The 57,257-nt window shown below is 68.9% G+C and carries 51 protein-coding genes; 25 read left to right on the forward strand and 26 right to left on the reverse strand.

What is annotated here, in order from left to right:
• Positions 1–67: 67 nt before the first annotated feature.
• The 7 genes from TY25_RS19370 (at position 68) to TY25_RS19400 (ending at position 8,597) form a co-directional block, all read left to right on the forward strand.
• Positions 68–913, forward strand: a complete 846-nt coding sequence (locus TY25_RS19370) for a DMT family transporter (protein ID WP_042258189.1) — start codon at positions 68–70, stop codon at positions 911–913.
• 124 nt (positions 914–1,037) lie between these two features.
• Positions 1,038–2,474 (forward strand): GuaB1 family IMP dehydrogenase-related protein, encoded by a 1,437-nt coding sequence (locus TY25_RS19375; protein ID WP_042258191.1) that lies wholly within the window; start codon positions 1,038–1,040, stop codon positions 2,472–2,474.
• 294 nt (positions 2,475–2,768) lie between these two features.
• Positions 2,769–4,211, forward strand: a complete 1,443-nt coding sequence (locus TY25_RS19380) for a hemolysin family protein (protein ID WP_042258363.1) — start codon at positions 2,769–2,771, stop codon at positions 4,209–4,211.
• Positions 4,204–5,268, forward strand: a complete 1,065-nt coding sequence (locus TY25_RS19385; protein ID WP_042258192.1) for a hemolysin family protein — start codon at positions 4,204–4,206, stop codon at positions 5,266–5,268. The genes TY25_RS19380 and TY25_RS19385 overlap by 8 nt, the downstream gene beginning before the upstream one ends.
• A 31-nt stretch (positions 5,269–5,299) precedes the next feature.
• On the forward strand, positions 5,300–6,187 hold the full coding sequence (locus TY25_RS19390; RefSeq protein ID WP_226887360.1) for a 3-methyladenine DNA glycosylase: 888 nt from the start codon (positions 5,300–5,302) through the stop codon (positions 6,185–6,187).
• A gap of 173 nt (positions 6,188–6,360) precedes the next feature.
• Positions 6,361–7,935, forward strand: coding sequence for an LVIVD repeat-containing protein (locus TY25_RS19395; protein WP_042258193.1), 1,575 nt, complete (start codon positions 6,361–6,363; stop codon positions 7,933–7,935).
• A gap of 2 nt (positions 7,936–7,937) precedes the next feature.
• The gene (locus tag TY25_RS19400; protein WP_042258194.1) at positions 7,938–8,597 is read left to right on the forward strand and encodes a DUF305 domain-containing protein; all 660 of its coding nucleotides are present in this window, start codon (positions 7,938–7,940) and stop codon (positions 8,595–8,597) included.
• A gap of 113 nt (positions 8,598–8,710) precedes the next feature.
• On the opposite strand, the gene TY25_RS19405 is transcribed toward TY25_RS19400, so the two are convergent.
• On the reverse strand, positions 8,711–9,469 hold the full coding sequence (locus tag TY25_RS19405) for an NAD(P)H-dependent oxidoreductase (protein ID WP_042258195.1): 759 nt from the start codon (positions 9,467–9,469) through the stop codon (positions 8,711–8,713).
• A gap of 150 nt (positions 9,470–9,619) precedes the next feature.
• Here TY25_RS19405 and TY25_RS19410 point away from each other — a divergent pair, with 150 nt between their 5' ends.
• Complete coding sequence (locus TY25_RS19410) at positions 9,620–10,354, forward strand: PaaI family thioesterase (RefSeq protein WP_042258196.1); 735 nt, start codon at positions 9,620–9,622, stop codon at positions 10,352–10,354.
• Positions 10,355–10,362: 8 nt separating this feature from the next.
• Here TY25_RS19410 and TY25_RS19415 read toward each other — a convergent pair whose 3' ends face one another.
• The 3 genes from TY25_RS19415 to sigJ all read right to left on the reverse strand — a co-directional run bounded on the left by TY25_RS19415 (position 10,363) and on the right by sigJ (position 14,856).
• Complete coding sequence (locus TY25_RS19415) at positions 10,363–11,415, reverse strand: chitinase (protein WP_226887361.1); 1,053 nt, start codon at positions 11,413–11,415, stop codon at positions 10,363–10,365.
• A 387-nt stretch (positions 11,416–11,802) separates the two neighbouring features.
• Positions 11,803–13,893, reverse strand: a complete 2,091-nt coding sequence (locus TY25_RS19420; protein ID WP_201773682.1) for a phosphocholine-specific phospholipase C — start codon at positions 13,891–13,893, stop codon at positions 11,803–11,805.
• Positions 13,894–13,968: 75 nt separating this feature from the next.
• Complete coding sequence (sigJ, locus tag TY25_RS19425) at positions 13,969–14,856, reverse strand: RNA polymerase sigma factor SigJ (RefSeq protein WP_042258200.1); 888 nt, start codon at positions 14,854–14,856, stop codon at positions 13,969–13,971.
• Positions 14,857–14,962: 106 nt separating this feature from the next.
• On the opposite strand from sigJ, the gene TY25_RS19430 reads away from it, so the two are divergent.
• Positions 14,963–15,541: an NADPH-dependent FMN reductase gene (locus TY25_RS19430; protein WP_042258201.1), complete on the forward strand. Its 579-nt coding sequence runs from the start codon at positions 14,963–14,965 to the stop codon at positions 15,539–15,541.
• 10 nt (positions 15,542–15,551) lie between these two features.
• Positions 15,552–16,043: a nuclear transport factor 2 family protein gene (locus tag TY25_RS19435; RefSeq protein ID WP_042258202.1), complete on the forward strand. Its 492-nt coding sequence runs from the start codon at positions 15,552–15,554 to the stop codon at positions 16,041–16,043.
• A gap of 129 nt (positions 16,044–16,172) precedes the next feature.
• Here TY25_RS19435 and hrpB read toward each other — a convergent pair whose 3' ends face one another.
• From hrpB to TY25_RS19450, 3 genes are all read right to left on the reverse strand, one after another.
• Positions 16,173–18,614 carry an ATP-dependent helicase HrpB gene (hrpB, locus tag TY25_RS19440; protein WP_172595837.1) on the reverse strand — a complete coding sequence of 814 codons (2,442 nt, stop codon included), beginning with the start codon at positions 18,612–18,614 and terminating at the stop codon, positions 16,173–16,175.
• 69 nt (positions 18,615–18,683) lie between these two features.
• Positions 18,684–19,343: a response regulator gene (locus TY25_RS19445; RefSeq protein WP_042258203.1), complete on the reverse strand. Its 660-nt coding sequence runs from the start codon at positions 19,341–19,343 to the stop codon at positions 18,684–18,686.
• Positions 19,340–20,353, reverse strand: a complete 1,014-nt coding sequence (locus TY25_RS19450; protein WP_042258204.1) for a sensor histidine kinase — start codon at positions 20,351–20,353, stop codon at positions 19,340–19,342. The genes TY25_RS19445 and TY25_RS19450 overlap by 4 nt, the downstream gene beginning before the upstream one ends.
• 177 nt (positions 20,354–20,530) lie before the next feature.
• Here TY25_RS19450 and TY25_RS19455 point away from each other — a divergent pair, with 177 nt between their 5' ends.
• Genes TY25_RS19455 through TY25_RS19465 form a run of 3 tightly spaced genes read left to right on the forward strand, consistent with a single transcriptional unit; the run spans position 20,531 to position 22,613 of the window.
• Positions 20,531–20,803, forward strand: a complete 273-nt coding sequence (locus tag TY25_RS19455; RefSeq protein ID WP_014984711.1) for a cation:proton antiporter regulatory subunit — start codon at positions 20,531–20,533, stop codon at positions 20,801–20,803.
• A 38-nt stretch (positions 20,804–20,841) separates the two neighbouring features.
• Positions 20,842–21,300, forward strand: a complete 459-nt coding sequence (locus tag TY25_RS19460) for a CBS domain-containing protein (protein ID WP_042258372.1) — start codon at positions 20,842–20,844, stop codon at positions 21,298–21,300.
• Between the two features lie 29 nt (positions 21,301–21,329).
• Positions 21,330–22,613, forward strand: coding sequence for an ArsB/NhaD family transporter (locus TY25_RS19465; RefSeq protein ID WP_042258374.1), 1,284 nt, complete (start codon positions 21,330–21,332; stop codon positions 22,611–22,613).
• 24 nt (positions 22,614–22,637) lie between these two features.
• Here TY25_RS19465 and TY25_RS19470 read toward each other — a convergent pair whose 3' ends face one another.
• Positions 22,638–24,149: a serine/threonine-protein kinase gene (locus TY25_RS19470; protein WP_342448140.1), complete on the reverse strand. Its 1,512-nt coding sequence runs from the start codon at positions 24,147–24,149 to the stop codon at positions 22,638–22,640.
• A 402-nt stretch (positions 24,150–24,551) separates the two neighbouring features.
• On the opposite strand from TY25_RS19470, the gene TY25_RS19475 reads away from it, so the two are divergent.
• Both TY25_RS19475 and TY25_RS42765 read left to right on the forward strand, forming a co-directional pair.
• Positions 24,552–25,001 (forward strand): hypothetical protein, encoded by a 450-nt coding sequence (locus TY25_RS19475; RefSeq protein ID WP_042258206.1) that lies wholly within the window; start codon positions 24,552–24,554, stop codon positions 24,999–25,001.
• Positions 25,002–25,356: 355 nt separating this feature from the next.
• A complete protein-coding gene (locus tag TY25_RS42765) occupies positions 25,357–25,494 on the forward strand; it encodes a hypothetical protein (RefSeq protein ID WP_156055115.1) in 138 nt (45 codons plus the stop codon).
• A 20-nt stretch (positions 25,495–25,514) separates the two neighbouring features.
• On the opposite strand, the gene TY25_RS19480 is transcribed toward TY25_RS42765, so the two are convergent.
• Together TY25_RS19480 and TY25_RS19485 are read right to left on the reverse strand one after the other, a co-directional pair.
• The gene (locus tag TY25_RS19480; protein WP_042258207.1) at positions 25,515–27,074 is read right to left on the reverse strand and encodes a flavin-containing monooxygenase; all 1,560 of its coding nucleotides are present in this window, start codon (positions 27,072–27,074) and stop codon (positions 25,515–25,517) included.
• Positions 27,075–27,121: 47 nt separating this feature from the next.
• Positions 27,122–28,666, reverse strand: coding sequence for a flavin-containing monooxygenase (locus TY25_RS19485; protein WP_042258208.1), 1,545 nt, complete (start codon positions 28,664–28,666; stop codon positions 27,122–27,124).
• Between the two features lie 367 nt (positions 28,667–29,033).
• Between TY25_RS19485 and TY25_RS19490 the strand changes: the two genes are divergently transcribed.
• Positions 29,034–29,324: a hypothetical protein gene (locus tag TY25_RS19490; protein WP_146153981.1), complete on the forward strand. Its 291-nt coding sequence runs from the start codon at positions 29,034–29,036 to the stop codon at positions 29,322–29,324.
• Positions 29,325–29,355: 31 nt separating this feature from the next.
• Here the strand turns inward: TY25_RS19490 and TY25_RS19495 are convergent, their stop codons facing one another.
• Both TY25_RS19495 and TY25_RS19500 read right to left on the reverse strand, forming a co-directional pair.
• A complete protein-coding gene (locus TY25_RS19495; RefSeq protein WP_042258210.1) occupies positions 29,356–30,840 on the reverse strand; it encodes an amidase in 1,485 nt (494 codons plus the stop codon).
• 59 nt (positions 30,841–30,899) lie between these two features.
• Positions 30,900–31,541, reverse strand: a complete 642-nt coding sequence (locus TY25_RS19500) for a TetR/AcrR family transcriptional regulator (RefSeq protein WP_042258211.1) — start codon at positions 31,539–31,541, stop codon at positions 30,900–30,902.
• A 113-nt stretch (positions 31,542–31,654) separates the two neighbouring features.
• Between TY25_RS19500 and TY25_RS19505 the strand changes: the two genes are divergently transcribed.
• Positions 31,655–32,461, forward strand: coding sequence for an SDR family NAD(P)-dependent oxidoreductase (locus TY25_RS19505; RefSeq protein WP_042258212.1), 807 nt, complete (start codon positions 31,655–31,657; stop codon positions 32,459–32,461).
• A gap of 64 nt (positions 32,462–32,525) precedes the next feature.
• Here TY25_RS19505 and TY25_RS19510 read toward each other — a convergent pair whose 3' ends face one another.
• From TY25_RS19510 to TY25_RS19520, 3 genes are all read right to left on the reverse strand, one after another.
• Positions 32,526–33,509: an NADP-dependent oxidoreductase gene (locus TY25_RS19510; RefSeq protein WP_042258213.1), complete on the reverse strand. Its 984-nt coding sequence runs from the start codon at positions 33,507–33,509 to the stop codon at positions 32,526–32,528.
• 88 nt (positions 33,510–33,597) lie between these two features.
• Positions 33,598–33,960 (reverse strand): STAS domain-containing protein, encoded by a 363-nt coding sequence (locus tag TY25_RS19515; protein WP_042258214.1) that lies wholly within the window; start codon positions 33,958–33,960, stop codon positions 33,598–33,600.
• Between the two features lie 147 nt (positions 33,961–34,107).
• Positions 34,108–34,527, reverse strand: coding sequence for an Hsp20/alpha crystallin family protein (locus tag TY25_RS19520; RefSeq protein WP_081868984.1), 420 nt, complete (start codon positions 34,525–34,527; stop codon positions 34,108–34,110).
• A gap of 146 nt (positions 34,528–34,673) precedes the next feature.
• Here TY25_RS19520 and TY25_RS19525 point away from each other — a divergent pair, with 146 nt between their 5' ends.
• Positions 34,674–35,033, forward strand: coding sequence for a MerR family transcriptional regulator (locus TY25_RS19525; protein WP_042258216.1), 360 nt, complete (start codon positions 34,674–34,676; stop codon positions 35,031–35,033).
• 58 nt (positions 35,034–35,091) lie between these two features.
• Here the strand turns inward: TY25_RS19525 and TY25_RS19530 are convergent, their stop codons facing one another.
• The 4 genes from TY25_RS19530 to TY25_RS19545 all read right to left on the reverse strand — a co-directional run bounded on the left by TY25_RS19530 (position 35,092) and on the right by TY25_RS19545 (position 39,770).
• Positions 35,092–36,318, reverse strand: a complete 1,227-nt coding sequence (locus tag TY25_RS19530; protein WP_042258217.1) for a vWA domain-containing protein — start codon at positions 36,316–36,318, stop codon at positions 35,092–35,094.
• Positions 36,315–37,520, reverse strand: coding sequence for an AAA family ATPase (locus TY25_RS19535; RefSeq protein ID WP_042258218.1), 1,206 nt, complete (start codon positions 37,518–37,520; stop codon positions 36,315–36,317). The genes TY25_RS19530 and TY25_RS19535 overlap by 4 nt, the downstream gene beginning before the upstream one ends.
• Positions 37,521–37,568: 48 nt before the next feature.
• Positions 37,569–38,876: a hypothetical protein gene (locus TY25_RS19540; RefSeq protein WP_088606854.1), complete on the reverse strand. Its 1,308-nt coding sequence runs from the start codon at positions 38,874–38,876 to the stop codon at positions 37,569–37,571.
• Between the two features lie 252 nt (positions 38,877–39,128).
• The gene (locus TY25_RS19545) at positions 39,129–39,770 is read right to left on the reverse strand and encodes a TetR/AcrR family transcriptional regulator (protein ID WP_042258221.1); all 642 of its coding nucleotides are present in this window, start codon (positions 39,768–39,770) and stop codon (positions 39,129–39,131) included.
• Between the two features lie 108 nt (positions 39,771–39,878).
• Between TY25_RS19545 and TY25_RS19550 the strand changes: the two genes are divergently transcribed.
• Both TY25_RS19550 and TY25_RS19555 read left to right on the forward strand, forming a co-directional pair.
• Positions 39,879–40,925 (forward strand): medium chain dehydrogenase/reductase family protein, encoded by a 1,047-nt coding sequence (locus tag TY25_RS19550; protein WP_042258222.1) that lies wholly within the window; start codon positions 39,879–39,881, stop codon positions 40,923–40,925.
• A 54-nt stretch (positions 40,926–40,979) separates the two neighbouring features.
• Positions 40,980–41,582 carry a hypothetical protein gene (locus TY25_RS19555; protein WP_042258223.1) on the forward strand — a complete coding sequence of 201 codons (603 nt, stop codon included), beginning with the start codon at positions 40,980–40,982 and terminating at the stop codon, positions 41,580–41,582.
• Between the two features lie 62 nt (positions 41,583–41,644).
• Here the strand turns inward: TY25_RS19555 and TY25_RS19560 are convergent, their stop codons facing one another.
• Positions 41,645–42,511, reverse strand: coding sequence for a response regulator (locus TY25_RS19560; RefSeq protein ID WP_226887362.1), 867 nt, complete (start codon positions 42,509–42,511; stop codon positions 41,645–41,647).
• A gap of 39 nt (positions 42,512–42,550) precedes the next feature.
• Here TY25_RS19560 and TY25_RS19565 point away from each other — a divergent pair, with 39 nt between their 5' ends.
• Both TY25_RS19565 and TY25_RS19570 read left to right on the forward strand, forming a co-directional pair.
• Positions 42,551–43,447 (forward strand): NAD(P)H-binding protein, encoded by an 897-nt coding sequence (locus TY25_RS19565; protein WP_042258224.1) that lies wholly within the window; start codon positions 42,551–42,553, stop codon positions 43,445–43,447.
• The gene (locus tag TY25_RS19570) at positions 43,444–44,049 is read left to right on the forward strand and encodes a CPBP family intramembrane glutamic endopeptidase (RefSeq protein WP_042258225.1); all 606 of its coding nucleotides are present in this window, start codon (positions 43,444–43,446) and stop codon (positions 44,047–44,049) included. Before TY25_RS19565 ends, TY25_RS19570 begins: the two co-directional genes overlap by 4 nt.
• Before the next feature lie 46 nt (positions 44,050–44,095).
• On the opposite strand, the gene TY25_RS19575 is transcribed toward TY25_RS19570, so the two are convergent.
• The 4 genes from TY25_RS19575 to TY25_RS19590 form a co-directional block, all read right to left on the reverse strand.
• On the reverse strand, positions 44,096–45,475 hold the full coding sequence (locus tag TY25_RS19575; RefSeq protein WP_042258226.1) for a cytochrome P450: 1,380 nt from the start codon (positions 45,473–45,475) through the stop codon (positions 44,096–44,098).
• Between the two features lie 116 nt (positions 45,476–45,591).
• Positions 45,592–46,989: a pyridoxal phosphate-dependent decarboxylase family protein gene (locus tag TY25_RS19580; protein ID WP_052383073.1), complete on the reverse strand. Its 1,398-nt coding sequence runs from the start codon at positions 46,987–46,989 to the stop codon at positions 45,592–45,594.
• 23 nt (positions 46,990–47,012) lie between these two features.
• Entirely contained in the window at positions 47,013–49,001 is a 1,989-nt protein-coding gene (asnB, locus tag TY25_RS19585; protein WP_042258227.1) for an asparagine synthase (glutamine-hydrolyzing), read from the reverse strand.
• A 56-nt stretch (positions 49,002–49,057) separates the two neighbouring features.
• Positions 49,058–50,368 carry a glutamine synthetase family protein gene (locus TY25_RS19590; RefSeq protein WP_042258228.1) on the reverse strand — a complete coding sequence of 437 codons (1,311 nt, stop codon included), beginning with the start codon at positions 50,366–50,368 and terminating at the stop codon, positions 49,058–49,060.
• A 232-nt stretch (positions 50,369–50,600) separates the two neighbouring features.
• On the opposite strand from TY25_RS19590, the gene TY25_RS19595 reads away from it, so the two are divergent.
• Together TY25_RS19595 and TY25_RS19600 are read left to right on the forward strand one after the other, a co-directional pair.
• The gene (locus tag TY25_RS19595; protein ID WP_052383074.1) at positions 50,601–52,088 is read left to right on the forward strand and encodes a cytochrome P450; all 1,488 of its coding nucleotides are present in this window, start codon (positions 50,601–50,603) and stop codon (positions 52,086–52,088) included.
• 5 nt (positions 52,089–52,093) lie between these two features.
• On the forward strand, positions 52,094–53,434 hold the full coding sequence (locus tag TY25_RS19600) for a glutamate-1-semialdehyde 2,1-aminomutase (protein WP_042258229.1): 1,341 nt from the start codon (positions 52,094–52,096) through the stop codon (positions 53,432–53,434).
• A 25-nt stretch (positions 53,435–53,459) separates the two neighbouring features.
• Here TY25_RS19600 and TY25_RS19605 read toward each other — a convergent pair whose 3' ends face one another.
• Positions 53,460–54,458 (reverse strand): GlxA family transcriptional regulator, encoded by a 999-nt coding sequence (locus TY25_RS19605; RefSeq protein WP_042258231.1) that lies wholly within the window; start codon positions 54,456–54,458, stop codon positions 53,460–53,462.
• A gap of 72 nt (positions 54,459–54,530) precedes the next feature.
• Here TY25_RS19605 and TY25_RS19610 point away from each other — a divergent pair, with 72 nt between their 5' ends.
• Positions 54,531–55,928, forward strand: a complete 1,398-nt coding sequence (locus TY25_RS19610; protein WP_052383075.1) for an MFS transporter — start codon at positions 54,531–54,533, stop codon at positions 55,926–55,928.
• Between the two features lie 10 nt (positions 55,929–55,938).
• Here TY25_RS19610 and TY25_RS19615 read toward each other — a convergent pair whose 3' ends face one another.
• The gene (locus TY25_RS19615) at positions 55,939–57,090 is read right to left on the reverse strand and encodes an epoxide hydrolase family protein (protein ID WP_042258232.1); all 1,152 of its coding nucleotides are present in this window, start codon (positions 57,088–57,090) and stop codon (positions 55,939–55,941) included.
• Between the last annotated feature and the right edge of the window lie 167 nt (positions 57,091–57,257).

The following is a 57,257-nucleotide window of genomic DNA, read 5'->3' on the forward strand; positions in this document are numbered from 1 at the left end:
CACGGCGACGCGCCGTGCGCCCGGAGCGTGCGCCGAGCACCCGCAACCGCGGGGCAAACTAGCGGCCGTGACCGGCCATCCGGTGGGCGCCGTCGCCTGCGCACTGCTCGCCGCGCTGTTCTTCGCCGTGGCGGCGGTGGCACAGCAGCGGGCGGCCGCGGCGGTGCCCGACGAGGTGCCGCTCGTCCGGGCGCTGTTGCGCAATCCGCGGTGGTGGGCCGGTGTGGTCGGCGATATCGGCGGCTACGCGATGCAGGTGGCCGCGCTCGCACTGGGCGCGGTTCTGCTCGTGCAACCGATCCTGGTGAGCGCCTTGGTGTTCGCGCTACCGCTGGCCGCGCGGCTGAACGAACGCCGAATCTCGGCCCGCACCTGGGCGATCGCGCTCGCGCTGGCGGCCGCGCTGGTCGCCTTCCTGGTCGTCGGCAACCCGTCCGAGGGGAATATCAGTGCGCCGCTGCGTGATTGGCTGATCCCGCTGATCGCCCTGGTGACCTCGGCCGGTATCGCCGTCGCGGTGGGCCTCCGCTCAGCCGATACCGGCCGGCGCGCACTGCTGCTCGGCGCAGCGAGTGGTTCGCTCTACGGCTTGGCCGCCGCGCTCACCTCATACGTCACGGATCTTTTCGCACACGGCCCGCTCGACGTGCTGACCAGCTGGCAGGCCTGGGCGCTGGTCGCCGCCGGAATCGCCGGGGTCTATTTACAGCAGAAGGCATTCCAGGCCGGTTCGCTCGCGGCGTCACTGCCCGCGGTCACCATCGCCGAGCCGCTCGCGGCGGCCTTCGTCGGCGTCACCGTGCTCGACGAACGCTTCCGCACCAACGGTTTCGGGTTGCTGGTCACCGCGCTGGCCGTGCTCGTCATGTGCGCCGCCACGATCAGTCTGTCGCGCTCGCAGGCCGCGGCCTGACTCAGGCACAGCTCGCGCCGTCCGGGCGCCCCGCGACACGCCCGAGCCGCGGGCTGTGAGGTTCGTCTCCGCCGAATGCCGGCGGATTGCGCACCACCGCCCGGACTTGGTTATCATCGGTTAAGTGCAGTTTCTCCCTGGCCATCAGCCGCCGTATGACCTGACCTACGACGACATCTTCCTCGTCCCCAATCGGACGGATGTCGCCTCCAGGTTCGATGTCGACCTCTCCACCGTCGACGGCACCGGCACCACCATTCCCATCGTCGTGGCCAATATGACCGCGGTCGCGGGACGCCGCATGGCCGAGACCGTCGCCCGTCGCGGCGGCATCGTCGTGTTGCCGCAGGATCTGCCGATCAGCGCGGCCGCCGACACCATCGCCTTCGTCAAGAGCCGCTCGCTCACCGCCGACACCCCGGTCACCCTCGACCCGGAACGCTCGGTGTCCGAGGCCGTCGCCCTGATGCACAAGCGCGCCCACGGCGCCGTCGTCGTGGTCGACGCGGGCCGCCCGGTCGGCGTCGTCACCGAGGCCTCGTGCACCGATGTCGACCGCTTCGCCCGGCTGCGCGACGTCGCGATCACCGATTTCGTCCAGGCCCCGGTCAGCACCTCGCCGCGCGACATCTTCGAACTGCTCGAGGCCGAGCACGCCCAGCTCGCGGTGCTCACCGCCGCGGACGGCACCCTGGCCGGCGTGATGACCCGCACCGGTTCGGTGCGCGCCGGGATCTACCAGCCCGCCGTCGACGACCGCAACCAGCTGCGCGTCGCCGCCGCGGTCGGCATCAACGGCGACGTGGTCGCCAAGGCCAAGGCCCTCGTCGACGCCGGCGCCGACGTGCTGGTCATGGACACCGCGCACGGCCACCAGGCCAAAATGCTCGAATCTCTCAGCGCCGTGCGCGATCTCGCCCTCGGCGTGCCGCTCGTGGCGGGCAACGTGGTCTCCGCGCAGGGCACCCGCGACCTGGCCGCCGCGGGCGCCGACATCATCAAGGTCGGGGTCGGCCCCGGCGCCATGTGCACCACCCGCATGATGACCGGCGTCGGTCGCCCGCAGTTCTCCGCGGTGGCCGAATGTGCTGCCGCCGCAAAGGAACTCGGCGTGCACATCTGGGCCGACGGTGGCGTGCGGCATCCGCGTGACGTCGCCCTCGCGCTGGCCGCGGGCGCGTCCAACGTGATGATCGGCTCCTGGTTCGCCGGCACCTACGAGTCCCCGGGCGACCTGCGCGTCGACCGCGACGGCAACGCGTACAAGGAAAGCTTCGGCATGGCCTCCAAGCGCGCCGTCGCCGCGCGTACCGCCTCCGACAGCGGCTTCGACCGGGCCCGCAAGGCCCTGTTCGAGGAGGGCATCTCCAGCTCGCGCATGCGGCTTGACCCCGAACGCCCTGGCGTCGAGGATCTCATCGACCACATCTGCTCCGGTGTGCGCAGCGCGTGCACCTACGCGGGCGCGCGCAGTCTCGCGGAACTGCACGACAAGGCGGTGCTCGGTGTGCAGTCGGCCGCCGGGTTCGCCGAGGGCCGGCCGCTGCCCAGCGGTTGGTGAACACCATTCCCTGAGACACCCGCCCGGTACGGCGTCCGACACGCCCGTGCCGGGACACCCACCGGCCCACGCGTTCCACGACGTGGGCCGGTAACATGGGGGTTGCCGGCCTCCGGCAGCACATCACCGGCTTCGCGAAAGGATCCAGTTGTCACCCGCGTCCAAGGGCGCAGCACAGGAGGGCTCCTCTACCGAGCCGGGTGACAAACCCGGCGTCCTCCTACTCCCCCGCGTCCTCCGAGTTCGAGCTCCATTCCCGATCGGCGGGTCTCCGGCCATCAGGTGGTGCCGACGATGACCGTCGCGCTCACCGTGCTCAGCTTGCTCGGATTCATCGCTCTCACGGCAGGCACCGCGCTTTTCGTCGCCGCCGAATTCTCCCTCACCGCCCTGGAACGCAGCACCGTCGAAGCGCACGCGCGCGAGGGTGACGTGCGGGCCCGCATGGTCCGCCAAGCGCATCGCACGCTCTCGTTCCAGCTGTCCGGCGCCCAGCTCGGCATCACGATCACCACGCTGATCACCGGTTATATCGCCGAACCCGTGCTCGCCCGGCTGCTCGATCCGCTGTTCACCGGCCTCGGGCTCAGCGACGGCGCCGCCCGCGGCCTCTCCCTCGCGCTGGCGCTCGTGCTGGCCACCTCGCTGTCGATGATCTACGGCGAGCTGGTGCCCAAGAACATCGCCATCTCCAAACCGCTGGCCACCGCGCGCGTCACCGCCGCGCCGATGGTCGCGTTCTCGGTGGTGTTCAAATGGCTGATCCACTTCCTCAACAACACCGCCAACTGGGTGGTGCGCCGCTTCGGCGTCGAACCCGCCGAGGAATTGCGTTCCGCGCGTTCGCCGCAGGAGCTCGGTTCGCTGGTCCGCACGTCCGCGTTGCGCGGCGCGCTGGACTCACGCACCGCGCAGGTGATCGACCGGTCGCTGCAATTCGGTGAGCGCAGCGCGGAGGAACTGATGACGCCGCGGGTGAAGATCGAATCGCTGGACAAGCTCGACACCATCGCCGATCTCATCGAGGCCGCCGGCCGCACCGGCTACTCGCGGTTCCCGGTGATCGACGGCGATCTGGACAACACGCTCGGCGTGGTGCACGTCAAACAGGCGTTCACCCATCCGGCAGCGGTCCGGCGGACCGTCCCGCTGCAGATGCTGGCCCATCCCGTGCCGATCGTGCCCGCGAGCCTGGACGGCGACGAGGTGCTCGAACGCATCCGCGCCGACGGCATGCAGGTCGCGCTGGTCGTCGACGAGTACGGCGGCACCGCGGGCATCGTCACCATGGAGGACATCATCGAGGAGATCCTCGGCGACGTCCGCGACGAGCACGACGAGGAAGAACTCGACGTGCGCCGCGTCTCCGACGGCTGGGACTGCTCGGGCCTGCTGCGCATCGACGAGGTGTCCCGGGCCACCGGATACGACGCGCCCGAGGGCGAATACGAAACGCTCGGCGGCCTGGTGCTCACCCGTCTCGGCCGCATCCCGGAGCCGGGCGACGAGGTGCTTTTGCCCAATCCCCGTTCCCAGCAATGGTCTTCGGAGGATTCCCCGGCTTCCGGTGGCTGGATCGCCCGGGTGGAACGCATGGACGGCCGCCGCATCGACCGGGTCCGGTTGATCCCGGTCGCCCCGGAGGAACTGGCGCTGCGGCGCTTCCAGCACGAGGAGACCGCGCCGGCCGAGTCCGGCACGGCGGCCGATCGCGAACAGGAGCACAGTCATGGGTGACCTGTTCGGTGTGCTGCTCACCGTGGTGCTGCTCGCCAGCAACGCCTTCTTCGTCGCCGCCGAATTCGCCTTGATCTCGGCCCGCCGGGACCGGCTCGAAGCACTGGCCGCGCAAGGAAAACGCAACGCCGACACCGTGATTCGAGCAGGCGAGAACCTGTCGATGATGCTCGCCGCGGCACAGCTCGGCATCACCATCTGCTCCATCCTGCTCGGCCGGGTCGGCGAGCCCGCGGTGGCGCATCTGCTGGAGGGTCCGTTCGAGTTCCTCGGCCTGCCCGAACAGCTGCTGCACCCGGTGGCTTTCGCGATCGCGCTCGCCATCGTGGTGATCCTGCACATCCTGTTCGGCGAGATGATTCCGAAGAACATCGCGCTGGCGGGCCCGGAACGCAGTGCGCTGCTGCTGGTTCCGGTGCACCTGATGTGGTTGCGCCTGGCGCGTCCGCTCATCGCGGTCTACAACCTGGCCGCGAACCTGACGCTGCGCATGGTCCGGATCGAGCCCAAGGACGAGCTGGAGGCTACCGTCTCTTCCGTCGAACTCGCCGAGATGATCGGCGAATCCCGCTCGGAGGGCCTGCTCGACGAGGAGGAGCACCGCCGGCTCACCCAGGCGCTCGGCACCAGCGACCGCGTGGTCACCGATGTGATGGTGTCGCTGGCGACCACCCGCACGGTGCCGTTGCGGGGCAGCGGAACCACGCTCGGCGATATCGAATCCGCCGTCGCCGAAACGGGTTTCTCCCGTTATCCGGTCCAGGCGAGCGACGGTTCGCTGGTCGGCTACCTGCACGTCAAGGACGTGCTGGACAAGGTCGCCGACGAGACTGCGGGACCGGAGACGCCGATCCCCCGCACCGATATCCGGCCGTTGCCGACCCTCAGCATGCACACGCCGCTGTACGAGGCGCTGGCCCGGTTGCGGCGCACCAACAGTCACCTGGGGCGCGTCGTGGACACCCGCGGCAACACCACCGGCATCGTGGCATTGGAGGATCTGGTGGAGGAGTTCGTCGGCACGGTCCGCGACGGGACACACCGGATCATCGAATGAGTTCGCGCTACGGCATTTTCGGGGTTCGGCGATGAGCACAGGTGCGACGACGGTGCTCGCCGAGCACGAGTGGCGCGCAGCGGCGGCCGCGCACCTCGGCCGCCTCGATGCGCTCGTCGGCCCGTATCTCGAACGGCGCGCGTCGGGTTCGACGCATCCGGTGATCGATTTCCTGTTCACCTACTACGGGCACAAACCCGCACAGTTGCGACGCTGGCATCCCGGCTTCGGCGTCGCGCTGGCGGGTGCCCGCGAGTACGACGGCGCCCGCGGCTACCACCGGGTCGGCGCGGCGCACACCGCCGACCCCGGTTACCTCACGCGCCGCCGCGACACCCTCGAATTCGTCGCGAAGTTGTTGCGCGCCACCGCGGCTCGCCCCGCGCAGCTGTCCTGCTTCGGGCTGCACGAGTGGGCGATGGTGTATCGCACCGACGACATCCGGCACCAGCAGGTGCCGCTGCGGCTCGGCCGCGCGGGCACCGACGCCGTCGTCGAGTCGATGTCGTTGCGCTGCACCCATTTCGACGCGTTCCGCTTCTTCACCCCGGCGGCGGTGGGACGCAACGCCGAACCGCTCACCCGCGCCGATCAGCTGCACCGGGAGCAGCCCGGCTGCCTGCACGCGAACATGGACCTCTACAAGTGGAGTTTCAAACTGGCTCCGCTGGTCTCGTCCCGGCTGCTGCTGGACTGCTTCGAGCTGGCCTGCGCCGCGCGCGAACTCGACATGCGAGCCAGCCCCTACGATCTGTCCGAGTACGGCTACACCCCGGTGCGCATCGAGACGCCCACCGGGCGCGCGGAGTACGCCAGGGCCCAGTCGGCGCTGGCCGACCGTTCGGCCGAGTTACGCGGCATTCTGCTCGACGTCTGCGACGCGCTGCTGACCCAGGAATCGCAGCTCACCAGCAGTTGAACGCCCGTACCAGATCCCCACGCTCCGGGACGGCACGCCGCGCGCACTGCCAATTTCCGCGAAACCCTTCCCATAAGTTAACGGTAGTTACTACCATTCAGTCAGTTCGGTCGGCTGTCCCAGTCAGTTCGGGCGACCATGTATCAACTTGCTGAAGGTTGGGGAGTTCGACGATGCGCTCACTGACACGCCTGCGCGGCACCAAACCGCTGGTGCTGGTCATGGTCGGTCTCGCGGCCGCACTGATGGTGCCGAGCAGTGCGTCCGCCGATCTGCAGTCCGATATCCAGACCGCCGTGCAGGAGTTCCTCGACGTCGGCCGCACCGCGGTCCCGCGCGCCGACTGCGGAGCGGGCTCGGCCCCGGAGAACGGCATGCAGGGCGACGTGACCGCCGCCGACCGGGACAGCGGACGAAGCACGCAGGGCTACCGCTGCAACATGTCGTTCGTCGGCGGCTTCGCCGGCCGCGGCGCGGGCATCACCTCGACCAGCTTCGAGCACTGCGCCTACATGGGCTCGTTCTTCCCCGGCGACCTGATCAGCGAGGGGCGCGGCGTCCAGGTGCTCGACGTGTCCGACCCGGCGCACCCACGCCCGACCGTCACCCTCACCGAACCCGCCATGCTCGCGGGCACCTGGGAGAGCCTGAAGGTCAACACCGCACGAAAGCTGCTGGTGGGCACCGGCGTTCCGGTGGGCACCGGCGTCGGCTACCTCTCGGTCTACGATATCTCCGACTGCGCGCATCCGCGCCTGCTCAACCCGGGCCCCGGCACGAATATGCTGATGCCGCTGCCGATCACCACACACGAGGGCGGCTTCTCCCCCGACGGCAACACCTATTGGGCCTCGGGCATCGTCCCCGGTTTCGTCAGCGCGGTCGACCTCACCGATCCGGCGAATCCGCGCGTCGTCTGGCAGGGGCTCACCGGTATCGAAGCGCACGGTTTCGGGATCAGCGCCGACGGTAACCGGATGTATCTGTCCGCGCTCGGCGGCTTCACCGTGCTCGATATCAGCGCGGTGCAGCGCCGCGACCCGAACCCGCAGGTGCAGCACATCGGCCGGGTGTTCTGGACCGACGGCTGGGCCACCCAGCACAGCATTCCGGTGACCTATGGCGGCAAGCCGTATCTGTACACCGTCGACGAAGGCGGTTCCGGCGGTGTGAAACTCATCGATATCGCCGACGACACCGCGCCCAAGGTCGCCGCGAAGATCAAGCTGGAGATCAACCTGCCGCAAAATATCGACGCCAATATCGGGTCGTCCATGGGCGGTTCGGCGTTCGCCTACGAATCGCACTACTGCACCGCCGATCGCCGCGACGATCCGACGGCGCTGGCGTGCGGGTGGATCTCCTCGGGCATCAGGGTTTTCGATATCCGGAATCCGCGCGACATCCGCGAGATCGCCTACTACAACCCGCCCGCCCGCACCGGGCAGAACCTCAGCCTGTGGAACTCGCCGCACGCGCTGGCATCGATCATCGGTGTGCCGCTGATGAGTACCCCGCCGGCCCTGCGCGCCGTGCTGGAGGGCCAGTTCAATCCGCTCGACGCGCTCACCCCGCGCACCGGCAGGCTCGCCTTCGGCGACGTGTCCACCGACTGGTGCCTCTCGCCGCCGGAATGGCGTGGCTCGCAACTGTATGTGACCTGCTCCGACAACGGGTTCATGGTGTTGCAGCTCGACAACGACGTGTATTCGCCGCCGGCGGACCAAGAGTCGATCGTCGGGTCCTAGCCGTGCCACGCTGGATCCGGGGTGCAGCGTTCGTCTCCGCCGCCTTCGCCCTGCTCGTGCTCGGTGCCGCGTTGCGGCCCCTCGTGCTGCCGGAGAAGCACACGGCGACAACGATTCTCAGCACGGTCGAGATCGGCTTCGTCCAGGACATGACCGCCCACCACCAGCAGGCGCTGATCATGGTGCAGCGGCTCGATCCCGCCGTCGATCCGACCGTCCTGCGCCTGGCCCAACAGCTCGACAGCACCCAGCGACTCGAGATCGGCACCATGCTGGGCTGGCTGCGGCTGGCGAACGCCGCACCCATGTCGGCCCGTCCGATGGCGTGGATGCACGCGGACGAGACTGCTGCGCAGCACCATTCGCTGCCGGTCGCACAGACCGAACCGAAAACGCCGCCCGCCGCCGGGATGCCGGGTATGGCGACCACCACCGAATTGGACGCGCTCGCCACGGCGCGCGGGCGCGACGCCGAAATCCTGTTCCTGCAGTTGATGTATCGCCATCACCGCGGCGGCATCGCGATGGCGCAGGCGGCCGACCAGTTGCTCACCGGCGGCCCGGTGAAGGAAACCGCGCGCTCGATGATCCACGGCCAGGCGCAGGAGACAGGACTGATGGGGATGCTGCTCGCCGAGCGCGGAGCCGCTCCCCTGCCCTGAGCGGTGCATCAAGGCACGGGCCGCGAGTCAGGCCGCGGCGCGAGTCCGGTCACGGCGCAAGTCCGGTCGCACCCGCAAGTCAGGCCGCGGCTCAGGCCCGGTCGCAGCACAGTTCAGCGCGCAATGTGCAGCTCGAATCCGCTGGCGCCGTTCGGCTCCCGCCCCGGCTCGAGCCGCAGCCTGTGGTCGTAGTCCCCGCCGCCCTGCGGCCGGAACCCGATCGGCTCGATCTTCGGCAACTCCGTCATGCGGGCACGCAGATCCGCGGCGACGGCGTCGAAACGCTGCGAATCGAGCCGGATAGTGCCGTGCACCAGGAACGGCGGCAGCACGTCCATCCCCGGGTAGTAGAGAATGCCGTGCTGGATCGGGAACAGCAGATCCTCGACGGGGCCGTTGATACCGCGATCGGAATACGACGGCTCTTTGCCGCCGATCGACACCACGAGCATCGCGCGGCGTCCCGCGAGCACGCCCGCGCCATAACGCGGCAGCGCCGTGCCACCGGCCCCGTAGGCGAACCCGCAGGTGAAGACCCGGTCCACCCATCCCTTCAGGATCGCGGGCATGCTGAACCACCACAGCGGAAAGTGCAGCAGAACGGCATCGGCCCAGAGCAGTTTCTGCTGCTCGGCCTGGATATCGGCACGCAATGTGCCTTCGTGATACGCCGCACCCGAGGCGAGCATGAAATTGGTTTCGGACACCGCGCCGAAATCCTCGGTGTCGGCGTGCGCTTTCCAGCCCATCGCATACAGATCGCTGATCCGGACCTCGTGCCCGTCCGCCCGTAACTGGTCGACTGCTATGTCTTTCAACGCACCCGTCAGTGAGTCCGGCTTCGGGTGCGCGTACACGACAAGTACGTTCATTCCTGCTTTCGTCACGTTCCGTGGCAACACGCGGGCATCCGGGGTAATTCCGGCGCAGCACGGCGTCGCAGCTCACGACGGGTACGCGAGGCGAATCGACGCGCCGCCGGTATCGTTTACCCGGCAGCACGACGGAGGGGTGCAGATCGCATGATTCGAACGGACACGATCGTCGTGCCGGAGCACGTGCACGGGTATCCCGGCGTCGCGTTCGGCGGATATGTCGCCGGTCTGCTCGCGGCACAGTCGGGCGCGCCCGCGGTGCGGGTCGATTTCCGCCGCCGCGTTCCGGTCGAGACGCCGGTGACCATGCGGCGCAACGACTCCGACGGATTGGTCTTGACCGATCTCGAGGGCCTGCCCCTCGTCGAAGCCGTGCCCGCTGCCCTGACACTCACCGCGCCGCCCGCACCGGCCTGGCACGAGGCGCTCGCCGTCACCGAGTCCTCCGCGCCGCTGCGGCACGAATCCGACTGCTACGGCTGCGGTTCGCTGTGCGGGCCGGGGCAGGGCCTGCGCCTGTTCCCGTGGCCGGAACGCGAGCGCAACCGCGTCGTCGCCGCCTGGACACCGGACGAAAGTCTCGCCGCCGACACCGGTGACCTACCGACCGAACAGGTTTGGGCCGCCCTGGACTGCCCCGGCGGGTGGGTGGCGATGGCGCTGCACACGCTGCGCCACGGCACCGTCACCGCCGCGCTCACCGCCACCCAGCTCGCGCCGGTGCGCGCGGGCGAGGACTACGTTTCCTACGCCTGGCCGATCGCCGAGGCGGGCCGCAAATCCACCGTGGGCGTAGCTCTGGCCACCCGCGACGGCGCCGTGTGCGCCCTCGCCGAAGCCTTGTGGATCCATCCGAAACCCGCACCCGGCCATCGTGATTGACGTTCGGCTCAGCGCCCCTGCAGCGATTTCACGTTGTCACCGAAGGTCCAGCCGCGCGAACCGTCCCAGTTGATGGACCACGTCATCAAGCCCTTCAAGCTGTTCGCCGCACCGGTGCCGTAGTGCTTCCACGCCTGGGCCACCAGGCTCGGTGACATGTAACCGCCACCGGCGCCGGGCTGCGCGGGCAGGCCGGGGACCTGCTTGTCGTAGGGCACGGTGATCGTGGTGCCCTGGATATTCAAACCCTTTGCCAAGCAATCGGTTTGCGCGGTGAAGCCCTGCACGGTCCCGGCCTGGTACGAGTCGCCGGCACAGCCGTACATGCTGCCGTTGTAGTACTGCATGTTCAACCACCACAGGCGGCCGTTGTCCGCGTACTTCTTGATGATCGGCAGGTAGGCGCCCCAGATGGAGCCGTAGGTGACGCTGCCACCGGTGACGTAGGCGGTCTCGGGCGCCATGGTCAAGCCGAAACCGGCCGGCATCTGCGCGAGTACGCCGTCGATGATCCGGATCAGGTTGGACTGCGAGGCGGACAGGGTCTTGATGTTGCCCGAGCCGGTGAGTCCGGTCTCCAGGTCGATGTCGATGCCGTCGAAGTTGTACTGCTTCAGGATCGGCACGATGGTCGCGACGAAACGGTCGGCGACCGCGCTCGAACTCAGATCGATACCCGCCGCCGCGCCACCGATCGACATCAGGATGGTCGCCCCCGCCGCCTTGGCCTGGCACATCTCGGCCGGGGTCGCGACCTTCACGGTCCGATCCATGCCGTCCTCCCAGCGGGCGGTACCGTTCGATTCGATCACCGGGAACGCCGCGTTGATCACGTTGTGGCCGTGCGCCGCGATGCGCGGATCGGTGATCGGGATCCACCCCATCCCCGGGTGCACCCCGTTCGACGCGCCGTCCCAGTTCTCCCAATACCCTTGCAGCACTTTGCCGGTCGGCTTCGGCTTGGTCGCACACGTGTCCGCCGCGGGGCCCGCGTGCGCGGCCGGCCCGACCCCCACCGCCAGCGCACCCACCACCCCCACCACAGCCAGCAAACTCCGCACCACTACCGACCGACGCCCCCCACCTGAGCCATTTGTCCATTTCATAACCAAGTAGAACCACACCTACGTGATCGAACTCGACCACCGACAACTGGGGACGCAACCCGCCCCACCTCGACCAGCCCCAGCCCCACCGATGGGGAGATCGACCGCACCCGAAACCACAGCAACACCGCACATCTTTCACGGCGACACTCCGGCGCGAAAACGCCGCCCAACCCGCTCCCGGTTACCAATTGGAACCCTCCGGTCAGCACCGTCTGGAACCTGCCCGATTTCCCCGCACTTTCCATAGCCGTTCCACAAGGATGTCTTCGCGGACTGATCTGCGGCGCGCCGCACCGAGGCCCGCTTGGTCCAACGGGCGTGGTCGGGCCTCGGTGGTAGTCAGTCGACCTCGACGGCAGGGGGTTCGATCCGGCCGGTCAGCCGGCGACTGAAGGTTGGGTCTTCGGCGCATGTGACGGTGAGGTCGTACCAACCGTCGGCGGTCGGCCAATCGACGGATTTCGTAGTGCCGGGCAGCAGGATCACTTCGTGCCGGGTCGTTGTGAAGCGGCGGGACGAGAGAGTCAATGTGACCTCGTCTCCCCCACCGTTGGCCACGTCGATCGACAAGGTACCGCGGCGGATCAGCTGGCGGACAACGCTATCGGCAGCCGCACCCGAGGTGTCCCCACGCAGTTCGTGCCAGAAACGGTTCGGCCCTTGTACGGCGATATCGTATTCACCTGCGACGGTGAAGATTTCGGTGGCCTCGTGCGCGACATCGAGGTGGACCGGGAAGCTGGGCTCGCCCGCGTAGCTGTAGAGGGTGAAATGCGCGGGTCGCGCACCATTGTTGCGCAGGGTCACCGCCAGCCGGGTGGGCGAACGCAGCACGGCCGACACTGTCGGCTGATAGGGCAACGCCCGCGCCGGTCGGCGGCCGGGCTCCTGTTCCGGAACCGTTTGCGCGGGTGGCGGATTCGGCATCCACCGGGTAACGGGCGCGGGCACCGGTCCGGGACGGTGCAGCGTCGGCGGGCTGCCGGGGTTCGTGAAGTCGAAGGCCGAGGTCAGGTCGCCGCAGGCGGTGCGCCGCCACTCGCTGATATTCGGTTCCGCGACGCCGGTCCAGGTTTCCAGGAAACGCAGCACCGAGGTGTGGTCGAACACCTCGGAGTCGACGAAACCACCGATGGTCCAAGGCGAGACCACCACCATCGGCACCCGCGGTCCCAGCCCGATCGCCTGTCCCGCATACCAGTCGTCGCCCTCGCCGTCCGCGGGTCGCGGCGGCACGGGCGGCGGCACGTGGTCGAAGAAGCCGTCGTTCTCGTCGAAGTTGATGAACAGCGCTGTCTTCGACCAGGTTCCGGGGTCCGAGGCGAGGATGTCGAGCAGTTCGTAGATCAGGTTCGCGCTGCCCACCGGGGTCGAACCGGACGGATGTTCGCTCAGCGCCTGGGGCGGCACCAGCCACGTCACCGCGGGCAGGGTGCCCGCCGCAACATCGGCGCGGAAGCGTGACAGCAACGTTCCCGGCGCGCTGCGGTACATGGCACGGTCGAACAGGCTGCGCTGCCGCGCCGTCAGTCCGCCGAGTGCCGCGTCGAGCTGACCGAGCAGCCGCTGCCGGTCGGCTTCGGGCAGGGTCAGCAGCGCGGTGTACAGCTGTTCGGTGGTCCGGTATCCCCCGTCGACTTCGGCCAGCAGTCGGGTGCCGATGCGTTTGAACGGCAGGAAGTATTCGACCGGGTTGTCGGTGAAGTTGTCCCACTCCTGATAGATCTGCCAGGACACGCCCGCCGCTTCCAGCCGCTCGGGATACGTAGTCCACGCATAGCCGGGATGATCGATCTCGTAGGCATCGTTGGCGACGGCCCGTTTCCGGGTGCCGGGCTCGAATCCGGTGGTGCCGGTGAAGAAGTAGTTCCGGTTCGGGTTGGTCCCGCCGAACAGGGAGCAGTGGTAGGCGTCGCAGATGGTGAACGTCTCGGCCAGCTCGTACTGCAGCGGAATGTCGCGGCGCTCGTAATAGGTCATCGTGGCGGGCGTCTTGGCCGGAATCCAGCCGTCGTACCACCCCTGCGCCCACGCCGCAGTACTGCCGTACCACTCGTGGTTCAGGGCGTCGAGATACTGGATGTCGCTGTCCGGGCGACCGGCCCTGGCCGCCGCGGCGCGCAGCGAGAACGGCAGCACCTCCGCGGCCGGTGCGGGGAGCGGTCCGGGCGGCGCCGGCTGCGGTTGATGGAACACCGAACGCCCGGTGCGCAGCCGCAACGGGGATTCGTCACCGAATCCGCGCACTCCGCGCAGCGTCCCGTAGTAGTGGTCGAACGAGCGGTTCTCCTGCATCAACAGCACCACGTGCTCGATTTCCGCGAGCCCGCCGCGTCGCATGGGCGCGGCCATGGCGCGGTGCAGCGAGGGCGGCAGCAGCGACGCCGCCGCAGCCGTCGCCAGGGAGCCGAACAGGTGTCGACGGGACATCGGGACCATCTCGGGGATGCTAGTGACCGCGGTTTGCCGGAGCATGAACAGAGCAAACGCTACCGCGACGACGGGTCACTCGGTCCAGGGCCGCAGCTTGTCCGGATTTCGGATCACCCAGATCCGCGTGATCCGCCGATCCGCGATGTCGAAGGCGTACACCGAGACGATGGTGCCGGCGACGAGCGCCACCAGCCCGGGCTGACCGTTCACCGTGCGTTCGATCAGCGTCACCTCGGGCGCCCGGGCGGCGATCTCGAGCCACGCGGCGGCGATCCGCGCACCGCCGCTGATCGGCTGCCGGAAGGCCGGGGCCAAGCCGCCGCTGTCGGCGGTCGCGATCGCCTGCGGGTCCAGCAGGCCGATCAACGCCTCGATATCGCTGGTCTCCCAGGCCTTTTTGAAATCCTTCACGACCTCGGCACGTTCGGTGAGGGTGACGTCGCGGGAGGTGCGGATCCGGCGCCGCGCGGAGGACGCCAGCTGCCGGCAGGCCGCCGGGGTGCGCCCGACCACGTCGGCGACCTCGGCGAAGGAGTAGCGGAACACGTCGTGCAGCACGAACGCCACCCGCTCGGCCGGTGTCATGGATTCCAGGACCACGAGAAACGCCATGCTGATCGACTCGTCCAGGGTGATCCGGTCGGCGGGATCCGCGGGCATCGGCCCGCCGAGCCATTCGGCGCGTCCCGGCACCGGCTCCGGAATCCATTCGCCCACATACCGTTCCCGCCGAGCGCGGGCCGAACCGAGCAGATCCAGGCAGATGCGCCCGGCGACGGTGGTCAGCCAGGCACCCGGCTCGGCCACGGCCGCGCGTTGCGCGTCGGACATCGCGTACCAGCGCGCGTACGCCTCCTGCACCACGTCCTCGGCCTCGGCCAGCGAGCCGAGCAGCCGGTAGGCCAGGTTGATCAGCTGACGACGTTCGCTGAACACCGGCCGCGGTTGCGGGTCGGTCATGGTGGTCGGCTCCTTCGGTCGATACGTTCCTTACCCAGACTGACGAAACAGCGAGCCGGTATGTGAGCCGGCCTGACATTTCGCCCAGGTGCGTCGTCGGTAGGGCATGACAATCAGAATCGGCATCATCCTCGGCAGCACCCGCCCGAACCGGAACGGCCCGCAGGTCGCGCAATGGGTGCTGGACACGGCGGCGGGTCGCGCCGACGCCGAGTTCGACCTCATCGACCTGCGCGCGCACCCACTGCCCCACCTCGACGAGCCGGTGGCGCCCATGTTCGGTCCGTCGGTGCACGCGCACACCCGCGCCTGGGCCGAGCGGATCGCCCCGTTCGACGGCTTCGTCATCGTGACGCCCGAGTACAACCACGGCGCACCGGGTGTGCTGAAGAACGCCATCGACCACCTGTTCGCGCAGTGGGCCGACAAGGCGGTCGGCTTCGTTTCGTACGGGGCCGGGGGCGGTGTGCTCGCGGTGGAGCAGTTGCGTCAGGTGTGCAGTGCCCTCGGCATGGCCGACGTGAGCCCGCAGGTCACCATCTCGGTGCTCACCGATTTCGAGAACTACACCGCTTTCCGCCCCACCGAGCGGCACGCCGTCGCCCTGGACAAACTGCTCGAGAAGGTCGTCGCGTGGAGCACCGCGCTCGCCCCGCTCCGCCAGTCCACGCTCGTCACCTCCTGAGGAGTCGAACATGCTGATACCGAACGACTTCCGCGTACTCGCCGACCGCATCGAAATCGCGGCGCTCGGTGCCGAGTTCAGCGACGCCGTGATGATGCGCGACCCGGATCGCCTGCTCACCCTGTTCACCGACGACGCTGTGCTCCGCATCCCGGACGCGGAGATCGAACTCACCGGTCGCGCCGAGTTGCAGCACGCGCTGCCGCGCATGCAGGGCGCCTGGGAGTACTTCATCCAGCACACCCATGCCGGGGTCATCGAGCTCGACGGCGACACCGCCGTCGGCCGTGCCCACATCCTCGAACTCGGCCGCTTGAAAAGCGGCAGTTCGCATTCCAACTACGCGATCTACCACGACCGCTACCGCCGCACGCCGGACGGGTGGAAGTTCACCGAAAGGGTCTACGAGATCCGCTATCTCGACAACTCGCCGCTGCCGGGTGCGCCGCCCGGCGACCACGGGTTGGGCGTCGACGTCTCTGCGGCGCGCCTGCAGGGTTGAGCGGGCTGCGGCACTCTACCGCTGGCCGCGTTCGCCTCCCGGCGCGGCCGGTCGGGTCCCGGTGCGCACCGCCGCGACCCGGGTGAGCCGCCGATTCGCCTGCCGAAACAGCAAGCACCCCAACAGCACTCAGTTGCGGCCCGCGTTGCGCGCGGTCCCGCGATGGGCGGGCACGGTGGTGGGGTCTTCCGGCCAAGCGTGTTTGGGATAGCGACCGCGCAAGTCCGCGCGCACCTGTAACCAACCGGCTTGCCAGAACGAGGCCAGGTCCGCGGTGACCGCCACCGGTCGCTGTGCCGGAGAGAGCAGGTGCAGGACGATCGGGACGCGGCCGCCGGCCAGGCGCGGCGCGTCCGCCCAACCGAAAACCTCCTGCACCTTGACCGCGAGCACGGGCGGGTCGGCCGAGTAGTCGAGGCGGGGACGACTACCCGACGGGACCGTCAGCCGTTCCGGTGCCAATTCGTCCAGCTGGGCGGCCTCCGGCCAAGGCAGTAGCCGGCGCAGTGCCGTTGCGGCATCGATGCGGGCGAGGTCCGCGCGATTGCGGGCGGCGGCGAGTTCCGGGCCGAGCCAGAGTTCGGTGTCGGCGAGCAACGATGCGTCGTCGACCGCGGGCCACGGCGCGCCGAGGGTGCGATGCAGGAAGTCGAGGCGGTGCCGCAGCGAGACGGCCTCGGCATGCCAGCGCAGCACCTCGAGGCCGCTCTCGCGCAAGCCGCGACGCACTGCGGCACCGAGCAATTCACGGTCCGGATCGCGAATCGGCCGCTCCGACAGCACGATCGCCCCCAGGCGTTCGACCCGACGGGCCACCACATCGCCGTCCACCCAGTCGACCTCGTCCACGGTGCTCAGCAGGCTCGCCGCCGCGCGGCGCGCCAGCTGTTCGTCGGCAACGGCCGCCAGCCGGACCTGCCCGTCGGAACGCCCCGGATCGCGCGTCGCCACCCCGACCGCCAACCACTCCGCCTCGCCCAACCCGGAACCCGGCGGCAATGTGACCGCGGTGCCACCGGCCATGAGGTAGCTGGCCGAGCCCTGCGCACGTCGCCGCGCGAGCCGTTCCGGATAGGCCAGTGCCACCACGAAAGCCGGATCGTCGCGACCGTCCGTCGTAGCCACCGCGCGGGCCAGCCGAGCCACTTCACGCTGCCAGCGACCGGGCCGCTCGCGGCGCAGCGTGCGCAGACCGGCCACGAGATCGACACCGGACAGCAGGGTGTCGTCGTCGAGCACGGTCACCACCTCCGCCGCCGCCCGCGCGCCCACCTCGGTCGCACCGTCGAGCAACGCGCGCGCCAATCGGGGATGCAGACCGATCCCGGCGATGCGCCGCCCACGGTCGGTGACCGTACCGTCGTCGTGCACAGCACCCAACGCGCGCAACACTTCCCGGCCCGCCGCCAGCCCACCGGGCGGTGGTACGTCCCACCAGGCCAGGCCGTGGCCGTCGGCCGTGCCCCAGCACGCCAATTCCAACGCCAGCCGCGTGAGATCCGCCGTCCGGATCTCCGGCTCCGGATACGCGGGCAGGGTGGCGTGCTCGTTTTCCGGCCAGCACCGCCACACGTGACCGGGGGCCTCGCGCCCGGCGCGGCCCGCGCGCTGTTCGGCGACCGCCGCCGAAACCCGAACTGTCGCAAGCCCGGACAGTCCGCGCCCCCGATCGATGCGGGGCACCCGTGCCAGTCCCGAATCCACCACGGCCCGGACGCCGGGCACCGTCAGACTCGATTCCGCCACGGCCGTGGCCAGCACTACCCGCCGCCGAACGCCGGGGCGCAGCGCCGTATCCTGACCCGCCGCGGAGAGCCTGCCGTGCAACGGGACGACATCCACCTCGCTCAGCTCGGCGAGAAGCGCTGTCGTCCGGCGGATCTCGGCGGCACCGGGTAGAAACACCAGGACATCGCCATCGGTGCCGGCGAGCGCGGCCCGGGTCGCCCGCGCGACCTGAGCTTCGATCCGCTCCCGGGGCAACTGCGGCAGATACGTCGTCCGCACCGGGTACGTCCGCCCCTCGACCTGCACCACCGGCGCACCGCGGTCGGCGTCGAGCAGTACCGAAAGTCGTTCGGCCGCAACGGTTGCCGAGGTAGCGAGCACTCGCAGGTCCGGTCGCAGGCCCGCCCGGGCGTCGAGCAGCAAGGCCAGCAGCAGATCCGCGTCGAGGTGCCGCTCGTGACATTCGTCTAGCATCACGACATCGACGCCGGTCAATTCGGGGTCGCCTTGCAACCGTCGCACCAGCAGTCCGGAGGTGACCACCTCGATCCGGGTACCCGGCCCGACGCGCCGGTCTCCGCGCACCGAGTACCCGACGGTCTCCCCCACCGACTCGCCGAGCAACGCCGCCATCCGGGCCGCCGCGGCCCGCGCGGCCAGCCGCCGCGGCTCGGCCACCAGCACCCGCCCGGTGTTCGCCCCCGCCAAAGCCAGCGGCACCAGGGTCGTCTTGCCCGTCCCCGGCGGCGCGACCAGCACAGCGGTCGCCCGCTCGGCCAACGTCTCGACGAGACCATCGAGTGCGGGGCGGACCGGCAGTTCAGGCAGTTCGGGCAGTTTCATCGGCAACCAGTCTGCCGTCGCCGCGCCTCGGCGTGCGCAGCCACCCACCCCGGGCCCGTGCGCGACGGTTCAGGGTTCGATCAGCCCGGCCCGGATGGCGTAGCGGGTCAACGCGAGCCGGTCCCGCAGGCCCAGCTTCTGCATGACGTTGGCCCGGTGCCGGTCGACGGTCTTCACGCTGATGAACAGCTCACCGGCGATCTCCCGCGAGGAGAATCCCTCGGCGACGAGTTTGACCACCTCCTCCTCGCGCGGCGTGAGGATGCTGCGCGGCAACGCCTCGCCGTCGCGGGCCCGGTGCAACCAGTCGCGGATCAGCGAATTGACCGCGCCCGGGTACAGATACGACTCGCCGCGCAGGGTGGCCCGGCAGGCTTCGAGCAGGTCACGGTCGGCCACGGATTTCAAGACATAACCGGAAGCGCCGACGCGCAGGGATTCGAAGAAGTACTGCTCGTTGTCGTACATCGAGAGCATGAGAATCCGCACCTGCGGGTTGCTGCCCGCGATCTCGCGGGCGGCCTGGATCCCGGTCAGCCGCGGCATCGCGATATCGAGGATCGCCAGATCGACCGGTGTGGCGGCGATCTGCTGGATCGCGTCGTAGCCGTTGGCCGCCTCGGCGACCACGGTGAGATCGGGTTCGGCGTCGAGGATCAGCCGCAGACCCGAACGCACCAGGGCGTGGTCGTCGGCGAGCAGGATGCGGGCCGGTGCCGCGGTCGTCACGAGCTACCTCCTGAACGGTGCTGCGGGATGGTCACGCACACCTCGGTGCCGTATCCGGGCGCCGAATCGATCACCAGCGTGGCGTCCACCAGCAAGGCCCGCTCGCGCATGCCACGGACGCCCGCACCGTCCTCGACCACGCCGCCGCGTCCGTCGTCGCGGACCCGCAGCACCAACGTGTCGTCCTGCGCGGCCAGGCTCAGGCGCACCGCGGTCGCCTGCGCGTGCCTGGCGATATTGGTCAAGCTCTCCTGCGCGATGCGATAGCAGACCAGCTCGACCTCTTCCGCGAGCCGCGGCAGATCGCGATCCACCGTGCGCGCCACCGTGATTCCCGCCGTGCCGGCGAATTCGCCGCACAGCGCGGCGAGCGCGCTCGCCAACCCCAGATCGTCGAGCACGTCCGGGCGCAGCCGCCGGGCGATATTGCGGACCTCGTCGAGACACCCGCGCACGGTCTCCTGCGCGCCGTGCAACACCTCGGCCACGTCGGCGGGCGAACGGTCGGCGGCCCGTTTCATCGAAAGCAGTGCGACGGTGAGACTTTGGCCGATCTCGTCGTGCAGCTCACGGGCGATCCGGCGGCGTTCGCCCTCCTGCGCGGCCAGCGCCGACGCGCTCGCCGCGGTGCGTTCGGTGGCCAGCCGATCGACCATCGCGTTGAACGTATCGATCAGGCGGGACAGATCACCGTTGCCGCGGTCGTCGAACCGGCCGCTACGGCGCAACGGATCCACCCGATCCATCGAGGCGATCAATCCGTCCAGCGGCGCCAGGCTCGTCCGCAGCAGCAGCGCGTTCGCCGCCAGGATGACCGCGAGGCCGATCAGCAACACCGGGACCTCGGTCAGCCGCACCCGGGCCGACACCGTCGCCGGGGACAGCGCCAGCACCAAGGTGCCGAGCGTGAAGACCGCTCCGTTGATCAGGAAGATCCGCCGGAACAGGGCCTGGGCCGGCGTACGCGGCCCCCGCCGGAACACGCTGGCGGCACTGTCCGGTCGGTCCATCCTCCCAGTCTGTCCGCCGGTGCACGCCGGTGTCCATGGGGTCTGACACCCATTCCGCGACCGCCCGACTACATAGCCGCCACCTGCGGAGATGAGTAACAGCACCGATGGTCGGCACACCCGGTGCCGACCGAGACTGAGATCGGAAACCACGGGACCGCAGGAGGAGTATCCGGCATGGATGTCGATCGCACGACGGTGCCGGGACGAGGCACCGTGCACCATTTCCTGGCCCGCGGCGGCGCGCGTTTCGCCCTGCTCACCGCCTCCGACGGCGACAAGCACGTGCTCGTCTACGACGACACCGGCGACGAACCGGTGCAGATCGTCGCGCTCGAACCCGACGAAGCCGACCAGTTCGCCGCACTCCTGCACAGCGCCCCGCTCCCCGATCGGGTGGCCCGCCTCGAACGGCTGCTCGACACCCTCGCCGACGATCGGAACCGGTGATGCCCACCTTTCCCCCGCACGCGCAACGGGACCTAGCCATGCAAGCACGTGAGATCGCGATCCAGTTGCCCACCGTCCGGGTGGCCGACCCCGTCGCCAAGGCCATGCGGTTGATGGTGGTCAATCGACTACCCGGAATGATCGTCGTCGACGACGCGGACCGGCCGATCGCCGTGCTGCCCGGCACCCAGGTGCTGCGGCTGGCCATCCCGAGCTCGTATCAGAACGACCCGGCACTGGTCCGCACGATCGACGAGCTGCACGCCGAACTCTTCTGGCAGGAACCCGGCCGCTGGACGGTCGGCGACTGCCTGCCCGAGACCATCGCCAAACCTGCCGCCGTCCGCCCTGACGCCACCCTGCTCGAGGTCGCGGCGCTGATGGCGCAGAAGCACAGTCCGCTGGTCGCGGTCGTCGACCGGGATCGCACGCTGCTCGGCGCGGTAACGCTGGAGCGGCTGCTGCTGAGCCTGGCCATCGCCGGACCCGAGGACTGAGCCCGCCGGGGCCGCACGAGGTGATCGGCGTGAATCAGCTACTGGCCCTGACCATTTTCGTCGGCGCCTTCTGGTGTATCGCCACCGAACGCGCCGACAAGGTCAAGATCGTGCTAGTCGCGGCGGGGCTGATGACGGTGCTCGGGCTGGTGCCGGGCGAGCAGGTGTTCTACTCCGCGCACAACGGCATCGACTGGAACGTCATCTTCCTGCTGCTCGGCATGATGATCATCGTCGGCGTCGTCAAACACACCGGACTGTTCGACTTCCTGGCGATCTGGGCGGCAAAACGTTCCCGCGGCAAGCCGTTTCGGCTCATGGTGATGCTGATGGTGATCACCGCCGTCGCCTCGCCGCTGCTCGACAACGTCACCATCATCATGCTCGTCGCGCCGGTGACGATCGTCGTGTGCGATCGACTGCGGCTGCCCGCGCAACCCTTTCTCATCGCCGAGATCCTCGCCGCCAACATCGGCGGTGCGGCGACCCTGGTCGGCGATCCGCCCAACATCATCATCGGCAGCCGGGCCGGGCTGAGCTTCAACGATTTCCTGGTGCACATGGCGCCGGCCGTCACGGTCATCTTCGTGCTGTTCGTGCTGTTCACCCGCTGGTTGTTCCGCAGGCATCTACGCCACGATTCCGCGCACATCGAGGTCGTGATGGCGCTGCACGAGCGGCGCGCCATCACCGACCCCAGGCTCCTCGCCCGCTCCATGCTGGTGCTCGCCGCCGTCGTCCTCGGTTTCGGGCTGCACTCGGTGTTCCATATCGCGCCCTCGGTCATCGCACTGCTCGGCGCCGGTGCGATGGTGCTGATCTCCGATCTCGAGGTGGGCGATATTCTCCGCGAAGTCGAATGGGGCACACTGGTTTTCTTCATGGGACTGTTCGTCATGGTGGCCGGGTTGGTGCACACCGGCGTGATCGACCGCATCGGCGACGCCGCCGTCACCGCGTTCGGCGACAACCCGCTACTAGCCTCTGCCACACTGGTTTTCGGTTCCGCCGTAGTCGCCGCATTCATCGACAACATCCCCTACACGACCACCATGGCGCCCGTCGTCGAAGGCTTGGTCGCCGAGACGCCGAACCCGGTGCACGGGCAAGCACTCTGGTGGTCGTTCGCGTTCGGCGCCGACTTCAGCGGCAACGGCACCGCGGTCGCCGCCAGCGCCAATGTCGTCGCCCTCGACATCGCCCGCCGCGCCGGCCACCCCATCACCTTCTGGACCTTCACCAAATACGGCATCCTCGTCACCGCCCTGAGCACCACCCTCGCCTGGACCTACCTCTGGGTGCGCTATTTCTGAACGCACCGGCGGCACCGCGCGGCGTCAATAGACGTACACCACAGCGTCCTTGCCGCCGCTGCAACTGACGAGGCCCGCTTCCGCTGTGCACACCATGGAGTAGGTGAGTCCGGTGACCGGACTGAAGGCGACGACCACGCGAGGCCGAGGCGCCGGTGGACCGCTGGCGGCGTAGGCGCGACGTACCTCCTCGGCAAACGCGCAGGAAGTGACGGTGGTGCCCGCCGCCGAGGCGGTGAAAGCGCCGGTTCGGCCGAAGACCGGCGCGCACGGCGTCGCGCCCGGCGGCAGATCCCCTGCCACAACCGCAGGCACCGCGGGCACCGCGACGGTGCTGTGCTTGCCCGACCCGACCGGCGCCCCGTTCGGCGTGGGCTGGGCACCACTTCTGGTCTCAGGTTCGACGGCAATCAACGAAGTCACGACTCCGCCGAGGGCGATAACGGCCACCAAAAGCAAGCCGAGGACGATCGATACGGCACGAGACCGCCTCGTCGAAACAGGAAGCGGCGCAACGCGGAACGGAGCACTCGCGTACAAGATGCCCGCCGGCTGGGCCGAACCGCCTGTGCGCGCGATGATCTCAGCCGCAGAACCTAAGCCACTGGTCGGTCGCGTCAAGGTGGCCGCATAAGCAGGCGTTGCGCCGACCGTGGTGGGTACCTCCTGACTGTCGATCGCCGTTACCTTGTCCAGTCGTGGTGCGGACAACGCCGCGCGTGCCGCGCGGGCCAAATCACCGGCGGTGGGATAACGAGCCTCCGGATCCTTCGCCATACCGCGCGCGACGACAGCGTCGAGAGCAGCCGGAATGCCTGGTCGGCTGATGCTGAGCCGGGGTGGCGCAGATATGAGGTGCGCCTTCACAACATGACTGACACTCGACGCGGGGAAAGGTCGCTCGCCGCTCAGGATTTCGACGAGCACACAAGCGAGTGAGTAAACGTCTACGCGGCTGGTGACCGGTGCATCGTCGAACCGCTCGGGAGCCATATAGCCGTACGAGCCGATCGCAGATGCCGCAGCGGTGAGGCCGGGGTCGGCTGCGGAGCAGGCAATACCGAAATCCACCAGATAGGCGAAATCGTCACTGGTCACCAGGATGTTCTCCGGCTTGACGTCGCGGTGGATCAAGGCCTCCGCGTGCGCCGCATCCAATGCGGCTGCGACCTGTTCGATGAGGGCGACTGCACGAGCCGGTGCGATCGGTCCGTACCCGACCAACGTCCGCAGGCTGTGCCCGCGCACGAGTCGCATGTCGATATAGAGTTCACCGTCGATCTCGCCCCAGTCATGGATCGGAACGACATGCGGTTCTTGCACGCGAGCGGCCGCGCGTGATTCCCGACGAAACCGTTCCTGAAACGTTGTGTCCTTCGCCAACGTTTTTGGCAAGATCTTCACCGCGACCGCGCGGCTCTTTGCCGTGTCGAAAGCCTCATACACCTCCCCCATGCCGCCGCGACCGAGCAGCGCACGCAACTCGTAATGACCGAACTGCATGCCGACTCGGCTTTCCGCGGTCGATCGGTCCACTGCGAGCCTCTTTCGGATGCACGACAGAGGCAGCGATTTCTCGCGCCATTGATACAACATTGTCGTCCAAGCGAAATCTTCGCCGATTGTCCCGCGTCCTCTGCCGGGGGATGAAATGAACAGTGCCGCAATCCTATCCGGCGGGGCCACAACCTGCCTATCCATCGAACAATCGACACCCCGAGTGCACCGGCCTAGTCAACTCTGCGATCTACCCCCATAACTCCGGCAGCTAACAAACCTACAGATCCGACTTAAAGATGTTGGGGCAAAGCCATTTTCGCGTATTCAGCTGCGGCTTATAGTTTACGCATCGGGGCGTTTCTGTCAGTACTGTCGACGCCGCCGGGCCGTGCGGTGGAGCCCGTTCGTTGATATTCGGAGGTCTTCAGGTCAAGCCTGATGTGGGCGCCTCACGCCAACAACAAGATTCATGAGCCCGGGATCGAAAACGCGGTCAAGCATCTGGACGCGACGCCCGGTCTGAACATCGTGCTCGAGCCGGGAACGGGCAATGGCGCGATCGATATCAGCAACGAACGCTTCCAGGGCGACGTCGCGGGTTTGGGCGGCTGGGACAACGGTCCGTTCGTCAAACTCGACCCCAAGAACAGCAGCTTCGACCCCGCCGACCGCACCGAGATCGCCGGACACGAACTACTGCACGCCATCGGCCTCGATCACAACGAGAGCGAATACAGCATCATGGCCAGCGTCGTCAACCGGTGCGGTGAGGGACCCAGCCCACTGGGCAAAGCGAAGTCGGCGAACTCAACAAGATGTATCAGCGCGAAAAGCCGAAAATTCGGAGTCACCCTCCGACAGCACCCCGCAGAAAGGCGATCCCGATGATCGGCCGACCCGTCCTGGCACACCCCGGCCGAAACCGGAGAAACCGAGCGGCGACTACACCGACCTGTTCGGCGATGGCAGCGATGCGTCGCGCCCGGACAAGGCGGGCGACGGATTCGACTGGTTCGGCGACAGCGGCACCCGCGCGTCCGACAGCGGCACCGGCTTGTTCGACATCGGCGACACGCTCGATACCGCCGCGTGGTCCGGCGGCGGCAATCAGTTCGCTGACCTCGCCGGTGCCGGCCTGTTCTGACACCGGCGGTGGACACAAGTCACATCCGTCCATGTTTGACCCTCGCGTAACAGGGAATCGCAGCAATACACCACGCCCGATTTTCCGGAGGTCAATCTCATGGCTGTATCGCGCACCGACCGCAACGAACCGGCCCTCATCGACACCGTGCCCGGAATGCTGCTGGCGCTGCTGCTGATGGTGGTGATCGCCGCGATCGGGCTGAGTTACTCGCTCACCGCCGCGATCCCGGCGTGACGCGCGCGCGGCTCGTCCGGCTACGGTAGTTCGGCCGCCGCCAACTCGACGCCCCCGGCGGCAGGCACCGTTGGAGACGACGTGTACCGGTAGTGGTCGAGTGGGAAATGCCGGTTGCTCCAATACATTCCGAACTGGGTGGTCGCACGGAAGGCCGGTCCGTCCCCCTGGTAGTTGATGTAATAGGTGCGCGATTCCGCACAGCCTTGCTTGAACAGATAGGTGTTCTTGTTGCGGGCATACATGCGGGCGAAGTATTCCTCGTGCGGCTCCCGGCGGATCTCGGCCCGGGTGGCGCCGCGCCGCAACGCCTCGGCGATGACCCGGCTGCTGTGTGCGGCGGTGGCTTCGATGAGCGGGATCACCGAACCCGGCGCGTAGCCGTAGGGCCCGAAGATGTGGAACATGTTGGGGAACCCGGGCACCGACACCCCCTCGTAGGCCTGGTACCGGTGGGTGTCCCAGTACTCCCCCAATTCGGTGCCGCCACAGCCGTATACGGGATACGGCGGCGTAGCGCCCTTGTCCATCACCTGGAATCCGGTGGCGGTCACCACCATGTCGAACTCGCGATGTGTGCCGTCCGCGGTGACGATGCCCTGTTCGGTGCAGCGTTCGATCGCCGTGGTGACCAGGTCGACATGGGGCCGGGTGTAGGTCTTGAAATAGTTGTTGGAGATCGACGGGCGTTTGCACCCCAGCCGATAGGTCGGGGTGAGTGCGCGGCGCAGGGCACTATCACGCACCTGGGTGAACAGATAGGCCTTCAGCGCCGCTTCACCCGCGCCGAGCACGGCCGAGGTCAGGCGCGGATAGTCCGACAACGCCAGGCCGATCCCGAGGAAAGCGTTCACGGCGACGTTGCCGACCAGCCGGACCGCCTGCTGGGTCGGCGGAAAGTCCAGTGCCCGATGACCGACCCGGCCCAACGCGAAGTCCGGTTTGGGCGCTACCCAGATGGCGGTCCGCTGGAAGACCGTCAGCTGCTCGACCTGCTCGGCCAGCCGCGGAATCACTTGCAGCGCAGTCGCTCCGGTACCGATCACCGCGACGCGTTTGCCGCGGTAGTCGTAGGAGTGATTCCAGCGCGCGGTGTGCATGAGCATGCCCGTGTATCGATCGAGTCCCGCAATGGCGGGCGGCTTCGGCTGTTCGAGGACGCCGACGGCGCTCACCAGGAAGCGGGCGGTGATCTCGTCCCCGTCGGTGGTCAGCACCCGCCACTGATCGGCGGACTCGTCGAACCGTGCCCGCACCGCCCCGCAACCGAGCCGCAGTTTGTCGCGCAGGCCCTGCCGATCCGCCACTTCTTCGGCGTAACGCTGGATCTCGGCGCCGGGCGCGAAGAACCGGGACCACCGGGAGCGCTGCTGAAACGAGAAGTTGTAGATCGGCGACGGAACATCCACGGCCACACCGGGATAGGTGTTGGCGTTCCAGGTGCCGCCGACCCGCTGCCACTTGTCGATGATCAGGAAGTTGTCGACGCCCGCGCGGCGCAGCGCCGCGCCGGTGCCGAGGCCGCCGAAACCCGCACCGATGACGAGCACGTCGTAGTCGGGTGTGCTGATGGAACGCATGAGAACTTGCCCGTGGTCGTGCGGCCGTTCCGGCCGGGGCGGTCGTGTCATGCCGAAACTCCCGCCGGGGCCTGCATCTCGTACCGGTAGTCGTCGAGCGGGAACCGGCGGTTACCACGCCGGGCCTCGAAGAACCCCGAGGGCCGGACATAAGTGGTGTCGCCCTGCGAGTTCCGATAGTAGGTCGGCACATGGCCGTTGAGTTCGGCCAGGTAGTAGCGCAGCGACTCGCCGCGCCGGTGCACCGTCCGGTGGTACGCGTCCGCGGCCTCCTTGCGCACCTCGCACCAGAGCGCACCCCGTCTGCGCGTCTCCGCGATCGCGCGCACGGCGTGGTCGGCGGTCATCTCCACGAACGCGTGCCACCCCGAACCGGTCCAGGAGTACGGGCCGACCAGGGTCCACCGGTTCGGCAGACCGTGCACCGATACGCTCTGATAGGCCTGCAGGCCTTCTTCACGATAGAACTTGGCTAAGTCGAATCCGTTGCGGCCCAGTATGGTTCCCGGTCGATACGTCTCCGGGTCGGAGAAGACCTCGTAACCGGTCGCCAGTATGAGTGCGTCCAACCGATGCAGCGCCTTGTCGCCGGTCCGAACTCCGGTCGGCGTGATCTTCTCGATCGGCGCCGTCACCAAGGCCACGTTGTCCCGGTTGTAGGCCTGCAGGTAGCTATTCGACAGGGTGGGCCGCTTCGCCACCGGGCCGAAGTCCGGCGTCAACGCCACTCGGGTCGGCGCGTCGGTGACCACGCGCGCCAGATAGCGCCGGTACAGCGCCAGGCAGGCGGAGTCGAAACGGTCCATGGCCGGATGCACCACTCTCCCCGGCAACCCGACCACCCCACGCAACGCGAGATCGATCACCACCAGCGCACCGCCGTGCAGCGCCGGCTGGATTCCCGGGACTGCCAGAACCCGTTGCAGCGCAACCGGAATACGAAAGTCAGGCTTCGGCAACGACCAGACCGGGGTGCGCTGGAAGACCGTCAGCTTGCCGACCTGCGGGGCGATGGACGGAATGATCTGCACCGCACTGGCACCGGTGCCGATGATGCCCACCGCCTTGCCCGACAGGTCGTAGTCGTGATCCCAGCTGCTCGGGCGCAGGATCTTCCCTTTGAAGGCGGGCACACCGGCAATGCCCATCTCGGTCTTCGGCCGGACGAACGCGCCCACCGCGCTGATCACGAATCGGGCACTGACGGTGGACCCGTCGGCCAGGAACAACCGCCAGTAGCCCGCATGCTCGTCCCACTCCTCCCGCTCGACCTCGGCGCCGAACCGCACCCGGTCGCGCACGCCGAAGCGACGCGCCACGTCGATGTGGTACCGCTCGACCTCGGCGCCATGCGGAAAGACTCTGCTCCAGTTGGCTTTTCGGGCGAAGGAATACTGGTAGGCCAGCGCCGGGATATCGACGCCGAGCCCCGGATAGTGGTTTTCGTGCCAGCTGCCGCCGACCTCGTCGGCGCGCTCCAGCACGACGAAATCCTCGATGCCCGCCCGGCGCAGTTTCACACCCGCCGCGATACCGCCCGGACCCGCCCCGATCACGGCGACCTCGTACAGCGGCGCTGCTGTCTCGTTCATGTCCTGTCCCGCTTCGTGATCCGGTGCAGTCGCCCGATGCCGCCGCCCGTGCCTGTCACCGCCACCGCCATGGCCTACGACCCGAACGGGGAAGGACATCCAGAGGTACAGAGATCATGGCGCGACTCCTGTGTCGTCCGCGTAAAAAGCGACGGGTGCCCTCCAAAATAGACTGTCTCAGACACCGACGCAAGGTTTGGGCACAACGACCACCCTCGGCCGACATCGAATGCCGCATCCTTGCGCCGCTCGGTGGCTGAGCCCACCGACTGTGTCATTCGACCGGCCTACAGAATTCCCTTGTGCGCCAACATGTCCCACGTTCGGCCGATACCGCCGGCCCGGCGCGGGTGACACCGTGGTGCGCATGGACGCAACTCTCATCGGCATCATCCTCGGCCTCACCTACATCACCGCCGGGATCATCGTCTGCAAGATCTACTACCGCAAGCGGCACGGGGTGCCGCTGAAGGTGATCAACGGCGGCCCCGCGTTGTTCTTCACGCCCGCTTACTATTTGGCGTGGGTCTGGCCACTGGCTTTCGTCCTGCCCACTCTGAAAGATCCGACCCCGTGCACCCACGTCGCGCACATCGAGGCCCGCGCCCGGATCAATGCGGCAGCCGAGATGTACGAGGCGGAACGACGCCACCGGTGACCGGCGCGGCCTGCCACGGCACGCCTAGGAGCTACGCGGGTTCGGGCGGCTCGAGCTGCGCCCACGGCTGGGCTGTCTCGAGCTGCGCGGCCAGTTGCAGCAGCAGGAACTCGCTGCCGAGAGCGCCGACGAACTGACTGCCGAGCGGTAGGCCGTCGGCCGTGCGATGCAGCGGCACGCTCATCGCCGGTCGGCCGGTGACGTTGGCCAGCGGTGTGAACGGCACCGGGGTCAGGTTGGCCCGCACGATCTTGCGGTAGATTGGGCTACGTGTAATGGCCGGGCCCGCACCGACTTCCAGCAGCGCCCCGAGGATCTTCGCCAGTGCCGCAGGCGGTTTGGTCTGGCCGATGCGCAGTGGCGGCGCGGCGATGGTCGGGGTGAGCCACAGGTCGTAGGTGTCGTGGAATGCGGCCAGCGCTCGTCCGTGGGTGTTCCAGCCCTCGTGCGCTTCGAGCAGGGCCGTCACGGTCTGCGCGCGCCCGGCCGCCGCCGCGGCCCGGGTGGTGATATCGAACGCGGAGTCAGGCGCACCGCTGATCCGCCGGGCCTTGGCCAATTTCGTCGCGAGATTGGCGGTCCACACGGCCATGAAATCGTGGGCCAACTGCTCGCCATCGATCCGCGGCGCGGCGGGTTCCACGTGATGGCCCAGCTCTTCCAGCAGTGCTGCGGTGTGCTCGACCGCCCGCACGGCTTCTGCGTGAACCGTTGTGCCCAAAGGCGATTCGGAGCTGAACCCGATGCGCAGCGGTCGCGGTGAGGTGCTCACCGCCGTGGCGTAGGGCTGCTCGGCGCGCGCGGACAGGTAGGGGCCACCGGGATCGGGCGCACTCAGCACATCGAGCATGACCGCCGTGTCGCGGACACTGCGCGACAGCACGCCACTGGTGGAGGCGCCGAAGATGTTCTCGGCCGCGTCCGGACCGGCCGGAACCATCCCGCGCCCCGGCTTCAGGCCGAACAATCCGGTGCAGGCCGCGGGAACCCGGATCGACCCGCCGCCGTCACTGGCGCCGGCCATCGGCACGATCCCCGCCGCGACCGCGGCCGCCGCGCCCCCGGACGACCCGCCCGGCGACCGGTCGAGATCCCAGGGATTCCTGGTCGCGCCGAAGGTTCCGGTCTCGGTGACCGCTACGGCCCCGAACTCGGGTGTGGTGGTCTTGCCGAAAACGACCAGGCCGGCGTCGATCCACCGCTGCACCACGATGCTGTGGTGGGTGGCGTCGATCTTGCGCAACGGACCGGTGCCCGCGGAGGTCGGATACCCCGCGAAATCCTGGCCCAGATCCTTCAGCAAGAAGGGCACCCCCGCGAAGGGCCCCGTCGACGGCGCGGCCGCGGCCGCCCGCCCGGCCTCGGCCATCAGCAGGCTCACCGCGTTGATACCGGGATCGACCTGCGCGCAACGGTCCAGAGCGACCTGCAACAGTTCGGCCGGTTGCACTTCGCCCTTGGCCACCAGTTCCGCCAGGCCGACTGCGTCATATGTCCGATATTCGTTGTACCGCATGGGTTTTCCCTTCCGCCGTGCACACCATCGGTGGCTGGACAATAACCTGCCCGGCTACCTCACGCCGCGCCGAGGTGAGCGAGGGCGGCAATGAGACGGTCGGCGATGTCCGCGGGCCACGGAAAGGACGGCGCGACCACCCGCTGATGCGCGAGCCCGTGCAGTCCCAGCCACAGCGCCACCGCATCCGCGGCCGGATCGGTACTGCTGGAAACGCCGGCGGCGACACAGTCGGCGAGCGCCGCGGCGAGCAGGTGCAGGCTCTCGTCCCCGAGCATCGCCATCTCGCTCTCCGACACCGAACTGTCGCCGAGATCGGGCACCCAGACCCCGCCGAACATGGTGCGATAAGGCCCGGGTCGCGCCTGCGCGAAGTCCAGATACCCGTGACAGACCGCCGCGAGCCGCGCCCTGGGCGACTCGCCCGCAGCGTCGAACGCGGCACGCAGCTGTCGCGCCATCTCGCCGAAGGCGTCCTGCGCCACGGCCAGCATGATCGCCGGCTGGTCCGGGAAGTGCCGGTAGATCGAGGGCGCCGCGATGCCCGCGCGCCGCGCGACCGAGCGCAAGGTGATGGCGCTCGCGTCACCGGTTTCGTCGAGCAGCGCGACCGCCGCCGCCACGATCTCGTCCCGCAGTCGCGCACCCTCACCGCGCGGGTTGCGGGATCGGACAGGTGCCGAAGTCTCGTTCTTGCCCATGCGTCTCACCTTACAACACAAAACTTACATATGTTATCCCTTGCCTTCAGTTAACTAACAGTCGTAGCCTTACGTCCGTTAATTGAGGATGTAGTGGCAAAAGGATGGATCGAATGAGCAAGGTGTGGTTCATAACCGGCGTTTCGCGCGGACTCGGCCGGGAGTGGGCGGCAGCCGCGCTGGAACGAGGCGATCAGGTCGCGGGCACCGCTCGCGATCTGACGGCACTGGCCGCGCAGGCCGCCGAGTTCCCGGCGACCTTCTTACCGTTGCAGCTGGACGTGACGGATCGGGCCGGTGTGCACGCCGCGGTCGAGCAGGCCGTACAGCATTTCGGGCACCTCGACGTCGTCGTGAACAACGCCGGGTACGCGCAGTTCGGCATGGTGGAGGAGCTCACCGAGGAGCAGATCCGAGCCGAATTGGAGACCAATCTGCTCGGGCCACTGTGGGTTACGCAGGCGGCACTTCCCTTCCTGCGCGCCCGCGGGGCCGGGCACATCATTCAGGTCTCCAGCGTCTGGGGACTGCTGGCCGCAGCGAACACCGGCGCGTACAGCGCCTCGAAGTGGGCGCTCGAAGGGTTGTCCCAGGCACTGGCCGACGAGGTCGCGGGTTTCGGCATCCACGTCACCGTGCTCGAACCCGCCAGCTACGACACCGGGTTCACGCTTACCCGATTCACCACGGCGAACGCGGCTTACGATCCTGCCCGCGCGGCCATCGACTATACGGATCAACCGCTCGGCGCACCGCGTGCGACCCGATCCGCTCTGCTGGCGGTCGTCGACGCCGGCAAGCCACCGCGGCGGCTGCTGCTCGGGCAGGGGGCGTTGCGCTACGTCACCACGGAATACGAAGCGCGCCTGGCGCTGTGGCGCGAGTGGGCCTCGGTCAGCGAAGCGGCACAGGGTAATTGACCAACAACAGGAAGGCCCCTCGCGCTGCATGGTCGCGCGGCGCGGCCTGCCACGGTGCCGATGCTTACGGGATCAGCACCAGTTTGCCCGGCGCGTGTCCGGCGAGCCCGGCCTGGTGCGCCTGCGCCGCTTCCGACAGGGGATAGACGCTGTCGATCAGAATCTCCAAATCGACTGCGCGTGCGGCCAGTCCGGCCCGGGCGGCGTTGCGGAACTCGGTGCCCGCATCCTGACCGGGTCCATAGCCGAGCACCTTGATACCGGCGGCGACGTGACGATCACCGCCCGCGATCGAGACGAGGCGTCGCCGATCGGCGACGACTGCCAGCGAGGTGTCGAACGCCTCGTCGCTGCCCGCGCAGTCGATCGCCGCGGTGACGGTACCGGGTGCGGCGGCCCTGACGCGGTCGAGCAGTCCCGTGCCGTAGCTCACCGGAATCGCGCCGAGCCGTTGCAGCAGTGCGTGATTGCGGGCGCTGGCGGTGGCGATCACCGTCGCGCCCGCCGCCACGGCCAACTGCACGACCAGCAGCCCGACCCCACCGGAACCGCCGTGGACGAGCAGCGTGTCACCGTCGTGCACACCCGCGGCGTGCAACGCATGCATCGCGGTCAGGCCTGCCAGCATCAAGGCCCCGGCCGCCGGCCAGTCCAGTCCGGCGGGCTTCGGTATCAGCGAACTCACCGGCGCCGTAACGTAATCGGCGTAGGCACCGGTGATCGGGTACACGATGACCTCGGCGCCGACCGCCACCTCCGTGACGGTCGAACCGACCGCGGTGACGACGCCGGCGCACTCGAGGCCGAGCCGGGGCAGGTTCTCGGCGAGCCCGGCCGCGCCCTTCTCGTCGTCGTCGACCTCGTGGAACGAACCACTGTAGATCTTCCAATCGATGGGGTTCACGCCGGCGGCCCGCACCTGCACGACGACCCCGTCGGCATCCGGTTGCGATATCTGCGTTTCGACGATCTCGAGGACGTCCGGCGATCCGTACTTGCGCGGCCGTACGATCCTGCCCACGGCCACCGGTTCCTGATTGCGGTTCATGCACTCAGTCTCGAGGCAGCCGGGATTGATGTCTACTGCAATCTCTGCAACGAATACTTGCACCCAGCGCACATGAACCGCGCTGGATTCACGCGACGCTCGGGTCCTCGTCCGGCGACAGCGCGCCGTCCAGGGTGTCGAACACCGTGAGAACCTGGTCCAGGCCCGTCACCTCGATCGGTCGGCGCACCTGCGGCGACGCCACGACGCGCAGTTCGCGCCGCGGCACGGACTCCAGCGCGAACAGCAGTGCGCTGAGCCCGGCGGAACCGAAGAACCCGACGTCGGACAGATCCATGACGAGCACCTCCGATCCGGCGTCGAGCGCCGCCTCGATCCCGGCACGTAACAGCGTCACGGAGGCGGCGTCGACTTCACCGCCGACGGTCAGTACCGCCGTCGCCGCGTCCTGTTCCAGATGTGTTCGCAATACTCGCGATTCGGTACTCATCGGGTAACCGCCGGCGCGGTGCCACCGCGCAGCTCGGCAGTGCGCATGGTCATGAGAAACCTCCTCGCACAGATGTTCTGACTATCGTCGGGCGGGCGGGCCCGGGGCTACCGGGCCCGCCCGAGGGAAGGGTGTCGTGCCGGACGCTCAGGCGTCGATCGCCTGCCGCCGTTCGCCGTGTTCGATCTCGATCTTGCGCGGCTTGGCCTTCTCCGCGACCGGAATCGCCAGGCGCAGTACACCATCGGTGTAGTCGGCCCGGATGTGGTCGGTATCGAGACCTTCGCCGAGGAACAGCTGACGGCTGAACACACCGCGCGGACGTTCGGCGGCGATCATCGAACGCCCCGAATCCAGTTCCTGCCGAGCCGCTTTCACGGTCACCACATTGCGTTCGATGTCCAGATCCAGCGATTTCGGATCGATCCCCGGCAGGTCGAACTCCACCAGGAACTCGTCACCGTCGCGCCAGGCGTCCATCGGCATCACCGCGGGTCGCGCCGCTGTGCCGAACACCTGCTGCGTGAATCGGTCCAGATCACGGAACGGATCGGTACGCATCAGCATGGTCGCCACCTCCAACACACTCCATTCTTCCTCGTTGTTTCAGATAACCTGTGTCATCTGACATAGATTTGTTTTAGCACTCTCGACAGATGAGTGCAAGTGGTTAGAATAGAAAACCTCATGAGCACCAAGAGATCAGGAGCGCGATGCCACAGGAGCCCCAGCAGGAATTTCACCTACCCCCGTCGGGCCAGGCCGTATACGGGATCTCGGTGGCCGCCGACCTGGCCGGGATCGGGGTGCAGACACTGCGGCTCTACGAACGCCACGGTCTGCTGACACCCGCCCGCAGCGAGGGCGGCACCCGCCGCTACAGCGGTGACGACATCGCCCGCCTGCAGCGCATCACCACCCTCGCCGCCGCGGGCGTGAATCTGGCGGGCATCGGCCGCATCCTCGACCTGGAAGACGCCAACGCCACCCTGCACACCGACAACGACCGTCTCCGCGACGACAACACCGCGCTGCGCGAATCGGGTCGGCGCGACACCGAGGCCGCCGGCTAACCGACCGGCGGGGCTTCACCCTTTACTCGGCCGAATCGACCGTGCCCACAACACATATTCAACCGATCTCGACCACGCGGGCCCAGTCCGGCGGAGCGTCCGGAACGTACTCGGCGTCGAATTCGCGGTAGGACCCGCCGAAGCCGCGACGGAACAGTCCGACGACCGTCCGGCACGGCGGACAGCTTGCAGGCCACGGGGTTTGACCGTCGGTGAGCACTACGACGACGTCGGGGCGCGGCCTGCTGTGCAGGGCGGTGGTGAAGCCGGTGCGCAGGTCGGTGCCGCCGCCACCGAGCAGCGGGATCTGTTCGGCGGCGCAGAGTGGGTGCACGATGGTGGCCGCGACATCGCAGGGCACCACGCTGACCAGATCGCGACGGCCACCCAGGGCGCGGCCGATGGCGGCGACTTCGAGCAGCGCGCTGCCCAATTCGGTGTCACTGACCGAAGCCGACGTGTCGATGAGCACCGCGACCCGCGGTGGGGTGCGACGCAGGCTCGGCAGCACGATGCCGGGCAGCGCGGCCGCCCGTCGCGCCGGTCGTCCGTAGGTGTAGTCCTCGCCCACACCCGGCGCGCGGACCGCACTGCGCACCGCCGCGCCCAGCAGATCTCGCCAGGGCTGTGGCGGATGCAAAGCCTCCTCGGCCCAGCGCCGCCATGCTCCGGACGCGTTGCCCGGCCGCCCGATGATGCCCTGGGCCACCTTGAATCGGATTGCGTTCGTTTCTTGTTCGCTCAGCCCGTCCGCTCCGTCGGGTCCGAGGTCCCATGCGCGCTCCGATCCGTCCGCGCCGCTGCCGCAGTCGAGCCACGCCATGCCGTCGGTGTGCGGCCCGAGCCGGAACTTGCCCAGATAGTCCTCCATGAGTTCGCCCGCGGGTAGCGCCAGAGTCGCGGGCAGTACCGCGCCTTCGGGCTGGATCAGACCGTCCCCGAACGCGTCGTCGTTGATCTCACAGTCCGCGGCGATGTTCATCCGCAACCGTTCGCCCGGCCCGGTGAGTTCGTGCAGCCGGGCGTACCGGTCACTGCGCCCGTGGTGGTCGCGCAGCAGATGCGACACCTCGTGCACCCACACGGCGGCCAATTCCGCGGTGTGGGTCTGGTCCACGAAGCGTGGTGAAACGTAACAACGCCAGTACCGATCGACGGCCATCGTCTGCACCTCGGCGGATGCCACGACGTGCAGCGCGAACAACGCGGTGGCGAGGTAGGGTCGCACCCGCGCGGCATGCAGTCGAGCGGCGAAGAGCTTCTCCCGGTCCAACGGTACGGTCATCGTCGCGCCGCCGCGGCATGATCCGCGCCCTGGGATACCGCGACCACTCCGGCGAGCTTTTCGATCGCGGCCGGCACCGTCCAGTCGCCCTGCCGCAGCGTGGCCAGGGTGGTCGCGGGCACGACGACCAGGTCGGGCGCACCGGTTTCCAAGGCGCGCACCAGGATTGCCCACGCGGCAGCCCACCGTGCTTGCTCGGGCCGCTTACGCACCGCCGCCACCACCCCGTCGAGCACCGCCTGCCGCAGATCGCCACGTTCGGGCAGCACGGCACCCGCCGGGTCGGCGAGCAGCGTTTCCGGGTCCGGCAGATCCATCCGGTCCAGACTCGCCAGCAGTTCGAAGCCCGGTCCGTCACCGACGGTGCCGCGCACGAGCTGGGAGAGCACGTCGCGGGAGGAACCCGCCGCGGTGGCAAAGGCGATGAGCCGCACCGTCATTTCCCAACTGCGCGGCGACGGCCACGGCCCGCCGCGACGCGTCTCGCTGCTGGGCAGTTGATGCACGAGGGCGGGTCGCGCCGCCAGCAGTACGCACACCGCGCGGCGGGCGAAGGCGACGGCCTCGCTCAGCCGCTCCGGCGCCAACCTGGGCAATACCGCGTGCGGCCAGACGCCGCCCAGACCACGCACGACGACATCGTGGTCGTGCGTCCATTGCAGGTGCACGAACCGATTCGCCAGGGGCGGGCCGAGTTCCCAGCCATCGGCCGCGGAGGAACGGGGATTGGCCGCCGCGACGATCCGCACGCCGGGCGGCAACTGCAGGGCGCCGATGCGCCGCTCCAGCACCAACCGGAGCAACGCGGCCTGCACCGCCGGTGGCGCAGTGGACAATTCGTCCAGGAACAACAGCCCGCGCCCGGCCCGGACCAGTCGCACGGCCCAGTCCGGCGGCGCCATCGGGACGCCGTCCACCGCGGGGTCGGCGCCGATGACCGGCAGACCCGAAAAGTCCGACGGCTCGTGCACACTCGCGATCACCGTGGTCAGTGGGAGGTCCAGATCGGCGGCGAGCTGGGTCAGCGCCGCGGTCTTGCCGATCCCCGGCTCGCCCCAGAGCAGCACCGGTAGGTCGGCGGCCACCGCCAAAGCCAGTGCCGCCAACTGATTGTCGGCACGCGGTTCGGTGGTCGATGCGCGGAGCAGGGTCAGCAGGTCTTCGGCGACGTCGAGTTGAGCGAGTGGACGAGTAGCAAGCATGGGTGATCACCTCGGGGAATCGGTGTGGCTGGAAGGAAAGTCGTCGAATCAGTGCAGCGTTGCGTTGCGCGGATGCGCGCGACGGTCGCGCCGCCGGGCCCGCCCGGTGGGGACGGGCTCCGAAGCGGCTTCGGACAGGCCGGACCGGAAGAGCCCGTAGGTGATTCGCCGCCGCGCGGCGGCTTCGAGTTCGTCGCGCAGTGCGCCGTCGCGCAGCAGCGCGTCGGCACCGAGCAGTCCCTCGACCAAGGCCAACGCGCCGGCGATATCGCCGTGGTGCAATCGTTCCCGGATGCCCGCTAGGCAGTCCGGTGCACGGTGTGCCACATCGATGGCCTGCAAGCACGGCAACGGCGTGCCCGACAGCGCAGCCAGCAGTTCCTCCCGCCGGAGTTCCACGGGGTCGTGGTCGAGCGCGGACAGGACACCGTCGACGAATCCGATGCGGTGCTGCTCGCCCCGGCAGGTCACGAGACGCGGTCCGGCCACGGCGTAAGGCTGCTGCACCGCGGAAGCGCCGCCGGGTACCAGTGCCGCCGCGACCAGCGGGTGCAGCCGCTGCGCCGTGATCGCACCGGCACGCAGCAGGGCCAGGTCGGGCAGCGTCCAGGTCGCGGCGTCGGGCAGTACCGGCAACGCGGAGACGCGGCCTGCCGGATAGCCCGGCTCGATCCGCACGGTGGGCGGTCCCCCGCCGTCGCCGCCGACCCGCAGAACCAATCGTCGCCGACCGCCCAGCCGTACGACGAACGCACTGCCGCAACACTTCTCGGCATCCAATAGCAGCCGCGCCTCGAGCGCCCAGGTCTCGACCGCACACCCACCGGACGGGGGCAACAGTGCGAGGAGTTCGGGATCGGGCCGGGCAGGCGGTTGCCCGGCCCCGCAGCGTGCCCACAACTCGTCGGTGCTACGCGCGTCCCAGAGGTGGCGGTGCAGATCCAGGCGATATCGGCGGTCCGGTCGAGGATGCGGATGCAGTTCCGCCGCAGCCGTTTTGGCGGAGCCGTCGGATAACGCCAGGCTGATCCGCTGGCCCGCGTCGGCCCAGGCGGGCGCGGTGCGAACCACGAGTTCGAGGCCCGGCGGGCTGCCGCGTTCTTGCCCTGCGGGCGCGTAGCGCGCGAGGGTGCTGGTCGACCCGGGCCGCAGCAGCCCATCCGGTGCGATCCGCGGTAGGTGCCAACGCAGCAGGTCCGGTGCCAGATATCGCAGGTCGGACCGGATCCGCGCGGCGAGTTCGCGACCGTGGGTCCGCGCCGTCGAGCGCAGGTCGAGATCGACATCGAAGCCTGCCGCGGCGCACGCGCCGGCCCAATCACCCTGCAGGCGACGAGCGGTGGCAGTCTCGATCATTCCTGGCGGCACGGCGAATTCACGTACGCGCGACCAGAAGGAGAGGCGGGAAAGGTCCCCATTCGCAGTATCGGTGGGCATCAGCGCTCACCGTGCACGAATGGAACCCCCAATCTTTCGACAGAATGAGTAGTCATCTCGACGAGCATATCCCCCGGCGTCCGCCCCGGCCACCCGAGTGCCCGGCAGCGGTGTCCATGCGCCCCGACCACCCTGCATCGCAACGCTTTTCGCCTAGGTGCCGAACCGTGCTCACGGAGTGGTCAAGTGCGCGAGGGTGATGACGAGACGTTCGACGATCTCGGCGGGCCAGGGGAACGAAGGGGCGACCGCACGCTGATGCGCGAGGCCGTGCAGCCCGAGCCACAGCGCCACCGCGTCCACGGCCGGGTCCGCGCTCCGAGCGTGGCCCGCGGCAACACAATCGGCGAGCGCAGCCGCGAGCAGTCGCAGGCTCGACTGCCCCAGGACCGCCATTTCGCCCTCGGAGACAGTGCCGTCGTCGCGGTCGGGCACCCAGCCGCCGCCGAACATGGTGCGGTAGCGCCCCGGACGCGCACAGGCGAACTCCAGATAGCCGAAACACACTGCGGCCAAACGATCCCGGGGCGAGTCCCCCGCGGCCCGCACCGCCGCCCGCAACTGCGCGTCCAACTGGGCGAAGGCATCGTGCACGACCGCGGGCATGATCGCCGATTGGCGCGGAAAGTGCCGATAGATCGAAGGCGCCGCGATCCCGGCCCGCCGCGCGACCGATCGCAGGGTCAGCGCGCTGCCGTCGCCCGTTTCGTCGAGCAGCGCGACGGCCGCCGCCACGATCTCGTCCCGCAGCCGCGCGCCCTCGCCCCGCGGGTTGCGCACGCGGGTGCGCGTCGCGCTGTCGTTCTCGTTCATGACCAAAACCTTACAGATCAAAACTTACAGCTGTTAGCCCTTGCGGAATCTCGCCTAACAGCCGTAGCCTTACATCCGTTAGCTCAACCGGATCGGATCGGACACACCATGAACAACAGCACCGCCACCATCACGGCGATCGTCCTGCCGGACAGGGTCGAGCCCGATGGCCTGCGGGTCACCACCCGCGATCTGCCGACACCCGCCGCCGGTCAGGTGGTCCTGGGCATGGAGGCGACCGGCGTCTCGTTCGCCGAACAGCAGATGCGCCGCGGCAAGTACTTCGACCAACCGCCGTTCCCCTTCGTGCCGGGCTACGACGTGGTCGGCACGGTCACCGCGACCGGCCCGGGCGTCGACACCGGCTTGATCGGCTGCCGCTTCGCCGCCGTCACCAAGGTCGGCGCCTGGGCCAGCGCCCTCGTGCTGGACGCCGCGGACCTGGTGCCCGTGCCGGACGGGGTGACCCCGGCCGCCGCCGAAACGGTGGTCGTCAACGGACTGACGGCCTGGCAACTGCTGCATCGGACGGCGCAGGTGCGCACCGGCGCAACGGTTGTCGTGCTCGGCGCGAACGGTGGTGTCGGCTCCACGCTCGTGCAACTGGCCCGGCAGGCCGGGATCACCGTGATCGGCACCGCCGCCCCGCGCCACCACGCCGCGCTGCGCGAGCAGGGCGTGACCACGGTCGACTACCGCGATCCGGACATGTACCGCCGGATCAGGGAGATCGCGCCGGACGGCGTCGACGCGGTCTTCGATCACGTCGGCGGGCCCACCGTGGTCGATTCGTGGCGGCTGCTGCGCCGCGGCGGCACGCTCGTCTCCTACGGCACCGCGGCGACGAAGAACGCGGACGGCAACCCGAAACTGCCCGTGCTGAAGCTGTTTCCGCGACTGCTGCTGTGGCACCTGTTGCCCAACGGCAAGAGCGCGCGCTTCTACAACCTCTGGGCGGGCCGGCGTCGCCTCGACGTGTTCCGCAGGCACCTGCGCGAGGACCTCACCCAGGTGTTCCGCCTGCTGGCCGAGGGCGCGCTCACCCCGCAGATCGCCGCGGAGTTCCCGCTGTCCGAGGCGGCGGCGGCGCTGACCCTCGCCGAATCACACACCGTCGCAGGCAAAGTCGTCATCGTGCCGGACGCGCCCCGCTGACCACCGCACTTCTCCCGTACCCCGATCCACACCCTTATCTCGGAGGCTCCTGTCATGACCACCGCACAACTCGCCGCCCCGCTCGCCCCCGCGCCCGTCCTCTCCCGCAGCGGCGACGTCGACAATCGGTCCACCTACGTGAGTTTCGGACTCGCCTACATCCTGGGGCACGGTGCCGCCGCGCTCTCCCGGGGCGACGATCCGCTGCTGGCCCTGCCCGCCTGGCTGCCACTCGCGCTGTTGGGCATGGGTTTCGCGGTCGGCACCGTCTGCGCCACCCGTGCCGCGCTCCGCGCCCAGCGTGGCGCCGCCAAACCCGACGTACTGACCGGGCAACTCCTCGGACTGTCCTGGGCGGTGGGCTTCGGGGCACTGTTCGTGGCCATCACCGGACTCACCACCACCGCGGGTCTGCCCGAGCTGCAATCGGTGCTGTGGCCGGCCGGCTCCGGGCTCGTCGTCGGCCTGCTGTACCTCGGCGAGGGCGCCGCACGCCGCAACGTGCTGCACTACGGCCTCGGCGCCTGGCTCGCCCTGGTCTCGACCGCCGCACTCTTCGTCGGCATGCCGGGCTTCTTCGCCGTCCTCGCGATCGCCGGCGGCGGCGGTTACGCCGTGGCCACCGCCCTCGAGTACCGCCGCCTCGCACTGCGCTGAACGACGAAATCCGCTCGCCCGCTACCGAATATGATCGGTGGCGGGCGTTGTCTTGTGCAGCCTCAGACCTGCGTGCCGGATTGCTGCGCCGCCGGACGCCACCGGCTCAGGTCCGCGGGCACGAGGCCCGCGCGTTCCGCGATCAGCGCGGCCTGCACCCGGGTGCGCACCTGCAATTTGCCGAAGATGATGCGCATCGCGTCCTTGACCGTGCCGATGCTCAGATGCAGGCGCGTACCGATGTCCGCGTTGGACAGGCCTGCGGCGATGAGCACGACGATATCGCGTTCCCGATCCGTCAACAGCCGCACCGTTTCCGGCGTGACCGCCGCGGCCGCGGCCAGATAACGCTCGACCACCACCTCGGTCACGGCCGGTGACAGCACCACCCCGCCGGCCGCCAGCACGCGGACCATCGCCCCCAGGCGCAGCGGGTCGGTGTCTTCGAGAATGAAGCCGGAAGCGCCGCGCCGGAGCGCGTCGGCGATGTAGTCGTCGGCGGCGAAGGTCGTCAACATGGCGACCGCCGGCGGATCGGGCGCCTCGATCAGCCGGGACAGCAAGTGCAAACCGTCGACCTCCGGCATCCGGATGTCCAGCAGCACCACCTGTGGCGCCGCCGCTCGGATCGCGTCCACGGCCGCCACACCCGAGCTGGTGAGGACGACCTCGATATCGTCCGTGGCGCCGAGGATCAGTGCGAAACCCGCGCGGACCAGCGCCTCGTCGTCGACGACGGCGACGCGAATCACGAGCACACCTGCATCGGCCCAGGTTGCCCGGCCCGCCCCCGCCGGGGTAGCGCGCAGCCGGGAAACCGGCCGTCCGGCACGGATGTTCCAGCCGATCGGCGGGGGTGTGCCCCCGATCGGCTGCGGCTCGGCGAGGCCGCGCCGCGGGCTCGAGTAGCCTGGCGGAGAACGGCTCACCACCCCGGCACCACCCACCGCGACGGAGAGGATGCGCCAATGACTGTGCTCGTCGCCGGATCGACCGGCTTCGTCGGGCAGCGACTGTGTCCCGAGCTGGCGGCGACCGGACGTGCCGTCCGCGCCATGACCCGGCATCCGGAGTCCTACCGCGGCAGCGGCACACCGATCGGCGGCGATGTCGCCGACCCCGATTCCTTGCGCGCCGCGCTGCACGACTGCGACGCCGCGTACTACCTGGTCCACTCGCTGGCCGAAGCCGATTTCCGGCGCCGCGATGCCGCGGCCGCCCGCAACTTCGGCCGCGCCGCCGCCGAGGCCGGGGTGCGCCGGATCATCTATCTCGGCGGACTCGGCGACGATACCGACGACTTGTCCGCGCACCTGCGCAGCCGCCGTGAGGTCGAGGGATTGCTGGGCGCTGCGGGCGTGCCGGTGACCACGCTGCGCGCGGGAATCATTGTCGGACACGGCGGTATCTCCTGGGAGATCACCCGGCAACTGGTCGAGCACCTGCCCGCGATGGTCACGCCGCGCTGGGTACGCACCCGGACGCAGCCGATCGCCGTCGACGACGTGGTGCGCTACCTGGTCGGGGTCTTGGCCAACCCCGAAACCACCGGACGCACCTTCGACATCGGCGGCCCCGACGTCCTCGAATATCTCGACATGCTCCGCCGGGTCGCCGAGATCGAAGGCCGGTCGCTGCTCGTGGTGCCGGTGCCGCTGCTCTCGCCGCGGATGTCCTCGCTGTGGCTGTCGCTGGTGACCGATGTCGACACCACCACGGGCCGCGCCCTGGTGGACTCGATGACCAACGAGGTGGTGGTGCGGGACAACAGCATTCGCGCACTGGTGCCGTTCGACCCGCTCGACTACGACGCCGCCGTCCTGCGCGCGCTCGGGGAACGCGCGAAAGCGGCACGCGCCGCATGAGTTCCGCCGGTCTGCTCGCCCGCCGTCGCCGGGTCGCGGCCGTCGCCCTAACGGGCACCGGCCTGCTCGGCGCCTCGTTCGCCGCCGAGCCCGATTCCGCGCGGTTCTACCGGCTCACCCTCGCCACCGCGGCGACCTGGACGCTGGGCGGTCGCACACCACGCGAAGGCGAGCGGCCCGCGCCCGTGCTCGCCCCCATCGCGCTCGGCGCGGCCACGTTCGCCGTCTTCTACGGCTGCGGCCTGGTCGCCCGGCGAATTCCCTTCCTGCGCAAGGCGATCACCGGCGTGCTGCGCTACGCCGAACGCGGACCCACGCCGCGGGTGCTGCTGATCACGCTGGCCAACGGCGCCGCCGAGGAGATCTTCTTCCGCGGTGCCGTCTACTCCGTCGCCGGACGCCATCCCGTTCTCGCCTCCACCGGCGTCTACGCCTGCACCACCGCCGCCACCCGCAATCCGGCACTGGTGCTCGCCTCGGTCCTGATGGGCACGCTGTTCGGTCTGCAACGCCGCGCCACCGGCGGCATCCAGGCGCCGATGCTCACCCACCTCACCTGGTCCACGCTCATGGTGCAGTATCTACCGCGCCTGTTCCGCTGACGGTCGCGTCGTGCGAATCAGCCACTGACGCAGTGGTTCCCGACCCTCAGACCAGTTGCCCCGGTTCCTCGGCTCGCGCGCTGCGCGGCGAGCGGGCGGTGGCGCGCATCCGCAGTCGCCGCGGTTCGGGGACCACGGCAAGTGTCGGCCGGATATCGGTACCGCGCAGGCTGCGCAAACGCCAGCGGGTAGCGATGGTGGCCAGCGCCAGGGTGGCCTCGGTCAGCGCGTACCGGTCCCCGATGCATTTGCGCGCGCCCGCCGCGAAGGCCAACTGCGCGTCGCGCGGCGGCTCGGGCCGGGCCGGATCGAAACGGTCGGGATCGAATCGCTCGGGGTCCGGATAGAGGTCGGGGCGGTGCTGGATCAGGTACGAGCTGAAGATCACCGTGCTGCCCGCAGGCAGCGGGTGACCGCCGAGCTCGGTGTCCTCGGTCACCGTGCGGGTCGACAACCAGGCCGGCGGACGCAAGCGCAGGGTTTCGGCGATGACCCGACCGGTGAACGGCAGGCGCGGCAGGTCTCCATGCCGCGCGGCGGCCCCCGCCAGGACGGCGTCGACCTCGGCGTGCAACCGGGCGGCGACCTCCGGATGCCGGTCGAGCTGGATCAACGCCCAGGCCAGCGCCGTCGCGGTGGTGTCGGTGCCCGCGAAGAAGAAGGTGAGCACCTGATCGACGATCTCGCCGTCGCTCAACTGCCCGCCGTCGTTGTCGCGGGCCATGACCAGGGCCGAACAGAGATCGCCGTGGTCGACGCCCTCGGCACGCCGGGCGGCGACCAGCTCACCGAGGATGGCGCGCGCCTCCTCGGCGGCCCGCAGGCAGGCGCGATTGCCCAGTACCGGCCAGCGGCGCACCCACTCCGGCATCATCGCCTGCCGGATCACGCCCGCGAAGACCACCTCCACGTCGTGCAACAGCCGCTGCTGGTCGGATTCCGGCATCGCCTGCCCGAACAGCGTCGCCGCGGTCACCTTGGCGGCGAGGGTGTGCAGTTGCGCTTTGACGTCGATTACCTCGCCGTCGCGCCAGGAATCGACCATCTCGGTGATCTGATAGGTCATCATCGGCGCGTATCCGGTGATCCGATCGGCGTGGAAGGCGGGCTGCAACAGCCGCCGCTGCCGCCGGTGCATCGCGTACGGACAGGTGGCCAGGCCGTGGCCGACCAGTTCGCGGCCGCGGTCGAATTGCGGGCCGCCCTTGTCGAAGATGCGGTCCTGCCGCAGCATCTGCTGGGTCAGCTCGGGGTCGCAGACCACCACGGCGGTGACCGGCCCGAGACCGATGCGGACCAGATCGCCGTGCGCGGGCAGCGACGCCATGAAGCCCAGCGGATCCCGCCGCAGCGACAGCAGGTGCCCCAGCACCGGCAATCGATGCGGCGCTGTCGCGACCCGCACGGTCGCGCCCTGCTCATCCATGACGTGTCTCCCTCCCGTACGAGAACGACCTGTCTACAGTGTCCGCCAACCCGGAGGCGGCCACAGCCACTTCGGCCAGACCGGGAGCACGAGATGCCATGTCCCACAGCGGAACATCACACGGCAGCGACCTTCGTGATCACCTCCAGGAGCTCGTGCAGCGTCTGCCGGTCGGTGGTCGGGGACATGAGCGAGGCCCGTAGGTACGGGCGACCGCCCAGCTGGAAGGACGACAAATAGAACCGGCCGTCCTGGATCAGCCGCGCCCGCAGCTCGAGCTGCCGGTCGCCGCACGGTTCGTAGCGGAAGCAGAGGATGTTGCTCTGCGGCCGATATGGCGCGGTGAAATCGGGCCGTTCCTGAATGAGCTCCCACAGCTCGGTGGCCAGACCGTACTGCCGCTCGACGTAGGAGCGCAACGATGCCTCACCGCGATAGGCCAGGGTGAGCAAGATCTTCAACCCGAGCGGTGCCTTCGAGGTCTCGAAGGTGTACTGCCCGGGATCGACGTCTTCGGCTTCGGGCCGGTACAGATAGCTCGCGTCCTGTTTGAACATCGTGTCCAGATAACGCTTTTCGCGGAACAGCACCCCGGTGCACAGGGCCGAGGTGCGCAGCATCTTGTGCCCGTCCCACACCGTGGAGTCCGCGCGTTCGAGGCCGGCGAGCAGACCGCGCAGCCGCGGCGAGAGCAGCGCGGCCGCACCGTGCGCGCCGTCCATGTGCAGCCACAGTCCGTTGGCCTCGCAGAACTGCGCCACCTCCGCGATCGGGTCGTACAGGCCCGTCCCGGTGGCGCAGCCGTTAGCCACCAGCGCGACGGGCCGCAGGCCCTGGGCGCGCACGTCGGCCAGCGCCGGGGCCAGCCCCGCCGGGTCGATGCGGCCCAGCGCGTCGGTGCGCAGCGGGTAGACGCCGTTCACCCCTAACCCCATGACAGCGGCCGCTTTTCGGACCGAGTAGTGACTCGTGGCGGGCGCCAGGATGACCAGATCGCCCGGCGTTCCCCGCTGCCACGCGGTCGCGTCGGCATGCGAACGCGCCGCGAGCAGCGCGGTCAGATTGCCCAGCGTGCCGCCGTTGGTGATGGCGCCGAGACCGGTCTCGCCCCAGCCGACGTGGTCGAGCATCCAGCGGCACACCGACCGGTCCACCGCCGCGGCGGCCGGTGCCAGCTCGTACACCAGCGGAATGTTGTTGGTCACCGCTTGCAGCAGGTCGGCGACCACACCGGGGGTATCCGAGGGCGCGATCTGATGCCCCATGTATCCCGGGTGGTGATGGCTGGCCGAGATATCGCTGTAGGTGGTGACGAAGGAAAGCAGTTCGGGCAGGGTCATGCCCCCTTCCTCCACCCACCGGCGCAGTTCGAGCCGCTTGGACACCGTGTCGATATCGGCCGCCGAGACGACCTCACCCGATCCGGCCCGGACGGATTCGACATGTGCGACAAGGGCTTCCAGGACCGCCGTCCCGACCTCTCGCACATCGTCGACCAGGTCGACATGGGACATGATGGATCCTCTCTTGGCTGGCGTCAGCGCGCGGCCGTGCCCACCGGGTCGTGGTCCCCGTCGATGTCGCGCATCATGATGCGGTCGATGTCGACCTCGGGCACCTGGAAGTCGTGGATCAGGAACTCCTCCATCAGCAGCACGCTGAGCAAGTGCACATAGGCGTCGCCGAACGGATACGGCACCCGCGGCGATTGTGATCCGGTCACCCGGTCGACGAGCCGGTCCACCGCCTCGGGCACCAGGAATCCGACCCGCTTGATCGTGGCCGGGCTCAGCACCGCGGCCACCCAGTCGTCACCGTCGGGCAGCAGCGCCTCCGCGCCGGGCAGTCGCATCCCGAACTTCGGCCGATTGACGATGCCGTGCGGCAGCCGATCGGAATAAGCCTCGCGCAGAATATGTTTCGCCCGCGCGCCGTTCAGCTTCCAGTCGACCGGCAGCGCCGCCGCGTACTCCACCACGTGCGAGTCCATGAACGGATAGCGCCCTTCGACGCCGTAACCCGTGCCGGCCCGATCACCCAGGCACGTCATCCCGTAGCCGATCAGGAACGTGTGCATGTCCACGAGCATCGATCGGTCGATCGCGGGCCGCTGATCGAAGTCGGGAAACTCGGTGCGCAACCGGCGCAGCAGCACCGCGTGGTCGTCGTAGACATCGCCGGACGCGGCGATGAGCTGGTCGACCGGTTCGGTTTCGAAGCGGCGCAGGTGCGCGCCGAGGGTGAAGTCACGGTCCGCGCGGTCGGCGTAGAAGCGAAGGATCGCGGCGGCGTTGGTGGCGTCGCTGTAGCGCATATCGTTCAGCGCCAGCTCCAGTTCCTCCGCCGCACCCGCGAAAGACCCACCGCGTAAACACCGTTCGAGGATCGTCGCCTCTTTGGCCACGTCGTAGCCGGCGAACAGTTCGTCGGCGCCCTCGCCGCCGAGAATGATGCGCACCCCGGCCAGCCCGACGTGCTCGGCCAGCACGCCGTAGGCCACCGGCGCGGTGAAATGCAACGGTTGCTCGCACTGCCGCACGACATGCGGGAACCGCTCCCGGACCTGTGCGCGCGACACCGGTATCCGGGTGTGTTTACTGCCCAGCCGGTCCACCATGGCCTGCTGGTACGGCGACTCGTCCACCGGACTGTCCGCCGCGTCGATGGAGAACGTGGTGAGCGGCTCCCCGATCAGCTCGCTCATCACCGAGGAGATGACGGCCGAGTCGATACCGCCGCTGATGTAGGTGCCCAGCGGATAGTCGCCGCGCAGTCGCAGCCGCACCGAGTCCCGGATCACCTCCCGCAGTCCGCTTTTCGCCTCCTCGAAGGACTTCGGCGGTGCGATGGCATCCTGACGCGCGATGCCGTGGTAGTACTTCGACAGCTCCGCCTGCCCGTCCCGGACGGTGAGGATGTGTCCCGGCGGGATCGCGTCGATGCCGGTGAAACAGGTCTCGCCGGGGACCGGGCTCCAGTACCGCATCGCGCGCCGCACCTTGTCCGCGGCCAGCTCGCGCGGCACCCGCGGAAACGCGAACAGTCCCTTGATCTCGGACGCGAAATAGAAGGTGCCGTCCTGCTCGGTGTAGAACATCGGCCGCTCACCGAAGCGGTCCCGGCCCAGGATCAGGGTCCGTTCCCACCTGTCGTAGAACACGAAGCCGTATTGGCCGTTCAATCGGGAAAGCGCGTCGAGGCCCCAATAGGCGAAGGAATGCAGCAGCACCTCGGTATCGGAGTTCGTCCGGAAACGAACGCCGTAACCCTCCAGTTCGCTGCGCAGTTCGAGATAGTTGAACACCTCGCCGTTGAATCCGGCGATGTATCGCTGGTCCGGCGTGACCATGGGCTGCTGGCCGAGCCTGGGGTCGATGACCGAGAGCCGGACGGTGCCGAGGGTGAAATCGGTGCTGTCGTAGAGGCCCACTTCGTCCGGACCGCGATGCGCGATCGCCCGAATCCCCCGCCGCACCAAGTCCAGCCGCTGGTCTTTTCGTAATCCGCTGTCAATGAATCCGACCACACCACACACGGGTATCTCCTACTTCCTGACGATCGAAAAGGTCGCAGCGCCGTCGCCTACACCGAGTCCAGATACCGCGCGCGCTCCCATTCGGTCACTTCTCGCTGGCCCGCCGCGGCCTCGCTGCGCGCCACCTGGCACAGGTTCTGCACGGTCCCCGCGCCGAGGGTCCGCCGGGCGAATTCGCTCTCGCCGAAAAGCGTTGCCGCCGCCCAGATATTCGTCGGCAGCGGCGGGTATTCCGCCGACACATAGGAGTTCGCGGCGGGCTCGGCCGGTGCCAGCCCTGCGGTGACGCCGGCCGCGCCCGCCGCGAGCTGGGCTGCGGCGAGCAGATAGGGATTGGCGTCGGCGGCAGCGATCCGCGTCTCCACCCGAGTGCCCTTGGCCTCCCGGATCAGCACCCGCACGGCGGCGCACCGGTTGTCGAAGCCCCAGGACAGGTTCGTCGGTGCGAACGAATGATCCGTCACGCGCTTGTAACCGTTGGGCGTGGGAACCGCGACGAGTTGCAGCTCGGCCGCGTACTTCAGCAGTCCCGCAACATAATTGCCGCCGACCGTGCTCAGCCCGCCGGTCCGCGCGTCCCAGAACGCGTTGTTCTTGTCCTTCCCCCACATGCTCTGATGGATGTGCAACCCACTGCCGGAGAGATCGCCGAACGGCTTCGCCATGAACGTGGCGCGGTACCCGTGCCGCGGTGCGAGTTGTTTGACGGCATAACGGAAGAACAGCAGGCTGTCGGCCGCGGTGACGGGATCGGAGGGGGTCAGGTTGATCTCGACCTGACCGGGCGCGTACTCGGCGCCACACGCCTCGACCTCGACGTCGGCGCTCAGCAGCATGGCGCAGATCTCGTCGAGAAACGGCTCCAGGTAATGGTTGTCGTGCAGGCTGTAGACCGGGTTGCGATCTCCGGGCGCGCGCAGCGACTCGCCGTCGAGCGCGTAGAACTCGGTCTCCATCGCGATATACGGTGCGAGACCGGCGTTTTCGACATCGGCGACGACGCGGCGCAGCACGTCGCGCGGCGCGATCGCGGCGAGTTCGCCGGCGGCGTCCACCACGTCACAGAAGACCAGCGCCGTCTTCGGCTTCCACGGCACCAGCCGCAAAGTCGCCACGTCGGGCCGCAGGAAAATGTCGGGATATCCGTTCGACCAGCTGTAGTCGGCGGTCTCGATGACCTCCATCCGGTAGTCCCAGGCCAATACCGCCGAGGAAAGCCCGACCCCGTCCGACATTCCGTTGGCCAGAAAGGATTCGACCGGGATTCGCTTTCCGCGGAGGGCGCCGGTCATATCGGGGGTGGCGAGCTCGACCATCGTGATCGAATTCTCTTTCAGGAATTGCTCTACCGCTTCCATCTGGATCCTCTCACTCCCCACGGACCGTCTCACTGCGCCGCCCATGCGGGTGCGCGACCTGTTCCGAAAGGCAGGCTTCGACAGTCGTTGTCGCCCATCGGGCCAGTCTGGCAGAGGAACTCGTGGTCCGGGATGCCCCGGATGGGGGGTTGAAATCCGGGCGAACACCCCTGATCTTGGACGAACAACTCCGAGCCAAATCTCCCCCAAAGCATTACGGGAAGCGACGACCGTGACCGAAGCCCCACCGCTCATCGATACCGCGACCGAGCCGGCCCGCGCGCCCGGACCGACGGGCCTGGACGCGTTCCGGATAATGACCGAAATCCGCCGGGATCCGTGCTCGGCATTCCAGGAACTCGTCGAGCGTTACGGCAATGTCGTCCGAATAGACGCGTCCGGGCAGCAGTTCTTCCTCGTGAACGACCCCGATCTCGTCGAAGCCGTCTTCGTCGCGCGGCAGAGCAACTACGGCAAGACCCTCAATGCCAAAGTCGCGGCGATGGCGCTGGGCAACGGGCTGCTGACCAACGAGGGCGAGTCCTGGACGAGGCAACGCCGGATCATGCAGCCGCTGTTCGCCCGCAGGCAGCTGGACCGGTTCGCCGAGTCCATGATCGACGCCGCGGAACGCACCCTGGCCCGCTGGGCGACCCGTCCCGACGGCGACCGGCTCGACGTCTCCGTCGCGATGAACGCATTGACGCTCGACGTCACCGGCCCCGCGCTGTTCGGTGGCGACCTGTCCGACGACGCGGCCCGGGTGCACGAGGCGCTCGTGGAGATCCTGCGCTGCGTCGGCAAGGCGATGACCTCGCTGCTGACCTGGCTGCCGCTGCGCATCCCCGGCGTCACACCCGATGCGGCGTTGCGGTTGCAGGCGCCGCGCTGGCGCAAGCTGGACGCGGCGGTCGGGGTGCTCGACGACGTGGTCGCCCGGCTGATCCGGGAACGACAGGACAACCCTCGCGATGATCGGCACGATCTGCTCGGTCTGTTGCTCGACGCGCGGGACGAGGCGGGGGCGGCGGCGATGAGTCCGCGGCAGGTCCGCGACGAATTGAAGACCTTTCTACTGGTCGGGCACGACACCACGGCCTACTCGCTGGCCTGGACCCTGCTGCTGCTGTCGAATCATCCCGAGGCGCGCGAGCGCCTGATCGCCGAGGTCGACACCGTGCTCGGCGGCCGCCGGCCCACGCCCGCCGACCTCGACGAGCTGCCGTGGACCTCGGCCGTCATCGAGGAGGCGATGCGGCTGTATCCGCCTTCCTGGTTGATCGAACGGCAGGCCGTCGCCGACGATGTGCTCGGCGGCTACCATGTACCGGCGGGCGCGACCGTGTACGTGGCACCGTATCTCCTGCACCACGACCCGCGGTCCTGGCCCAATCCCGAAGGTTTCGATCCGCGCCGATTCCTGCCCGAGCACCGGCAGTTCGTCTTCCCCGCGACCGGCACCACCGCGAATCCTCTTGTCCGCCACCGCTTTTCATATCTCCCCTTCGGCGCGGGCCACCGCCAGTGCATCGGGCTGGGTTTCGCCCGCATCCAGGCCAAACTCATCCTCGCCATGCTCACCCAGCGCTACACCTTCGACCTCGCCGCCGGCGCCCGCGTCCTCCCCGAACACACCCTGACCCTGCGCCCCCGCGACGGACTGCCCATGGTCTTGCGCCGCCGAGCCGCGGCCGGCGACGCGGCGGCTCCCCTAGGCTGAGGGGTATGGCTGCTTCTACGAGCAACGAGATCCAGTTCGATCGTGCGCGGCAGGTTATTCCGGGCGGGGTGAACTCGCCGGTGCGCGCTTTCCGATCCGTCGGAGGCGCGCCCCGGTTCATCGTGGGTGCCGCGGGGCCGTATGTCACCGATGTGGAGGGCCGCGAGTACGTCGATCTCGTGGCTTCCTGGGGGCCCGCCATTCTCGGTCACGCACATCCGGAAGTCGTTGCGGCCGTGCAGGATGCGGCGGCGCGCGGATTGTCGTTCGGTGCCAGCACACCGGCCGAGACCGAGCTGGCCGAACTCGTCGTGGCCCGGCTCGGCGGCCCACGCGCCGAGGGCGGGTTGATCGACGAACTCCGCCTCGTGTCCACCGGCACCGAGGCGACGATGACCGCGATCCGGCTGGCCCGCGGGTTCACCGGAAAACCGTTGGTGGTCAAGTTCGCCGGCCACTATCACGGTCACTCCGACGGCCTGCTGGCCGCCGCGGGCTCCGGCGTGGCCACCTTCGGCCTGCCCGCCTCGGCCGGGGTGCCCGAGCCGATCGCTGCGCAGACGATCGTGCTGCCGTACAACGACATCGCCGCGGTCCGTGCCGCTTTCGCCGCGCATCCGGGCCGGATCGCGGCCGTCATCGTCGAAGCCGCCGCCGCGAACATGGGTGTCGTCGCGCCCGGCGACGGCTACAACGCCGCGCTGGCCGCCCTCGCGCACGAGCACGACGCGCTGCTGATCCTGGACGAGGTGCTCACCGGGTTCCGGGTCGCGCCCGACGGCTACTGGGGCCTCGAAAGGTCGCGCTCGACCGCACAATACGACGCCGACCTGGTGGCGTTCGGCAAGGTGATCGGCGGCGGCATGCCGCTGGCGGCGGTCGGTGGCCGCCACGACGTCATGGCGTGCCTCGCGCCGGAGGGACCGGTGTATCAGGCGGGCACGCTGTCCGGGAACCCGCTCGCCGTCGCCGCGGGTCTGGCCACGCTGCGCCTCGCGGACCAAAAGACCTACGATCTGCTGGACCAGACCAGTAGCACGATTCAGGCAGCCACCGCGGCGGCCCTCACCGAAGCCGGTGTCGCGCATACCGTTCAGTCGGCGGGCAACCTGTTCTCGGTGCTGTTCTCCCCCACCCCGGCCCGCGACTACGCGGCCGTGCAGGCGCAGGACACCTTCCGGTTCCCGCCGTTCTTCCACACCATGCTCGAACACGGCGTGGCGCTGCCGCCGAGTGTCTACGAGGCCTGGTTCGTCACCGCCGCGCACGACGACCGCGCGCTCACCACGATCCTCGACGCGCTCCCGCACGCCGCCCGGGCGGCCGCGGCGGCGCGCCCCGAATGATGCTCCGGCACAAGCGAAGAGCGCACTACCTGCCGGGGTTGTAGTCGCGTCGATACTTCGTCGGCGACAGACCGAGCTCGCGGGCGAAGTGGGCGCGCAGGTTGGGCGCGGTGCCCAGGCCGCTGTGCGCCGCGACGAGATCGACCGGCAGGCCGGTGCGTTCGAGCAGTTCGCGGGCGCGGGCCAGGCGCTGCGCGAGCAGCCAGCGGCTCGGCGTGGTGCCGAGTTCGGCATGAAACCGGCGGATCAGCGTACGCACGGACACACCCGCCGCGGCCGCGAGATCGCCCACCCCGGTCGGCTGATCCAGCCGCGCCATCGCCCATTCCAGCACCTCGCCGAGACCGGAGCCACCGTCCGGGGCGGGCACGGGTGCGGCCATGTACTGCGCCTGACCGCCCGCCCGATGCGGCGGGACGATCATCCGGCGCGCCACCGCGTTGGCGGCGCGGGTGCCCAGATCCGCGCGGATGACGTGCAGGCACAGGTCGATTCCGGCCATCAGCCCGGCACTGGTGAGCACGTCCGGTTCGTCGGTGTAGAGAATGTTCGGATCCACCCGCACGGCCGGGAACCGGCTCGCCAGCAGAGCGGCGTGCTCCCAGTGGCTGGTGGCCGTTCTGCCGTCGAGCACCCCGGCCGCGGCCAGCACGAACGCGCCGGAGCACAGCGAAACCATCCGGGCGCCGCGCGCCCGCGCCGCCCGGATGGCGGCCAGCGCGGCCGCGGGCGGATCCGTGTGCACGTCACCGGTTCCGGGGACGAGCACCGTATCCGCGGTAACCAGATCGTCGAGCCCGTGGGTGGCGCACATGCCGAACGACCCGGCGGGTCCCGCGTGACCGAACCAGGCCCGCAGGCCGACGTGCGCACCCGCGCCGTCGACCCCGCACAACCGCAGGTCGTACCAGTCGCCCGCGTGCTCGTGCGGGGGCGTACCGAAGGCCTGACACGCGAGCGCGACCTCGATGGCGGCCTGCTGCGGGAGCAGCAGCACCGCGAGAGTGCCTGGGACACTGGGCATGTCACAAAGCTATCGAATGATGGCAAACACGGCACTCGTGGCCGCCGCGACGGCTCTGTACGGTGACGTGACGTGACAGCCCACATCCCGGACAACCCTGCCGTCCTGCAGGTCGACAGCCGGCGGTGGCGGATTCTGGCGGTCGCCTCGGCCGCCCAATTCCTCGCCATCCTCGACCTGTTCGCGGTCAATGTCGCGTTCCCCGCACTGGAGCAAACCTTCCACGGCAGCACGCTGGCTCAGGTCTCGTGGGTGCTCAACGCCTACACCATCGTGCTCGCGGCGATGCTGGTGCCCGCGGGGCGGATAGCCGACGATATCGGCCGCAAGACCGCGTTCCTGGTGGGTATGACGCTGTTCGGGGTGGCGTCGCTGGGTTGTGCCCTCGCCCCGACGCTCGGCGTGCTGGTGGCGGCGCGGGTGGTGCAGGCCGTCGCGGGCGCGATTCTGATCCCGACCTCGCTCGGCCTGGCTCTGCCCGCCTTCCCGCCGCGCGAACACGCCAAGGTGATGGGCATCTGGACCGCCGTCGCCGCGGCCGGCGCGGGCAGCGGCCCGGTGGCAGGCGGTCTGCTGCTGGCCGCCGGCTGGCGGTGGATCTTCCTGATCAACATCCCGGTCGTCGTGGTCGCGGTGCTGGCCGGGCGCCGGGTGCTGCCCGCCGCGGCGCGCGGCGCCCGCAAACGCCTGGATCTGCTCGGCGCCACACTGGTGTTGCTCACCGCGGCCGCGTTGACGACCGTCTTCGTGCAGGCCCCGGAGTGGGGCTACACCTCCAAGGCGATTCTCGGCTGTGCGCTGGCGACCGTGCTGCTCGCGGCGCTCACTGTGCGGCATCTGCGCCGGGCGCCCGACCCGGTGGTCAGCTTCGCGCTCTTCCGGCACCGGCTGTTCACCGTCGCGGTCGGCGGGTTGTTCCTCTACTACCTGGCTTTCGCCGCGATGATCCTCGCGGCCACGCTGTTCCTCACCGGTCGCTGGCACTATTCCGTCGTGACCGCGGCGCTCAGCATCGCGCCCATGCCGCTGAGCACCATGACGACGGCGCTGCTGTACGGCCGGATCGTGGCCCGGGTCGGCGCGCGGATCGCGACCATGCTCGGCGGCGTGGCGCTCGCGGCCGGTTGCGGCTGGTGGGCGCTCACCGCGACGGACCGGCCGCAGTATCTCGCCGTGTTCCTGCCCGGCGCTATCCTGGCAGGGATCAGCACCGCGCTGTTGCAGCCTGCGCTGTTCGGGTCGGCGGCCACCCTGCCGGCGGAGCAGACCTCGCTGGCCAGCGCGGTGCTCATGATGTCGCGGCAGCTCTCCTCCGCGCTCGGCGTCGCGATCCTCACCGTGCTCCTCGGCCAGCAAGCGTTGCGCGAGTTCCGCATCGCCTGGGTGGCGATGGCCGCCGCCGCACTGGCCGCCGCCGTCGTCGGCCTGCGCTTTCGCGACAATGCCACTGTGCGCGAACCGGTTCGGTGACCGTCGCGCCTCAGCGCAGCCCGCGGAACGTGGCCCTGACCTCGTCGACGAAGACGGCGGGCTGCTCGAGGGCGGCGAAATGCCCGCCCCGGTCGAGCTCGTTCCAGTGCCGCAGATCGGCGAACTGCGGCTCGGCCAGTCGGCGCGTCGGCCGGTAGATGTCGGCGGGGAAAACCGAGCACCCGGTGGGCACCGTGATGCGGCTGTCGTCGCCGGTCGCGGCGGCGAAGCTCTCCCAGTAGAGCCGTGCGGCCGAGGCGCCGGTAGCCGGCAGCCAATACGTCAAAAGGTTGTCGAGCAGTTCGTCCTCGGTGAAGACGGTGCCGGGATCGCCGGCGCAATCGCTCCAGGCCTGGAACTTGTCGATGATCCAACCGGCCAGCGCCGCAGGCGAATCCGTCAGGCCGTAGCCGATGCTCTGCGGTCGAGTCGCCTGAATGGCAGCGTATGCCGAGCCCTGGGCACGATGTCCGGCGAGCGCGGCCACTGCGCGACGGTCCGCCTCGGTGAGGTCCTCGGCATCCACCGGTGCACGGAACGGCACCATGTTCAGGTGGATGCCGAGCACCTGCTGCGGATGCCGTCTGGCCAGCGCCATGGTGATCCGCGCGCCCCAGTCGCCGCCCTGGGCGGCGTAGCGGGCGTAACCGAGCCGGTGCATCAGCTGGTCCCAGGCGTCGGCGATCCGCTCCGCGCCCCACCCGGTCCGCTCCGGCTTACCGCTGAAACCGAACCCCGGCAGCGACGGGCACACGACGTGGAACGCGTCGGATGCGTTGCCGCCGAACGCGACCGGATCGGTCAGCGGTGCGACGACCTTGTGGAATTCGGTGACCGAGCCGGGCCAGCCGTGCGTGATCAGCAGCGCCGTCGCGCCGGCGTGCGGCGACCTTGCGTGCACGAAATGCACTGGTAATCCGTCTATCTCGGTGACGAACTGCGGGAACCGATTCAGCCGCCGCTGTGCGGCGCGCCAGTCGTACTCGTCCAGCCAGTACCGGCACAGCCCGCGCAGATAGGCCGCGGGTGTGCCCTGGGACCAGTCGCCGACCGTCTCGGGCTCGGGCCATCTGGTGCGGCGCAGGCGCTCCCGCGCATCCGTCACCACGGATTCCGGGATCTCGACTTCGAACGGCACGACGGCCGCGGACTGTCCGGGCATGGGCACACTGCCTTCCGGTTGTCGCTCGCATTGTCCGAGGCTCAAAATACTTGATGCACTTACCCTTTGCGAGCCCGAATCGAGCAACCGAAGTCAGGAATGTCCGAATTGTCCCGAGGGCCGATCGGAGGTGACACATTCTTTCCGAACAGAAGTGACAAATCAGA

Source organism: Nocardia brasiliensis NBRC 14402 (assembly GCF_000308475.2).
Taxonomy (GTDB): domain Bacteria; phylum Actinomycetota; class Actinomycetes; order Mycobacteriales; family Mycobacteriaceae; genus Nocardia; species Nocardia brasiliensis.

Bases quoted from the DNA above. Each gene is read 5' to 3' on its own strand.
- TY25_RS19520 (WP_081868984.1), bottom strand. From the start codon at position 34,527: ATGCTGATGCGTACCGATCCGTTCCGTGATCTGGACCGATTCACGCAG.
- TY25_RS19380 (WP_042258363.1), top strand. From the start codon at position 2,769: ATGACCGTCGCGCTCACCGTGCTCAGCTTGCTCGGATTCATCGCTCTC.
- TY25_RS19545 (WP_042258221.1), bottom strand. From the start codon at position 39,770: ATGAACGAGAACGACAGCGCGACGCGCACCCGCGTGCGCAACCCGCGG.
- TY25_RS19490 (WP_146153981.1), top strand. From the start codon at position 29,034: ATGGACGCAACTCTCATCGGCATCATCCTCGGCCTCACCTACATCACC.
- TY25_RS19605 (WP_042258231.1), bottom strand. From the start codon at position 54,458: ATGCCCAGTGTCCCAGGCACTCTCGCGGTGCTGCTGCTCCCGCAGCAG.
- TY25_RS19430 (WP_042258201.1), top strand. From the start codon at position 14,963: ATGACAATCAGAATCGGCATCATCCTCGGCAGCACCCGCCCGAACCGG.
- TY25_RS19555 (WP_042258223.1), top strand. From the start codon at position 40,980: ATGACCACCGCACAACTCGCCGCCCCGCTCGCCCCCGCGCCCGTCCTC.
- TY25_RS19515 (WP_042258214.1), bottom strand. From the start codon at position 33,960: ATGAGTACCGAATCGCGAGTATTGCGAACACATCTGGAACAGGACGCG.
- TY25_RS19600 (WP_042258229.1), top strand. From the start codon at position 52,094: ATGGCTGCTTCTACGAGCAACGAGATCCAGTTCGATCGTGCGCGGCAG.
- TY25_RS19450 (WP_042258204.1), bottom strand. From the start codon at position 20,353: ATGGACCGACCGGACAGTGCCGCCAGCGTGTTCCGGCGGGGGCCGCGT.
- TY25_RS19480 (WP_042258207.1), bottom strand. From the start codon at position 27,074: ATGCGTTCCATCAGCACACCCGACTACGACGTGCTCGTCATCGGTGCG.
- TY25_RS19525 (WP_042258216.1), top strand. From the start codon at position 34,674: ATGCCACAGGAGCCCCAGCAGGAATTTCACCTACCCCCGTCGGGCCAG.
- TY25_RS19405 (WP_042258195.1), bottom strand. From the start codon at position 9,469: ATGAACGTACTTGTCGTGTACGCGCACCCGAAGCCGGACTCACTGACG.
- TY25_RS19590 (WP_042258228.1), bottom strand. From the start codon at position 50,368: ATGGAAGCGGTAGAGCAATTCCTGAAAGAGAATTCGATCACGATGGTC.
- TY25_RS42765 (WP_156055115.1), top strand. From the start codon at position 25,357: ATGGCTGTATCGCGCACCGACCGCAACGAACCGGCCCTCATCGACACC.
- TY25_RS19455 (WP_014984711.1), top strand. From the start codon at position 20,531: ATGGATGTCGATCGCACGACGGTGCCGGGACGAGGCACCGTGCACCAT.
- TY25_RS19565 (WP_042258224.1), top strand. From the start codon at position 42,551: ATGACTGTGCTCGTCGCCGGATCGACCGGCTTCGTCGGGCAGCGACTG.
- sigJ (WP_042258200.1), bottom strand. From the start codon at position 14,856: ATGACCGACCCGCAACCGCGGCCGGTGTTCAGCGAACGTCGTCAGCTG.
- TY25_RS19540 (WP_088606854.1), bottom strand. From the start codon at position 38,876: ATGATCGAGACTGCCACCGCTCGTCGCCTGCAGGGTGATTGGGCCGGC.
- TY25_RS19570 (WP_042258225.1), top strand. From the start codon at position 43,444: ATGAGTTCCGCCGGTCTGCTCGCCCGCCGTCGCCGGGTCGCGGCCGTC.
- TY25_RS19530 (WP_042258217.1), bottom strand. From the start codon at position 36,318: ATGACCGTACCGTTGGACCGGGAGAAGCTCTTCGCCGCTCGACTGCAT.
- TY25_RS19575 (WP_042258226.1), bottom strand. From the start codon at position 45,475: ATGGATGAGCAGGGCGCGACCGTGCGGGTCGCGACAGCGCCGCATCGA.
- TY25_RS19420 (WP_201773682.1), bottom strand. From the start codon at position 13,893: ATGTCCCGTCGACACCTGTTCGGCTCCCTGGCGACGGCTGCGGCGGCG.
- TY25_RS19615 (WP_042258232.1), bottom strand. From the start codon at position 57,090: ATGCCCGGACAGTCCGCGGCCGTCGTGCCGTTCGAAGTCGAGATCCCG.
- TY25_RS19395 (WP_042258193.1), top strand. From the start codon at position 6,361: ATGCGCTCACTGACACGCCTGCGCGGCACCAAACCGCTGGTGCTGGTC.
- TY25_RS19390 (WP_226887360.1), top strand. From the start codon at position 5,300: ATGAGCACAGGTGCGACGACGGTGCTCGCCGAGCACGAGTGGCGCGCA.
- TY25_RS19505 (WP_042258212.1), top strand. From the start codon at position 31,655: ATGAGCAAGGTGTGGTTCATAACCGGCGTTTCGCGCGGACTCGGCCGG.
- TY25_RS19535 (WP_042258218.1), bottom strand. From the start codon at position 37,520: ATGCTTGCTACTCGTCCACTCGCTCAACTCGACGTCGCCGAAGACCTG.
- TY25_RS19550 (WP_042258222.1), top strand. From the start codon at position 39,879: ATGAACAACAGCACCGCCACCATCACGGCGATCGTCCTGCCGGACAGG.
- TY25_RS19385 (WP_042258192.1), top strand. From the start codon at position 4,204: ATGGGTGACCTGTTCGGTGTGCTGCTCACCGTGGTGCTGCTCGCCAGC.
- TY25_RS19500 (WP_042258211.1), bottom strand. From the start codon at position 31,541: ATGGGCAAGAACGAGACTTCGGCACCTGTCCGATCCCGCAACCCGCGC.
- TY25_RS19580 (WP_052383073.1), bottom strand. From the start codon at position 46,989: ATGTCCCATGTCGACCTGGTCGACGATGTGCGAGAGGTCGGGACGGCG.
- TY25_RS19435 (WP_042258202.1), top strand. From the start codon at position 15,552: ATGCTGATACCGAACGACTTCCGCGTACTCGCCGACCGCATCGAAATC.
- TY25_RS19410 (WP_042258196.1), top strand. From the start codon at position 9,620: ATGATTCGAACGGACACGATCGTCGTGCCGGAGCACGTGCACGGGTAT.
- TY25_RS19460 (WP_042258372.1), top strand. From the start codon at position 20,842: ATGCAAGCACGTGAGATCGCGATCCAGTTGCCCACCGTCCGGGTGGCC.
- TY25_RS19485 (WP_042258208.1), bottom strand. From the start codon at position 28,666: ATGAACGAGACAGCAGCGCCGCTGTACGAGGTCGCCGTGATCGGGGCG.
- TY25_RS19510 (WP_042258213.1), bottom strand. From the start codon at position 33,509: ATGAACCGCAATCAGGAACCGGTGGCCGTGGGCAGGATCGTACGGCCG.
- TY25_RS19475 (WP_042258206.1), top strand. From the start codon at position 24,552: ATGTGGGCGCCTCACGCCAACAACAAGATTCATGAGCCCGGGATCGAA.
- hrpB (WP_172595837.1), bottom strand. From the start codon at position 18,614: ATGAAACTGCCCGAACTGCCTGAACTGCCGGTCCGCCCCGCACTCGAT.
- TY25_RS19495 (WP_042258210.1), bottom strand. From the start codon at position 30,840: ATGCGGTACAACGAATATCGGACATATGACGCAGTCGGCCTGGCGGAA.